This window comes from Achromobacter sp. JD-1, from assembly GCF_038594925.1.
Lineage (GTDB): Bacteria > Pseudomonadota > Gammaproteobacteria > Burkholderiales > Burkholderiaceae_B > Achromobacter > Achromobacter spanius_C.
On record NZ_JBCGCS010000033.1, the window covers coordinates 1 to 55,636 of the forward strand.

46 protein-coding genes are annotated in these 55,636 nt (G+C 63.8%); 24 read left to right on the forward strand and 22 right to left on the reverse strand.

The genetic code is table 11. The features are described from left to right. Positions 1–87 precede the first annotated feature (87 nt). Both WBR68_RS29335 and WBR68_RS29340 read right to left on the reverse strand, forming a co-directional pair. A complete protein-coding gene (locus WBR68_RS29335; RefSeq protein ID WP_127183948.1) occupies positions 88–1,494 on the reverse strand; it encodes a sigma-54-dependent transcriptional regulator in 1,407 nt (468 codons plus the stop codon). Then, a complete protein-coding gene (locus WBR68_RS29340) occupies positions 1,491–3,443 on the reverse strand; it encodes a sensor histidine kinase (RefSeq protein ID WP_230695993.1) in 1,953 nt (650 codons plus the stop codon). The genes WBR68_RS29335 and WBR68_RS29340 overlap by 4 nt, the downstream gene beginning before the upstream one ends. Positions 3,444–3,737: 294 nt before the next feature. On the opposite strand from WBR68_RS29340, the gene WBR68_RS29345 reads away from it, so the two are divergent. Then, positions 3,738–5,093 carry a dicarboxylate/amino acid:cation symporter gene (locus WBR68_RS29345; RefSeq protein ID WP_050449058.1) on the forward strand — a complete coding sequence of 452 codons (1,356 nt, stop codon included), beginning with the start codon at positions 3,738–3,740 and terminating at the stop codon, positions 5,091–5,093. Between the two features lie 2 nt (positions 5,094–5,095). Here WBR68_RS29345 and WBR68_RS29350 read toward each other — a convergent pair whose 3' ends face one another. The 7 genes from WBR68_RS29350 to WBR68_RS29380 form a co-directional block, all read right to left on the reverse strand. Then, complete coding sequence (locus tag WBR68_RS29350) at positions 5,096–5,722, reverse strand: Maf family protein (RefSeq protein ID WP_127183951.1); 627 nt, start codon at positions 5,720–5,722, stop codon at positions 5,096–5,098. A 33-nt stretch (positions 5,723–5,755) separates the two neighbouring features. After that, a complete protein-coding gene (rlmH, locus tag WBR68_RS29355; protein ID WP_050449060.1) occupies positions 5,756–6,226 on the reverse strand; it encodes a 23S rRNA (pseudouridine(1915)-N(3))-methyltransferase RlmH in 471 nt (156 codons plus the stop codon). Positions 6,227–6,235: 9 nt separating this feature from the next. Next, entirely contained in the window at positions 6,236–6,640 is a 405-nt protein-coding gene (gene rsfS, locus WBR68_RS29360) for a ribosome silencing factor (protein ID WP_050449061.1), read from the reverse strand. Positions 6,641–6,714: 74 nt separating this feature from the next. Next, entirely contained in the window at positions 6,715–7,302 is a 588-nt protein-coding gene (gene nadD / locus WBR68_RS29365) for a nicotinate (nicotinamide) nucleotide adenylyltransferase (protein WP_050449095.1), read from the reverse strand. After that, positions 7,299–8,210 (reverse strand): oxygen-dependent coproporphyrinogen oxidase, encoded by a 912-nt coding sequence (gene hemF, locus WBR68_RS29370; protein WP_230695994.1) that lies wholly within the window; start codon positions 8,208–8,210, stop codon positions 7,299–7,301. Before hemF ends, nadD begins: the two co-directional genes overlap by 4 nt. Positions 8,211–8,225: 15 nt before the next feature. Further along, a complete protein-coding gene (gene purD / locus WBR68_RS29375; RefSeq protein ID WP_230695995.1) occupies positions 8,226–9,533 on the reverse strand; it encodes a phosphoribosylamine--glycine ligase in 1,308 nt (435 codons plus the stop codon). A 123-nt stretch (positions 9,534–9,656) separates the two neighbouring features. Beyond that, entirely contained in the window at positions 9,657–10,388 is a 732-nt protein-coding gene (locus WBR68_RS29380; protein ID WP_050449096.1) for a YebC/PmpR family DNA-binding transcriptional regulator, read from the reverse strand. Between the two features lie 163 nt (positions 10,389–10,551). On the opposite strand from WBR68_RS29380, the gene WBR68_RS29385 reads away from it, so the two are divergent. From WBR68_RS29385 to WBR68_RS29395, 3 genes are all read left to right on the forward strand, one after another. After that, positions 10,552–12,069, forward strand: a complete 1,518-nt coding sequence (locus WBR68_RS29385; RefSeq protein ID WP_230695996.1) for a helicase HerA-like C-terminal domain-containing protein — start codon at positions 10,552–10,554, stop codon at positions 12,067–12,069. A 119-nt stretch (positions 12,070–12,188) separates the two neighbouring features. Further along, positions 12,189–13,256 (forward strand): tartrate dehydrogenase, encoded by a 1,068-nt coding sequence (locus WBR68_RS29390; RefSeq protein ID WP_050449097.1) that lies wholly within the window; start codon positions 12,189–12,191, stop codon positions 13,254–13,256. A 48-nt stretch (positions 13,257–13,304) separates the two neighbouring features. Further along, positions 13,305–14,270, forward strand: coding sequence for a hypothetical protein (locus WBR68_RS29395; protein WP_230695997.1), 966 nt, complete (start codon positions 13,305–13,307; stop codon positions 14,268–14,270). A gap of 8 nt (positions 14,271–14,278) precedes the next feature. On the opposite strand, the gene WBR68_RS29400 is transcribed toward WBR68_RS29395, so the two are convergent. The 5 genes from WBR68_RS29400 to WBR68_RS29420 form a co-directional block, all read right to left on the reverse strand. After that, a complete protein-coding gene (locus tag WBR68_RS29400; RefSeq protein WP_230695998.1) occupies positions 14,279–15,895 on the reverse strand; it encodes a DHA2 family efflux MFS transporter permease subunit in 1,617 nt (538 codons plus the stop codon). Beyond that, complete coding sequence (locus WBR68_RS29405) at positions 15,892–17,085, reverse strand: HlyD family secretion protein (protein ID WP_230695999.1); 1,194 nt, start codon at positions 17,083–17,085, stop codon at positions 15,892–15,894. The genes WBR68_RS29400 and WBR68_RS29405 overlap by 4 nt, the downstream gene beginning before the upstream one ends. 22 nt (positions 17,086–17,107) lie before the next feature. Continuing rightward, the gene (locus WBR68_RS29410) at positions 17,108–18,553 is read right to left on the reverse strand and encodes an efflux transporter outer membrane subunit (RefSeq protein ID WP_230696000.1); all 1,446 of its coding nucleotides are present in this window, start codon (positions 18,551–18,553) and stop codon (positions 17,108–17,110) included. Between the two features lie 108 nt (positions 18,554–18,661). Beyond that, positions 18,662–19,168 carry a MarR family winged helix-turn-helix transcriptional regulator gene (locus WBR68_RS29415; protein WP_230696001.1) on the reverse strand — a complete coding sequence of 169 codons (507 nt, stop codon included), beginning with the start codon at positions 19,166–19,168 and terminating at the stop codon, positions 18,662–18,664. 31 nt (positions 19,169–19,199) lie between these two features. Beyond that, entirely contained in the window at positions 19,200–20,087 is an 888-nt protein-coding gene (locus tag WBR68_RS29420; RefSeq protein WP_050449069.1) for a DMT family transporter, read from the reverse strand. 73 nt (positions 20,088–20,160) lie between these two features. Here WBR68_RS29420 and WBR68_RS29425 point away from each other — a divergent pair, with 73 nt between their 5' ends. From WBR68_RS29425 to WBR68_RS29470, 10 genes are all read left to right on the forward strand, one after another. Continuing rightward, the gene (locus WBR68_RS29425) at positions 20,161–21,144 is read left to right on the forward strand and encodes a DMT family transporter (RefSeq protein ID WP_050449070.1); all 984 of its coding nucleotides are present in this window, start codon (positions 20,161–20,163) and stop codon (positions 21,142–21,144) included. 51 nt (positions 21,145–21,195) lie between these two features. Beyond that, on the forward strand, positions 21,196–22,185 hold the full coding sequence (locus tag WBR68_RS29430) for a quinone oxidoreductase family protein (RefSeq protein WP_230696002.1): 990 nt from the start codon (positions 21,196–21,198) through the stop codon (positions 22,183–22,185). 191 nt (positions 22,186–22,376) lie between these two features. After that, positions 22,377–23,876, forward strand: coding sequence for a phenylacetaldehyde dehydrogenase StyD (gene styD, locus WBR68_RS29435; RefSeq protein ID WP_127183956.1), 1,500 nt, complete (start codon positions 22,377–22,379; stop codon positions 23,874–23,876). 71 nt (positions 23,877–23,947) lie between these two features. Then, positions 23,948–24,829, forward strand: coding sequence for a transporter (locus WBR68_RS29440; RefSeq protein WP_230696003.1), 882 nt, complete (start codon positions 23,948–23,950; stop codon positions 24,827–24,829). 33 nt (positions 24,830–24,862) lie between these two features. Then, positions 24,863–26,056, forward strand: a complete 1,194-nt coding sequence (locus WBR68_RS29445; protein ID WP_230696004.1) for an amine dehydrogenase large subunit — start codon at positions 24,863–24,865, stop codon at positions 26,054–26,056. Beyond that, the gene (locus tag WBR68_RS29450) at positions 26,053–26,604 is read left to right on the forward strand and encodes a MauE/DoxX family redox-associated membrane protein (protein WP_050449074.1); all 552 of its coding nucleotides are present in this window, start codon (positions 26,053–26,055) and stop codon (positions 26,602–26,604) included. The genes WBR68_RS29445 and WBR68_RS29450 overlap by 4 nt, the downstream gene beginning before the upstream one ends. Positions 26,605–26,615: 11 nt before the next feature. After that, positions 26,616–27,254, forward strand: coding sequence for a methylamine dehydrogenase accessory protein MauD (gene mauD, locus WBR68_RS29455; RefSeq protein ID WP_230696005.1), 639 nt, complete (start codon positions 26,616–26,618; stop codon positions 27,252–27,254). Beyond that, on the forward strand, positions 27,238–27,771 hold the full coding sequence (locus WBR68_RS29460) for a methylamine dehydrogenase light chain (RefSeq protein WP_127183958.1): 534 nt from the start codon (positions 27,238–27,240) through the stop codon (positions 27,769–27,771). The genes mauD and WBR68_RS29460 overlap by 17 nt, the downstream gene beginning before the upstream one ends. 20 nt (positions 27,772–27,791) lie before the next feature. Beyond that, on the forward strand, positions 27,792–28,301 hold the full coding sequence (locus WBR68_RS29465; protein ID WP_230696006.1) for a c-type cytochrome: 510 nt from the start codon (positions 27,792–27,794) through the stop codon (positions 28,299–28,301). A 149-nt stretch (positions 28,302–28,450) separates the two neighbouring features. Continuing rightward, positions 28,451–29,404 carry an AraC-like ligand-binding domain-containing protein gene (locus tag WBR68_RS29470; RefSeq protein ID WP_050449078.1) on the forward strand — a complete coding sequence of 318 codons (954 nt, stop codon included), beginning with the start codon at positions 28,451–28,453 and terminating at the stop codon, positions 29,402–29,404. Between the two features lie 50 nt (positions 29,405–29,454). Here WBR68_RS29470 and WBR68_RS29475 read toward each other — a convergent pair whose 3' ends face one another. Both WBR68_RS29475 and glnE read right to left on the reverse strand, forming a co-directional pair. Continuing rightward, the gene (locus WBR68_RS29475) at positions 29,455–30,129 is read right to left on the reverse strand and encodes an epoxyqueuosine reductase QueH (protein ID WP_050449079.1); all 675 of its coding nucleotides are present in this window, start codon (positions 30,127–30,129) and stop codon (positions 29,455–29,457) included. Positions 30,130–30,222: 93 nt separating this feature from the next. Further along, positions 30,223–33,015, reverse strand: a complete 2,793-nt coding sequence (glnE, locus tag WBR68_RS29480; RefSeq protein WP_230696007.1) for a bifunctional [glutamate--ammonia ligase]-adenylyl-L-tyrosine phosphorylase/[glutamate--ammonia-ligase] adenylyltransferase — start codon at positions 33,013–33,015, stop codon at positions 30,223–30,225. A gap of 126 nt (positions 33,016–33,141) precedes the next feature. Between glnE and WBR68_RS29485 the strand changes: the two genes are divergently transcribed. Further along, positions 33,142–36,819 (forward strand): YhdP family protein, encoded by a 3,678-nt coding sequence (locus tag WBR68_RS29485; protein ID WP_230696008.1) that lies wholly within the window; start codon positions 33,142–33,144, stop codon positions 36,817–36,819. An 84-nt stretch (positions 36,820–36,903) separates the two neighbouring features. On the opposite strand, the gene rho is transcribed toward WBR68_RS29485, so the two are convergent. Further along, complete coding sequence (gene rho, locus WBR68_RS29490) at positions 36,904–38,163, reverse strand: transcription termination factor Rho (RefSeq protein WP_006218533.1); 1,260 nt, start codon at positions 38,161–38,163, stop codon at positions 36,904–36,906. A 113-nt stretch (positions 38,164–38,276) separates the two neighbouring features. Next, positions 38,277–38,603: a thioredoxin TrxA gene (gene trxA, locus WBR68_RS29495; protein WP_006218534.1), complete on the reverse strand. Its 327-nt coding sequence runs from the start codon at positions 38,601–38,603 to the stop codon at positions 38,277–38,279. Between the two features lie 325 nt (positions 38,604–38,928). Here trxA and parE point away from each other — a divergent pair, with 325 nt between their 5' ends. The 4 genes from parE to WBR68_RS29515 all read left to right on the forward strand — a co-directional run bounded on the left by parE (position 38,929) and on the right by WBR68_RS29515 (position 45,157). Next, complete coding sequence (gene parE, locus WBR68_RS29500; protein ID WP_127183962.1) at positions 38,929–40,890, forward strand: DNA topoisomerase IV subunit B; 1,962 nt, start codon at positions 38,929–38,931, stop codon at positions 40,888–40,890. Beyond that, positions 40,890–41,498, forward strand: a complete 609-nt coding sequence (locus WBR68_RS29505; protein WP_230696009.1) for a YcxB family protein — start codon at positions 40,890–40,892, stop codon at positions 41,496–41,498. The genes parE and WBR68_RS29505 overlap by 1 nt, the downstream gene beginning before the upstream one ends. A gap of 46 nt (positions 41,499–41,544) precedes the next feature. After that, a complete protein-coding gene (parC, locus tag WBR68_RS29510) occupies positions 41,545–43,875 on the forward strand; it encodes a DNA topoisomerase IV subunit A (protein ID WP_050449084.1) in 2,331 nt (776 codons plus the stop codon). A gap of 61 nt (positions 43,876–43,936) precedes the next feature. Beyond that, entirely contained in the window at positions 43,937–45,157 is a 1,221-nt protein-coding gene (locus tag WBR68_RS29515) for a DUF418 domain-containing protein (RefSeq protein WP_230696010.1), read from the forward strand. A gap of 52 nt (positions 45,158–45,209) precedes the next feature. On the opposite strand, the gene WBR68_RS29520 is transcribed toward WBR68_RS29515, so the two are convergent. From WBR68_RS29520 to WBR68_RS29535, 4 genes are all read right to left on the reverse strand, one after another. Beyond that, on the reverse strand, positions 45,210–47,828 hold the full coding sequence (locus tag WBR68_RS29520; RefSeq protein WP_127183965.1) for a TRAP transporter permease: 2,619 nt from the start codon (positions 47,826–47,828) through the stop codon (positions 45,210–45,212). Between the two features lie 118 nt (positions 47,829–47,946). Then, on the reverse strand, positions 47,947–48,951 hold the full coding sequence (locus tag WBR68_RS29525; RefSeq protein ID WP_230696011.1) for a TAXI family TRAP transporter solute-binding subunit: 1,005 nt from the start codon (positions 48,949–48,951) through the stop codon (positions 47,947–47,949). 51 nt (positions 48,952–49,002) lie between these two features. Further along, the gene (locus tag WBR68_RS29530) at positions 49,003–50,349 is read right to left on the reverse strand and encodes an aspartate aminotransferase family protein (protein WP_230696012.1); all 1,347 of its coding nucleotides are present in this window, start codon (positions 50,347–50,349) and stop codon (positions 49,003–49,005) included. A 47-nt stretch (positions 50,350–50,396) separates the two neighbouring features. Continuing rightward, complete coding sequence (locus WBR68_RS29535) at positions 50,397–51,347, reverse strand: MurR/RpiR family transcriptional regulator (RefSeq protein WP_230696013.1); 951 nt, start codon at positions 51,345–51,347, stop codon at positions 50,397–50,399. A 260-nt stretch (positions 51,348–51,607) separates the two neighbouring features. On the opposite strand from WBR68_RS29535, the gene WBR68_RS29540 reads away from it, so the two are divergent. The 5 genes from WBR68_RS29540 to thpD all read left to right on the forward strand — a co-directional run bounded on the left by WBR68_RS29540 (position 51,608) and on the right by thpD (position 55,491). After that, positions 51,608–52,159, forward strand: coding sequence for a MarR family winged helix-turn-helix transcriptional regulator (locus tag WBR68_RS29540; protein WP_050449099.1), 552 nt, complete (start codon positions 51,608–51,610; stop codon positions 52,157–52,159). After that, on the forward strand, positions 52,156–52,716 hold the full coding sequence (gene ectA, locus WBR68_RS29545; RefSeq protein WP_050449090.1) for a diaminobutyrate acetyltransferase: 561 nt from the start codon (positions 52,156–52,158) through the stop codon (positions 52,714–52,716). Before WBR68_RS29540 ends, ectA begins: the two co-directional genes overlap by 4 nt. Before the next feature lie 123 nt (positions 52,717–52,839). Then, positions 52,840–54,147 (forward strand): diaminobutyrate--2-oxoglutarate transaminase, encoded by a 1,308-nt coding sequence (gene ectB, locus WBR68_RS29550; RefSeq protein ID WP_050449091.1) that lies wholly within the window; start codon positions 52,840–52,842, stop codon positions 54,145–54,147. Next, the gene (locus WBR68_RS29555) at positions 54,144–54,548 is read left to right on the forward strand and encodes an ectoine synthase (RefSeq protein ID WP_050449092.1); all 405 of its coding nucleotides are present in this window, start codon (positions 54,144–54,146) and stop codon (positions 54,546–54,548) included. The genes ectB and WBR68_RS29555 overlap by 4 nt, the downstream gene beginning before the upstream one ends. 16 nt (positions 54,549–54,564) lie before the next feature. Next, positions 54,565–55,491, forward strand: a complete 927-nt coding sequence (gene thpD, locus WBR68_RS29560; protein ID WP_230696014.1) for an ectoine hydroxylase — start codon at positions 54,565–54,567, stop codon at positions 55,489–55,491. Positions 55,492–55,636 lie beyond the last annotated feature (145 nt).

Here is a 55,636-nt window from a genome sequence, read left to right on the forward strand (position 1 = left end):
AGATTTTATCTTTGCAGCACTGATGAATTGAAAAACGCCTCGCGGCTGATGCCGCGAGGCGTTTTTGTTTGATGCGCCGCCGTTTTATTATGGGTTCGTCAGATATTGCTGACGGTCGATGCTGTGGCGCTGGAGTTTGTCGTAAAAGGTCTTGCGTGGAATGCCCAAGGTATCCAGTGTGGCTTTTACATCGCCTCGGTTGGCGATGAGCGCATCGCGGATCAGTTGTGCTTCCACGATTTCCATGCGTTCTGGCAGGCTGAGAACCTCATGCGCTTGAGGCGTTGGACCGGACTCTGGCAGGTTTAGCACGCCAAGCACGACGCGTTCGGCAAAATGAGCGAGTTCGCGCACATTGCCCGGCCAGTCGTGAGTCATGACGTATTGTTTAACCGCGGCGGGCATCTCTGGAATGTCGCGATGAAATCGGCGCGATGCATGGCCAAGATAATGAGCAAACAACAAGGGGATATCATCCCGGCGCTCGCGTAGGGGCGGGATGCGGATTGTCACCACATTGAGCCGGTAGAACAGGTCTTCACGGAACTTGGCACGGATGGCCGCACTACCCAGATCTTCTTTTGTAGCGGCCACGACGCGCAGGTCCAGATTACGCACTTCGTTGCTGCCCAATGGAGTGATCTGACGAGATTCGAGCACGCGCAGCAATTTCACCTGCACCGCGAGCGGCATGCTTTCGATTTCGTCCAGGAACAGGGTTCCTCCGCTGGCATGTTCGATCCGGCCGACACGCTTTTTGTGTGCGCCAGTAAATGCCCCGGCTTCGTGTCCGAAGAGTTCGCTTTCGATTACGCTCTCCGGCAACGCGCCGCAGTTGATCGCGACCAACTCACGATGGCGACGGAGGCTGAGTCGATGCAGCGCTGTTGCCACGACTTCCTTGCCTGTGCCCGTTTCGCCCTCGACCAGCACATCGACATTCGCATCCGCAATGTGGCGGAGCGTTTCCTTGATGCGCTGCATGGCGGGCGTGGTGCCGATAAAAGGTACTTCATCGGCTTGCACCGCGAACGCCGCTTCGCGAAGACGACGGTTTTCCAGCACCAGACGACGCTTTTCTGCAGCGTGCAAGATGGCGGTGGTAAGTCGGTCGGCAGCATAGGGCTTGGCCAGAAAATCATAGGCGCCCTCGCGCATGCATTGCACTGCCGTAGCGATATCGCCATGGCCCGTGATAAGGATGACCGGCAGTTCCGGGTCAATACCACGCAGACGCTTGAACAGTTGCAAGCCGTCGATGTCCGGCATGCGGATGTCGGTTACGACCACGCCGTCGAAGTCGCGGTGCAAGGCCGGAAGCGCAGAGCGTGCGGTTTCGTATGCGTCTACGGCCATACCGTGCAGCTTCAGGGTTTGAACGTTTGCGCGGCGCAGCTCGTCATCGTCGTCGATGAAGACGACATGGGGCGCTACGGGGTCGCGATCGTCATGCGCTGGAGCCGCATGTGGAAAAGTGTCAGGGTTCTGGATCATGTCGAGAGGGCAGAGCGGGCGTGGCCGGTATCTGCCTTGCGTAACGTAAGGATGAACATGGCGCCTTTCTGGGCACCGACCGAGGCTGGAAAATCGGGTTCACCGGCTTGGCCCGCGCGCAGGTCGCCACCGAATTCGGCGACGATGTCACGGCAAATGACCAAGCCCAGGCCCAGCCCTTCCGGCTTCGTCGTATAAAAGGGCGTGAATAGCCGTGCCCTGGCGTCGTCCGACAACCCCGGGCCGTTGTCGCTAACCTGAAGCTCTACCGTGGCGCCCAGGTCTTGCAGGGTGACAATGACCTGGCCATCTGGAATGTCTTCCAACGCTTCCATTGCGTTTTGCAGCAAGTTGACCAAGACCTGCTCCAAGCGGATACGGTCGGCTCGGACAAGCACATCCTGGTCGGCAGACGGCCGCACAAGCGCAACGCCTTGCCGGCGCGCGCGCGGGCCGATCAACAACAGTGCGCCGTCCAACGCCTCTGTCAGACTGGTTGGGCCTACCGACCTGCCGGCTTTGCGTGAGAACGCGCGCAATTCGCCTGTGATATGGCCAATGCGTTCGGTCAGTGCGGCGATGGTGCCCAGATTCTCTTTTGCGGCCTGCGCGTCACTGCGGCGCAGAAATTCCGTGGCATTGTCTGCGTAAGCCCGAATCGCCGCGACGGGTTGGTTGATTTCATGAGCCACCCCCGCGGCAACCTGGCCCAGCAACGCAAGCTTGCTGGCTTGCACCAGTTCGTCCTGCATCGTATGCAGGCGAGCCTCGGTACGTTGGCGTTCATCCATTTCGTCCATCAGTTGTTCATTGACCTCGCGCAATTGGCCTGTGCGTTCGTTCACCAACGCCGCCAATTGCGCCTGGATGGCGGCTTGCTGCCCGGCCTTTTCGCGATTTCGATGACGCCGATACAGCACAATGCCGATGGCCGCGGCCAACAGGCTCTGCACCAACAAGGCCGCCAACTGGGCATTGGCAGTGGCTTGGTTCACGGCCGTTTGCACGGGTGACAGCAAATGCAAGGTCCAGCCCGGAGTTTCCGCAACAGGCAAGGTGGTGTGCAGCAGCGGCGCACCTTTGGGAATCTGTGGCAAGGCGCTGTCGGCACGCACCAACTGACCATTGCCGACCGGCGACAAACGTGGCGTTACGGGCAACGGTTCAAAGCGTGCGTCGCCAAACTGAAGGCTGGTGCGCAGCGCTTGTGCCAAGTCAGTCGCCAGCGGCGCCAAGACGTCGAAGCGCCAATCGGAGACACTGCCCAGCAGTACGACGCCATGCTCATCGGTAACGAAGATGGGCGCGGCGGATTGCCGCCAATCAGCCTCTAGGCCACGAAAATCCACCTTCAATACGATCACACCCAACATGGCGCCGTTGGCGTCGTCCACACGGCGAGACAGATAAAGGCCGGCTTCGTGGCTGACGGTGCCCAAGGCGAAGTGCTCCGCATAGCCATTGGCGACGGCGCGTTGGAAGTAGGGGCGAAATTGATAGTCCACGCCGACGAACGTGGCCGGTTCACGCCAATTGCTGGCGGCGATTGCCAAGCCGGTTTTGTCCAGTAGATAAATGGCGGAGGCACCGACGCCACGCGCCAGTGTGTCGAATTTGTCGTCCAGCGATTCTATTTGGGCAGCCGAGGCGCCCTGTAGCGCTGCGCGCACGTCGACGTCTCGCGTCAAGACGAAGGGCAAGGCACGGAATTTGTCGAGGTTGTTGCGTAGCAGCGCGGCGTTGATCTGGCCCGCGTTGCGGGCCAGGGCGGTGGCGCTCTTGATCGCGTTGTCACGCGCCCATTGCGTGGCCACATGCAAGGTGCCGACGACGACGGCGGCTGCTATCAGAATACCCAGCCCTCGCACGCGCCACGATGCAGGCGCAAGTTCCACGGTGGGTGGGGAAGACGATGCGTCTGAGGGGGAGGGGGGAGAATATTTGGACATTTTGTGCGGTTTTCCGCATATTCTAGCCTTCTTTTGTGTGGATATCCGCCAGGCTAATGTCAGTCGGGTGCGGCATAAGAAATGAAAACCTAGCCTTATCAATGGGTTGTGGCGGGCGCCTGGCATTTCGCTGGCCTGGCACAGGTCTTGCATATGTACCCACAAGCCGAGCGACAACCGCGCCCGGTGATATTGGCGTGCGCCCACAACGCAACGCCATAAAACAGAAAACGCCCCGTCGCCGCTGCGCTCAAACCGCGCGGGGGCTAGGGGCATTGGTGGGGACAAAACCCGATGATCGACGTGGATCAAAGCGCACCCGTGCGCAAGCTGAAGTTCTATCAAATCCTGTATGTGCAGGTGATTTTCGCCATCGTGGTGGGCGTGTTGCTGGGGGCGTTCAAGCCTGAGCTCGGCCAGCAGATGCAGCCGTTGGGCGATGCCTTCATCAAGCTGGTGAAGATGATCATCGCACCCGTGATCTTCCTGACCGTCGCGTCGGGTATCGCCGGCATGAGCGACTTGAAAAAAGTCGGGCGCGTGGCCGGCAAGGCGATGCTGTATTTCCTGACTTTTTCGACGCTGGCCCTGATTGTGGGCATGGTCGTCAGCCATGTCGTTCAGCCGGGCGCGGGCATGCATATCGACCCCAGCACCCTGGACCAGAAAGCCGTGGCCAGTTTCGTGGCCAAGGCGCACGACTCGACCATCACCGGCTTCCTGATGAACATCATCCCCACGACGATCTTTAGCCCGTTCGTGGGCGGAGATATTCTGCAGGTGCTGTTCGTGGCGGTTCTGTTTGGTATCGCGCTGGCCATGGTGGGCGAGCGCGGCAAGCCAATTCTGAGCTTCATGACGGCGCTGGCCCAGCCCATCTTCAAGCTGGTGGCGATTCTGATGAAGGCGGCTCCCATTGGCGCGTTCGGCGCGATGGCGTTCACCATCGGCAAGTACGGCATCAAGTCAGTTGTGAACCTGGCCATGCTGGTGGGCACCTTCTACGCCACGTCGGTGCTGTTCGTGGTGGTGGTGCTGGGTCTGGTCGCTCGTTACAACGGTTTTTCGATCCTGAAATTGGTGCGCTACATCCGCGAAGAATTGTTGTTGGTGTTGGGCACGAGTTCATCGGAAGCCGCTTTGCCCACCTTGATGCAGAAGATGGAACGCGCGGGGTGTTCGAAGTCGGTAGTCGGCTTGGTGGTGCCCACGGGATACTCGTTCAACCTGGACGGCACCAATATCTACATGACGATGGCCGCGCTGTTCATCGCGCAGGCTTGCGACATTCCCTTGTCGCTGGGCGATCAGATCCTGCTGCTGGCCGTGGCGATGCTCAGCTCCAAGGGCGCGGCGGGCGTCACGGGGGCCGGTTTCATTACCCTGGCCGCCACCTTGTCGGTGGTGCCGTCCGTGCCCATAGCGGGGATGACGCTGATTCTGGGCGTGGATCGCTTCATGTCGGAATGCCGCGCCTTGACCAACTTGGTCGGCAATGCGACTGCCGCGGTCGTGGTGGCGCGTTGGGAAGGAGAGCTGGATCAGGAGCAACTGCACGCCGCGCTGGAGGGGCAGTTGGCGCCTGTGGTGCCGGCTTCTGAAGCGCCGGCGCACGACACGCCGCCCGTCTTGGGCCACACGCCCGTTTAAGTTCAGGGTATCTGGATACCTGCCGCTCGCAGCAGATTCGACGTTTCGAATAGTGGCAGGCCCATTACGCCGGTATAGCTGCCGGCAATGCGCGAAATGAAAGTACCGGCCAAGCCCTGGATGCCATAGGCGCCGGCCTTGCCGAAGGGCTCGCCGCTATCGCAGTAGCGGCTGATTTCGTCGTCGCTCAAGTCGCGCATGTGCACATCGGTGACGGATACGGCTTCCAGTAGTTGACCGCCGGTCCAGACTGCGACGGCGGTACGGACTTCATGCGCGTGTCCGGACAAGGCACGCAAGATTCGCACAGCATCCGCGCGGTCGGCGGGCTTGCCTAGCACGACGCCATTCAGAATGACGGTGGTATCGGCGGCCAACAGGGGCAGATCAGACAGGTTGTTGGCGCGCATCCAGTCGCGGCCTCGCAGTGCCTTGTCGCGGGCAGTGCGTTGAACGTAGTCCGCGGCGCTTTCGCCTTCGTGCTGGGGCTCGTCTTCGCCGGGAGGCGCCGGCACCAGCAGGACGGTGTGCGCAAGGCCGATCTGGGTTAGCAGTTCACGCCGCCTTGGGCTGGCCGAGGCCAGATAGAGGCGGGCGGGGGCAGAGTCAGGGGCGGCAGTGTGAGGCATGCGGAATCGAGTGGGGCGCCGCCCTTGCAGCGGTCAGGCGCGGTGGTAGGGGTGGTTGGTCATGATGGCCCAGGCGCGATAGAGCTGTTCGGCCAGTACCACGCGAACCATGGGATGCGGCAAGGTCAGCGACGACAAACGCAGTTGCCCGCTGCAAGAGGCCTTCAAATCGGCGTCCAGGCCATCGGGGCCGCCCACCAGAAAAGCCACGTCCTGACCGCCCGCACGCCACTGTTCGAGCTTTTGCGACAAGGCCATGGTGGTCAGGTCGCGGCCGCGTTCGTCCAGCGCCAGCCGAAGCGCACCGGCGGGTAATGCGGCTTCAATGCGTTTGGCTTCCGCCGCCATCATCTGGGCCGGCGTCTTGCCGGTGGTGCGGGGTTCGGGCTTGATCTCGCGCAATTCCAGCGCGCAATCGGCGGGCAGGCGCTTGGCATAGTCGGCCCAGGCAGTCTCTACCCAGTCCGGCATTCGCGTACCCACCGCCGCAACAATCAGCTTCACGGCAAGAACTCAGGCTTCGGCGTCGTCGTAGCCGTTGTCGGCGGGGATCGGCGCAACCCGGGTCGATTCCGGCAGCAGTTTCACACGGACCGGCTTGCCGCCCCAGATTTCTTCCAGGTTGTAATACTGGCGGATGGCGGGTTGCATGATGTGCACGACGACGTCGCCAAGGTCGACGACGACCCATTCACCGGTGTCCTCGCCTTCGATGGTGATGCCGGTCAGTTCAAGGGCGCGGCCGCGGTCGGCCACGCTGGAGGCGAGGGCTCGGGTTTGGCGGTTGGAGGTGGCGCTGGCAATCACGACGCGATCGAACAAGCTTGTCAGATGCGTGGTGTTGTAGACCTTGATGTCTTGCGCCTTGACGTCTTCGAGGGCATCGATGACGGCGCGTTGGAGTTTCGTTATATCCATAGCTGCAAATATAACCCGCGGACGGACGGCGGATGCCGGCTCCGTGGCGCTTTCTGCGCCGGGCGGGCGTAGGTTTATCGGTAAAGTTGGTGCGCCGCAATATAGGCGGCGACGGACGGGGCCAACAGGCCGTCGGTGGGTTCGCCCGCAGCCAGCCGCCGACGGATGTCGGAAGCGGACACTGCCATGGGCGCAAAGGGCAATTCTTCCAGGCTGTGGCCTTGGGCTTGCAGCCACGCGGTCAGTTCCGGAGGCGGCGTAAGCGGGGTGCCGGGACGAGTGGCCACGGCCAGATCCACCAGGCTGGCGATGTCACGCCAATTACGCCAGGTGCAAAAATTGGCGAGTTGATCAGCCCCCAGCAGCCAGACATAGCGCGCGCCCTGAGGCAGGCCGCGCAGCGTGTCGATGGTGTAGGTGGGGCCGCTGCGTTCGATCTCGACGGGGTTGACGGCTAGCCCTTCGTGCCCGGCGATGGCCAGTTCCAGCATGTCACGGCGTTGTTCTCCCGTGGCGTGCAAGGCTGCGCGCTGCCAGGGGTTGCCGGCGGGGATCAGTTCCACGGCGGCCAGGTCCAGCGTATCCAACGCGCTTTTTGCCAGCGCAACATGGGCGACATGGACGGGGTCGAAGCTGCCGCCCAGGAGACCGATGCGCTTCAAACCCAATCCCGCGGCGTCAGGTAGGTGGCCAGCTCGGCTTCCGGCGTGCCTGCTTCGGGCTGCCAGTCGTAGCGCCATTGCGCCAAGGGTGGCATGGACAGCAGGATGGATTCGGTGCGGCCACCGGATTGCAGGCCGAACAGCGTGCCGCGGTCGAACACCAGATTGAATTCCACGTAGCGGCCACGGCGGTAAGCCTGGAAGTCGCGTTCGCGTTCGCCGTAAGCCATGTCGCGGCGGCGTTCAACGATGGGCAGATAGCTGTCCAGGAACGCATCCCCCACAGAGCGGGTCAGCGCGAACGAGGCGTCAAAACCAGGCGCGTTCAGGTCGTCAAAAAAAACGCCGCCGATGCCGCGCGTTTCGTTGCGGTGCTTCAGGAAGAAGTACTCATCGCACCAGCGCTTGTAGCGCGGGTAGTACTCAGGGCCGTGGGCGGCCAGCGCGTCGCGGCAGACCGTATGGAAATGCCGCGCGTCATCTTCGAAAGGGTAGTAGGGCGTCAGGTCTATGCCGCCACCGAACCAGAAGACGTTGGGTTCGTCATGCCCGGGGCGGGCCGCTGCCACGAACATGCGCACATTCATGTGGGTGGTGGGCACGTAGGGGTTGCGCGGGTGCAGCACCATGGACACGCCCATGGCTTCCCAGGCTCGGCCGGCAAGCTCGGGCCGGTGGGCGCTGGCCGACGGGGGCAGCTTGGTGCCCTTGACGTGGCTGAACAGTACGCCCGCGCGCTCGAACAGCTTGCCGCCTTCCAGCAGGCGCGACAGCCCGCCGCCGCCTTCCGGGCGTACCCATTCATCGGCACGGAAGGGACCGCCTTCCGCCGCTTCCAGCGCTTGGACAATACGCGCCTGCAAGCCGGTGAGGTAATCGCGGACAGAGGCAACGGGCAAGGCGTTCATCAGCGCTTTCCGGGGTTACGCGTTGGACTTGGGCTTTTGTTGCGACGGCTTGAGCGCGCGCCAGCCGATGTCGCTGCGGTACTGGCGGCCATCGAAATGGATGCCGTCGATGGCTTCGTACACGCGGTCGCGAGCCATCTTGACCGAATCGCCCAGGGCCGTGACGCACAGCACGCGGCCGCCGGTGGTCTTGGTGTCTTCACCATCCAGTTCGGTGGCGGCATGGAAGACCATGCAGTCTTCGGCGTCGGCGGGCAGGCCGCGGATGACGTCGCCCGTGCGCGGTGTGTTGGGGTAATTGTGCGAGGCCAGCACCACGCCCAGGGCGGTGCGGCGGTCCCAGACGATGTCGGCCTGGTTCAGCGTGCCGTCCACCGCGTGCTCAAGCGCATCCAAAAGGTCGCTCTTGACGCGCATCATGATGGGCTGCGTTTCCGGATCGCCCATGCGGCAGTTGAATTCCAGCGTCTTGATTTCGCGGTCGGGGTCGTCGCCCGGGGCGATCATCAGGCCAGCGTACAGGAAGCCGGTGTAGGGGATGCCGTCGCGCGTCATGCCCTGCACCGTCGGCAGGATGATTTCGCGCATGATGCGGTGGTGCAGTTCGGGCGTGACGATCGGCGCGGGCGAATACGCGCCCATGCCGCCGGTGTTCGGACCCTGGTCGCCGTCTTGCAGGCGCTTGTGGTCTTGGCTGGTGGCCAGCGCCAGCACGTTGCGGCCGTCGCACATGACGATGAAGCTGGCTTCTTCGCCCACCAGGCATTCTTCGATGACCACGCGAGCGCCCGCGGCGCCCATCGAGCCGTCGCCCAGCATGGCGTCAACGGCGGCATGAGCTTCTTCCAGCGTGGCCGCAACCACGACGCCCTTGCCGGCCGCCAGGCCGTCAGCCTTGATGACGATGGGGGCGCCTTCCTGGTCAATATAGGCGTGCGCCTGGACCGGGTCGGTGAAGGTGGCGTAGCGCGCGGTGGGGATGTTGTGCCGGACCATGAAGGCCTTGGCGTAGTCCTTCGAGCTTTCCAGTTGCGCGGCGGCCTTGGTGGGGCCGAAGATTTTCAGGCCGCGCGCGCGGAATACATCCACCACGCCCGAGGCCAGCGGCGCTTCCGGCCCAACGACCGTCAGGGCGATTCCTTCGCGCTGGACGAAATCGGCCAGCTCCTCGGCATTGGTGAGCGCGATGTTTTCCATCTGCTCGGCCCGTTGCGTGCCGCCGTTACCCGGGGCGACAAACACCTTGTGTACGCGCGGGGAGCGGGCCAGCCGCCAGGCGAGGGCATGTTCGCGGCCGCCCGAGCCAATTACCAGGAGTTTCATGTTGCGTGATTCTGAAGGTTGCCACTCTAGCCCGTGGAGAAGGCGACGGACCCGGGACAGCCCGGGGCCGATTCATATTCCAGCGCGCTGACGGATTGGCCGTCAACGCACTGAACCGTGGATTTACTGCGCTTCGTCGAAAATGACGGTGGTATAGACTTCCTGCACGTCGTCCAGGCCTTCCAGGGCGTCGAGCAGTTTCTGCATCTTGATGGCGTCTTCGCCAGCCAGTTCGGTTTCGTTCAGCGCCTTCATGACGATGCCGTCAACTTCGGCTTTCAAACCGGCTTCATCGAAAGCCTTGCGCACGGCGGCGTAGTCGGCCGGCGCGCAAACGACTTCGATCACGCCTTCTTCGTCGGTCGTTACGTCTTCGGCGCCGGCATCGAGCGCGGCTTCCATGACCTTGTCTTCTGCGGTGCCGGGCGCGAATACGAACTGGCCGCAATGCTTGAACATGAAGGCCACCGAGCCTTCCTGGCCAAGGTTGCCGCCGTTCTTGGCGAAGGCGTGGCGGACTTCCGCCACGGTGCGGGTGCGGTTGTCGGTCATGCAGTCGACGATGACCGCCGCGCCGCCGATGCCGTAGCCTTCGTAGCGGACTTCCTCGTAGGCGTCGCCGTCAGCGCCGCCCGCGCCACGCTGGATGGCGCGCTGGATGTTGTCCTTGGGCATGTTGGCGTCGGTGGCCTTGTCCCAGGCCATGCGCAAGCGGGGGTTGCTGTCCGGGTCGGGGCCGCCGGCGCGCGCCGCCACGGTGATTTCACGAATGATCTTGGTCCAAAGCTTCCCGCGCTTGGCGTCTTGACGCCCTTTGCGGTGCTGGATATTGGCCCATTTGCTGTGTCCGGCCATGGCTTCCCAGGAGAATTTGTCTGCAAAAAAAGGCATTTTACCGTGCCGGCGGCCATAGCGCCCCGGCGTGGCCACGCCTGTGTCGATATTGCCACGCGCACAAGCACTACGGCAGGCTCTACACTTGGCCATCCTTTTGGCTTCCTGGTCCGGAGCGTTGCCCATGCCTAATCCCATCGTCATTGCCAAGAATGCGCAGACCGAACTGGCCCTGTTACCCGCTTTGGCCAACCGGCACGGGTGCATTACCGGCGCCACGGGCACCGGCAAGACCGTCACCCTGCAAGTGTTGGCCGAATCGTTTTCACGCATCGGCACGCCAGTGTTCATGGCCGACGTGAAGGGCGACCTGACCGGTATATCGCAAGCTGGGGTGGCCAGCCCCAAGCTGGTGGAGCGGCTGAAAAGTCTGGGCCTGGACGAACCCGCGTGGGGCGCCAGCCCCGTCACGCTCTGGGACGTGTTTGGCGAGCAGGGCCTGCCGGTGCGGGCCACCATTACCGATATGGGGCCACTGCTGCTGTCGCGCATCCTGGAACTGAACGACACGCAGGAAGGGGTTCTGACCCTGGTATTCAAGGTGGCCGACGACGAAGGCCAACTGTTGCTTGACCTGAAAGACCTGCGCGCCATGCTGCAAAACGTGGCGGACCGTTCGGCCGAGCTCAAGACCCGCTACGGCAATGTGTCCTCGGCCAGCGTGGGCGCCATCCAGCGCGGCTTGCTGGCGCTGGAATCGCAGGGCGCCGAAAAGTTCTTCGGCGAACCCATGCTGGACGTGGCCGACCTGATGCGCACCGATGCCCAGGGGCGTGGCATGGTCAACGTGCTGGCCGCCGACAAACTGATGCAGGCGCCGCGGCTGTACGCCATTTTCCTGCTGTGGCTCTTGGCCGACCTGTATGAAAAGCTGCCCGAAGTGGGCGACATGGACCAGCCCAAGCTGGTTTTCTTTTTCGATGAAGCGCACCTGCTGTTCAACGACGCACCGGCCGCGCTGCTGAACAAGATCGAACAGGTGGTGCGCCTGGTGCGGTCCAAGGGCGTGGGCGTTTATTTCGTGACCCAGAATCCGCTGGACATTCCCGACACCGTGTTGGGGCAACTGGGTAACCGCGTTCAGCATGCCTTGCGCGCTTTTACCCCGCGCGACCAGAAGGCCGTCAAGACCGCCGCGCAGACGATGCGCCCGAACCCGGGCCTGGACATCGAAGCGGCCATTACCGAGCTGGGGGTGGGCGAGGCGCTGATTTCCTTGCTGGACGCCAAGGGCCGCCCCATGCCGACGGAACGTGCCTACGTGATGCCGCCGGCCAGCCGCATCGGCCCGGCGACGGACGCCGAGCGCCAGCTGTTGCGCCAGGGCAGCCCGATGGCCGCCAAGTATGAAAAGGCGATCGACCGGGAATCCGCTTACGAAAGCCTGGCTGGTCGCGCCGCCGTGCCTGCAGATTCCCCCAGCGGCAAGCAGGCGGAACCCAAAGACGAGGCGCCCGCCGAATCTTCCGACGGCGGTTTGATGGGCCGCTTGAACGACGTGCTCTTCGGATCGACCGGCCCTCGCGGGGGCAAGCGCGACGGCGTCGTTCAAACCATGGCCAAAAGCACGGCCCGTTCCATTGCGCGTGAATTGACGCGCGGCATTCTGGGATCGCTGCTGGGCTCAAAAACCCGCCGCTGACGCCACCTGTCCACTGGCAGGACGCTACCCTTCGTTTTGTAACGGGGGGTGTTGCGTCGCGCCCGTTTATGCCTATGATTCTGGGCGGTCTATCAAAGGAAACCTTAAGGACAAACGTGGTGGCTAAGAAACACAAGATTGCGGTGATTCCAGGGGACGGTATCGGCAAAGAGGTCGTGCCGGAAGGGCTGAAAGTGCTGGACGCCGTGGCGACGCGCTTCGGCATCGAATTCCAGTGGGATCATTTCGACTGGAGCTGCGACTATTACGCGCAGCACGGCAAGATGATGCCGGACGACTGGAAGGCGCAAATCGGGCAACACGAAGCGATTTTCTTCGGCTCGATCGGCTGGCCCGCCACGGTGCCAGACCACGAGGCGCTGTGGGGCTCGCTGTTCAAGTTCCGTCGCGAATTTGATCAGTACATCAATTTGCGACCGGTTCGCCTGATGCCTGGCGTGCCGTCGCCGCTGGCCGACCGCAAGCCCGGCGACATTGATTTCTTCATCGTCCGTGAAAACACCGAAGGCGAATACTCCAATAGTGGCGGCCGCCTGTTCGAAGGCACCGATCGCGAAGTGGTCATTCAGGAAAGCGTGTTCACGCGCATTGGCGCGGAGCGTGTGCTGAAGTTTGCATTCGAGCTGGCCCAAAAACGCGGCAAGCACCTGACTGCCGCCACCAAGTCCAACGGCATCTCGATTTCGATGCCCTGGTGGGACGAGCGTGTTGCTGAAATGGCCGGGAACTATCCGGACGTGCGCTGGGACAAATACCATATCGATATCTTGTGCGCGCACTTCGTGCAGCATCCGGATTGGTTCGATGTGGTGGTGGCTTCCAATCTTTTCGGCGACATTCTTTCCGATCTGGGGCCGGCGTGCACGGGCACGATTGGCATTGCGCCGTCGGCCAACCTGAACCCCGAACGCAAGTTCCCGTCGCTGTTCGAGCCGGTGCACGGTTCGGCGCCGGATATCTATGGCAAAGGCATCGCCAACCCGATCGGACAGATCTGGAGCGGCGCATTGATGCTTGATTTTCTGGGTTACCCCGAGGCCTCGGCTGCCGTGGTGAAAGCGATTGAAACCGTGTTGGCGGATGGGCCGCGCACGCGGGACATGAAGGGAAGCGCATCGACCGTTGAGGTGGGGGACGCAATAGCGTCGCTGATCGCGGCCGGCTAAGCGCATTTAGCGGGGGTCGGCCGTTCAGGCAAGTTGATGGAACATTCAATGTCTTCTACCGCCACCGCCCACGTGGGCAGTGGGCGGGCCGACCGCTTGGTGCGCAAGCTGTTCCGATTACTGCGTGCGCGCACGCAGCGGCACAACCAGCATTTGTGGCCGTTCGTGCGGATCTGGCGAGACCGCACGGGCGCCATCAGCGGCTTTCGCGCCTTTGGCCGGTCGCTGCCCTTGACCCCGCTGGCCCAAGGCTACGACCGCGCCGATGACACGGTGCATCTGATTCTCAGCGGCCCGTCGGTTGCGCAGATTCCCTACGATCAGTTGGATATTCGCGTGGCGATGGGCGTGAATGGCGCTATCGCGCTCGCGCGCAAGTTCGATCTGCCATTCAAGTACTACTGCATCATCGACCAGAATTTTGTGCGGGAACGCATTGAACTGGTCCGTGAGATCGTTGGCCGCGACCTGACCCTCTACGTGTTTCCGGAAGTGCTGCGCTACATCATGCAAGGCATCCCGCAAGATCAGATCCGCTGCCGCATCTGCATTGTTGAACTGATTTCCGAACGCGCTTATCAGCGCAGTGTGGCGCCGGCGGTGCTCAAGCGGATTGCCGCGGCCACGCCTGAAGTGCAATTGCTGGATGCCAAGCAGGGCCTGGGTTACAGCTTTGACGCGTCGCTGGGCGTGTTTGATGCTGATACGGTGGCTTATGCGGCCTTGCAGGTGTTGATGTCCGGGGGCGCACGGCAGGTGTATGTGCACGGACTGGACCTTACCGTTGCGAACGGGCTGCGGTTTTACGACGAAGGCGACCGGCCTCAGAGCAGCCGCCTGGCGCGAAAATTCACGCATCTGATCGAACCGTCTTTCCGCTTTGCGGCCCAGCAATGGCGGGCGCGCGGCGTGTCGGTGTTCAACCTGTCTCCCGTCAGCGCGTTATCGGCCGACATCATCGAGCGGCTTGATTGGCGGGCCTTCGTGAAAAAGGACGCGCATAGCGCGTCCTGATTCACGCATCAGTGCGCGCCTGCCGCGGCCTCGGCTGCACCACCGCCGCCCGATTTGCCAGAGCGGGGCCGCGCGAACCAGACCAGGCCCGTCAGCATCAGGAAGATGATGGCTGAGGCATAGAACACATCCACCGCCGACATCGTGAACGCTTGCGTGTTGATCAGCCCGTCGACCATGCTTAATGCTTGCTGATGTGACATGCTCAGACCGTTCTGCAGGGCGTTCATGGTGTGGTCAAACGCTTGCTGGCCGGGCTTGGCGGCCTCGGTCAGTTGCGAGTGGTGCAGGGTGGCGCGGTTTTCCCACAGCGTCGTGGCGATCGAGGTGCCGAACGCGCCCGCCGTCAACCGCAGGAAGTTCGACAATCCGGACGCGGCGGGAATGCGCCACGGTTCGATGCTGGACAGGGTGATGGACGTCAGCGGCACGAAGAACGCCGCCATGGCCGCGCCCTGGATGATGGTCGGCAACATGAGCGTGCGCACGTCGGTCTGGGTGTTGAAGCCCGCCCGCATGAAGCACACCAGCGCGAAGATCAGGAACGCCACGGTCACGATCTGGCGCGGGTCGCGCGTGGCCAGCATCTTGCCCACGATGGGGGTCAACAAGATGGCCAGCAAGCCCACCGGTGCTGTCACCAGGCCGGCGTAGGTGGCGGTGTAGCCCATATTGCTTTGCAGCCACAACGGCAGCAGCACCACATTGCCGAAGAACACGCCGTAGGCCACGGCCAGCGTCAGCGCGCCGACGGTGAAGTTGCGTTCCTTGAACAGGCGCAGGTCCACCACGGGATGGGCGTCGGTCAGTTCCCAGATCAAAAAGAACACGAAGGCCACGAAAGCGGTTGCCGCCAGCGCAATGATGGTGGGGCTGGCGAACCAGTCCAGTTCCTTGCCCTTGTCCAACATGATCTGCAAGGCGCCAACCCACACCACCAGCAGCACCAGGCCCAGCTTGTCGATGGGCAGCTTGCGGGTCATGGATTCGCGCTTGCCGTAGATGCGCCAGCTGATCCAGGCGGCCAAGAGGCCCACCGGCACATTGATGTAGAAGATCCAGGGCCAGGTGTAGTTGTCTGAAATCCAGCCGCCCAGCAAGGGCCCAGCCACGGGCGCGACCAGCGTGGTCATGGACCAGACGGCCAGCGCCATGCCCGCCTTGGACTTCGGGAAGCTGGCAAGCATCAACGTTTGCGACAGCGGGATCATCGGGCCGGCCACCGCGCCCTGCAAAACACGAAACGCGATCAGCGCTTCCAGCGATGGTGCAAAGCCGCACAGCCACGAAGCCAGTACGAACAGCAGCGTGGAAATCAGGAACAGGCGCACTTGGCCGAAGCGCTGCGTGAGCCAGCCGGTCAGCGGTACCGTGATGGCATTGGCCACCGCGAACGAAGTGATGACCCAAGTGCCTTGGCTGGTGCTGACGCCCAGGTCACCCGAGATGGTGGGGATGGACACGTTCGCGATCGACGTATCCAGCACGTTCATGAACACCGCCGTGGACAGCGCGATGGACCCGATGATGCGGGCTGCGCCTTCCAGCGGCGGGTGGGTGCCCGGCGGCTGGGCGGGTTCCACGGGGGGCGCGCCAGCGCCCGCGGGCTGGGCGGTCGTGCTCATGATGCGAGGTTGTCCTCGATGATCTTCTTGATCATGGCGTCGACATCATCGTGCGCCGGTTCGAAGGCACGCGTGGACCAGGCCGGCTCGCTGCGCACGGCTTGTGTCAGCGCTTCGCCGTCCTGCGGGCCCACATCCACTTCCACGTCCATCGACAGGCCGACGCGCAGGGGGTGCGACTTCAGGTCTTCGGGGTCAAGCAGGATACGCACGGGCACGCGCTGCACCACCTTGATCCAGTTGCCCGTGGCGTTCTGGGCGGGCAAGAGCGCGAAGGCGCTGCCAGTCCCGGCGTCCAGCCCGGCGACCTTACCGTGGTAAACGACCGAGCTGCCGTACAGGTCGGCCACCATCTTGACCGGTTGGCCGATGCGCATCTTGCGCAGTTGGCCTTCCTTGAAGTTGGCTTCCACCCAGACCTGGTCCAGCGGCACGACCGTCATCAGCGCGTTGCCCGGCGCCACGCGCTGGCCGACCTGCACGCTGCGCCGCGCGATCACACCGCCCACCGGCGCGGGCAGCACGGTACGTGATTGGGCCAACCAGGCGTTGCGCAGGCCAGCGGCGGCCTGAAGCACGTCGGGGTGGTTGGCAACGGTGGTGCCCTGCGTCAGCGCCTGGTTGGTCACCAGTTTGGCTTGCGACGCGGCCAAGGCGGCGCGGGCTTGGGCCAGGCCGGATTGTGCCGACTTCAGCGCGGCTTCCGCGTGCAGGATCTCTTCACCGCTGACACCACCGGACTTGGCCAGTTGTTGACGGCGGCTGACGTCGCTTTGCGCGCGGGTCAGTTCGGCCTGCGCGCGCAGAATGTCGGCACGGCGCAGATCCACATCAGCGGCCAGCGCATCGTTCTGAACGTAATAGGTGCGGACCTGGCGCACCATCTGGGCCAGCCTGGCCTGCGCTTGTTGCAGCGCCACGTCGGTGTCCGCGGGGTCCAGGCGCACCAGCGGCTGGCCAGCCGCGACGGTCTCGGTATCGTCGGCTTCGATGGCCACGACGGTGCCGGGCACCTGCGGCGTAATTTGCACCAGGTTGCCGTGTACGTAGGCGTCGTCGGTGCTTTCGAAATGGGCGCCGAATAGCGCCCACCAGATGCCGTAGGCGATGGCGATGAGAATGAAGACGCCGGTCGCGAGCAGCAAAAGGCGTTTGCGGGCGGGGTTGGCGGTGGGGGTGGCAGCGTTCATGACGTCTGAATCCGGGGATCGTTCAATGAATGGGGGTCGGTGCGGCGGCGGACTGCGCGGTTTGCGCGGTGTCCGTCTGTGGCGGCGGCGTGTAGCCGCCGCCCAGCGCGTTGGCAAGGTTGGCATCAAGCTGATAGGCGCGGATACGCAAATCGGTATCCAGGCGGGCCTGGGTCAACACGCCGGTTTGCGCGATAAGCACGGTGATGTAGTTGCCCAGACCGGCCTTGTAGCGGTTTACGGCCAGCTCGTAGGCGGCTTCGATGGCGGTGCGGGCCTGGCGCTGTTGGGCGCGCTCCTGCTCCAGCAGGCGCAGGCCGTCCAGCGCGTCGGCCACCTGATGCACGGCGTCCAGCACGGTCTGGTTGTAGTCCGACACGGCCAGATCGGCGTCGGCGCGGCGCCCGGCCAGGTTGGCATTCAGTTCGCCGCCATGGAAGATGGGCAACGTGACGGCCGGCCCAAAGCCCGCCGTGCGGGCCGCGGCACCCAGCAGGTTGCCCGTGCCCAATGCCTGGAAGCCGGCAAACGCGGTCAGGTTGACGTTGGGGTAGAACTCCGCTTTGGCGGTGTCGATGGCGCTGCGCGCGGCTTCGGCGCGCCAGCGCGAGGCCACGACGTCGGGGCGATGGCCCAGCAGATCCAGCGGAATGGCCGTGGGCACAACGCCCGCGGGCGCGGTCAGGTCCACGGCCACCAGCGACTGGCCGCGTTGCGGGCCGGCGCCTGCCAGCGCCGCGACCTGATTGCGCAACTGCGCCAGCGTCGTTTCCGCCTGCGTCAGTTCCACCTGGCCGGCAGCCAGCGACGATTCCGCCTGCTTCACTTCCACCTGCGTATCCAGGCCGGCGCTGTAACGGCCTTGCGTCAAGGACAAGACATCGGCGCGTTGCGCGATCACCCGCTTGAGCACATCGCGCTGCGCGAAGGCGTTCTGCAGATTCAGGTAGGCGCGTACGGTGGCGCTGGCCAGCATGTTGCGCGCGGCTTGCGCGTCGGCGGTGGCGGCCTCGCGTTCCGACACGGCCGATTTCAGGCGCGAACGGTTCTTGCCCCAGAAGTCCAGCTCATAGCTGAAGTCCAGCGCCAGCCGGTTATCGCTGACGACGCTGCCGCCCAGCGGGGCCGGGTAGATGTAGTCGGACGACAAATGTTCGCGGGTCAGTGAGTAATCGGCGTCCACGCGGGGCAGAAGCGGGGCGCGGGCTGTGCTGACGGCGGCATTGGCCTTGGCCAGGCGCGCTTGCGCCGCGCTCATCGACGGGTTGTTGGCCAGCGCTTCGTCCATCAGGGCGTTGAGCTGCGGGTCGCCGTAGCGTTGCCACCACTGCGTGTTGGGCCAGGCGGTGTCGTGGCCGGTCAAGCCCAACTTGGCCGCATCCAGCGCTACAACGGGTTCGGGCCCGGGTTCCATCAGTGCGCAACCGCTCAGGGCAAGCACCAATACGGTATAAAGAAGGCGTTTCATCCTGACTGTTTGCTGAAAGTAATTGATTGATCTGTATTTGCCTAGGCAAATATTATGCCAAATAAAACCCCAGGCGCATGGGGCGTAGCTAAAACGGGGGCAGCGTCGTCAGCGCTCGGGCGCCGTGCCCGATGCCGAGCCGTTGGCGATCATGCGGCGCAGGAAGTGCATGAGCTGGGTGACTTCGTCGGCGGAAAATCCCCGCAGATGGTGATTCAGCGCCCGGGCGATGGTAGGAGGAATTTCGCGGGCCTTGGCTTCGCCCAATTCGGTCAGTTCGATCTTCACGACGCGGCGGTCTTCTTGGCTGCGACTGCGGCGCAGCAGCCCTTTGGCCTCAAGACGGTCAAGCGCGCGAGTCATGGCGCCGGTGTCCATGTCATTCAGGCGGGCAAGTTCAGCGGGGGTGTCGGCGCGGCCAAGAAAGACCATGGCCAGCGGGCGCCATTGCATGGCGGTAAGGTCCAACGGCGCCATCTCCTGATCCAGCATTCGGGTCAGGGAGTGATAGACCAGCTTGACGAGATAGCCCGCGTTCTCTTCCCCCATGCAACGGTGGTCGTTGCGGTAGTGGATAGGGTTGTCGGCGGCGGGCGGGGGGGTTTCGGCATTCATGGGCGGAATTTTACTGCCTAGTCAGTTATTGTCAAGGCTGTGATTTTGCCACCGCTTCTACATCGACCGCGCCTTTGCGCAGGCCCGACCAGACAATCGCCGCGACGATCAGGGCGGCGCCGGCAATCATGCGGGGCGTCGGTTCCTGGCTGAACAGCACCCATGCGAAGGCGATGGCGTACACCGGTTCCAGGGCAATCACCAAGCCTGCGCTGCGGGCGTTCAGACGGGTCAGGCTGGACACGAACAGGTAGTGCGACAGGCCCGTGCAGAAGATGCCCAGCAAGGCCAGCCAGAACCAGTCCAGCGCGGGCAGGGCGGGCAACTGGCCAACGGCGAACGGCACCATCACCAGCGCCACCACCACGTTTTGCCAGCACGCCACCTGCATCGGGTCCATGCCGGAGGCTGAACGCCGGTTGCTCAACGCCAGCAGGGCGAAGGTCAGCCCGGACAGCAGGCCCCACGCCAGGCCAATGGTGCCCTGGTCAGCCAGATCGAAAGACGGCGTCACCAGGATGAGGCCAGCGGTGACCAGACCCAGCAACATCCATTCGGCGGCGCGAATGCGCTCTCGGAAGAGCAGGCCTTCGAACAGCGTGATGAATGCGGGGAAGCTGGCGAAACCCAGCGTGGCGATGGCGATGCCGCCCACCTTGACCGATATGAAGAACGTGACCCAGTGCGCCGCCAGCAAGGCGCCGGCAAGCACCAGCACGAATAGCTGGGCGGGCGTCAGCACGCCCAACAGCGGCTTGCGGCGCATGCGGGCAAAAATGCCCAGCGAGATCACCGCGAAAACGGCCCGGCCCAGCGTGATGACGGCGGCGCTGGCTTGTATCAACTCCCCGAAAACGCCGGTCAGGCCGAACAGCACGGCCGCAATATGGATGTAGGTCAGAGCGCGATGTCGGGTCATGCCGGAGGGTGTCGATGCCAAAAAGCGATGTTTAAGCGTGCAAAGAGCGTTGCACTGAATCTAAAATCATCGCATGAATCGTATCGCCAAGCTTTTGCCATCCTCTCTTCCGTCCGGCCGCGCGGCCGGAATCCTGATGGCAATGCTGGGCGCGGTGCTGTTTTCGGCCAAGGCGATTGTGGTCAAGTTCACCTACCGATATGGCATCGACGCGGTCACGCTGATCGCCTTTCGCATGCTGTTTGCGATGCCCTTCTTCGCGGCGGTGGCCTGGCATCAGTCACGCCGCGCCGCGCGCGGCGAGATCGTGACGATGACCGCCAAAGAGCGCGTCCAGGTCATCGTGCTGGGACTGCTGGGTTACTACCTGTCCAGCTTCCTGGACTTCCTGGGCCTGCGCTACATCACCGCAAGCCTGGAACGGTTGATTCTGTTCCTGTCGCCATCCCTTGTCGTGCTGCTGTCCGCGTTCTGGTTCAAGCGCCCCATCGAACGCCGGCAATGGCTGGCCATGGTGCTGTCGTATGCCGGTGTGGTGCTGGTGTTTGCCCACGACCTGTCCTTTGGTGGCGGGAGCGAGGTGCTGTTAGGGTCTTTGTTCGTTTTTGGCTCGGCGGCAAGCTATTCTGTTTACCTGATTTGTTCCGGCGAACTGATCAAGCGGGTCGGCCCGACGCGGTTGGTAGCCTACGCCATGCTGGTTTCATGCGTGGCCTGCATCATCCAGTTTTTCTTGATCCACCCGCCGTCAATGCTGCTTCAGCCGGCGGGTGTGTACGGGTATTCGGTGATCCACGCCACGTTGAACACCGTGGTGCCGGTCTTCATGCTGATGTGGGCGGTGTCGCTGATTGGTGCGCCCACGGCATCATTGCTGGGCATGGTGGGGCCGGTGTCCGTGCTGTTTCTGGCGTCGTGGTTCCTGAACGAGCCCATTACCTTGTGGCAGTTGGCGGGAACCGCGCTGGTGTTGACCGGTGTGTTCGCCTTGATGGGCGGCGGCGCCGGCAGGCCGGTATCCGACGCAAAGCGCGCAGCCGATTCGCCGTCGCGTTAAAGCCTGGTTTTCCCGATTTATTCGCATCATTTCCATTGAAAGGAGGCCAGCATGGCCAGCAATCTCGTCAAGGCAATTCGTATCGAGCAGCACGGTGGTCCCGAAGTCCTGAAGCTGGTTGACGTGGAAGTTCCGCCGCCCGCCGCCAATGAAGTCACGATTGAGCAGCACGCCGCTGGCCTGAATTTCATCGATATCTATTTCCGCACGGGCTTGTACCCGCATCCGCTGCCGCACGGCCTGGGTTTCGAAGCCGCGGGCGTGGTCACGGCCGTGGGCGCCGACGTCAAGCACCTGAAAAAGGGCGACCGTGTCGCCTATGGCCAAAGCCCCATCGGCGCCTACGCCAAGGCGCGCAACGTGCCGGCCAATCAAGTGGTCACCGTGCCCAAGGGCATTGGTTTTGACGAGGCCGCCGCGCTGATGCTCAAGGGCCTGACGGTGCAGTACCTGTTCCGCCAGACCTATCGCCTGCAAGGCGGTGAGACCATTCTGTTCCATGCGGCCGCGGGCGGCGTGGGCCTGATCGCGTGCCAATGGGCCAAGGCGCTTGGCGTGAAGCTGATCGGCACCGTGTCCAGCCCGGAAAAGGCCGAACTGGCGCGCGCCAACGGCGCTTGGGAAACCATCGATTACTCGCGCGAAAACGTGGTTGAGCGCGTGCTGGAACTGACCAAGGGCAAGAAAGTGCCGGTGGTCTACGACGGCGTGGGCAAGGACACCTGGGAAACCTCGCTGGACTGCATTGAGCCGCGCGGCCTGATGGTCAGCTTTGGCAATGCGTCCGGCCCCGTGGCCGGCGTCAACCTGGCCGTGCTGAACCAGAAGGGCAGCCTGTACGTCACGCGCCCGTCGCTGGGCGTGCATGTGAACACCCTGGAAAAGCTGCAAGCCGCCTCCAAGGAAGTCTTTGACCTGGTCCTGAAGAAGAAGATCAAGGTCCGCATCGACCAGCGCTACAGCCTGGAACAGGTCGGCGAAGCGCAGACCGCGCTGGCATCGCGCAAGACCACCGGCGCCACGGTGTTGATGCTGGACTGATCCACCGCATCTGGCGCGCAGCTCCAAGCGAGCGCGCGACGGGCCGGGCAGGACGCGCAATGCGTGGTCTGCCCGGCCTTTTCATTGGCATGTCCCCGTGCGCAGAATGACAAATCCCCATGCACGGCCCGACAAGCCAGCGATAAAGCCCGTTGCTATTCTGGCTCCACACTTTTCGTGGGAGCTTTCAGATGTCTTCAGCAAGCGCAGGTGCCACGGTCGACCGTCCGGAACTGGCCGCCATCCGGGAATTCATGCTGATAGACGGCAAGCCGGTGCACGAAGGGCAGGGCCAGCCTATCCCGGTGTACGACCCGGCCACGGGCCGCGTCATTGCCCATCAACCCGATGCGGGCCCCGCCCAGGTGGACTTGGCCGTGCAGGCCGCGCGGCGCGCTTTTGAGTCCGGGCCGTGGCGCGACACGCTGCCCGCCGGCCGTGAACGCCTGCTGCTCAAGCTGGCTGACTTGCTGGAACAGCACGGCACCGAACTGGCCCGGTTGGAAACTCTGAACAACGGCAAACTGCTGGGTATTGCGCAGGGCCTGGAAGTGGGAGCGGGCGCGCAATGGCTGCGCTACATGGCCGGGTGGGCCACGAAGATCACGGGCGATACCTTGTCGCTGTCGATTCCTTTCCCGCCTGGCGTCCAATACAGCGCCTATACGCTAGCGCAACCCGTGGGCGTGGTGGGCGCCATCATCCCGTGGAACTTCCCGTTGCTGATGGCGGTGTGGAAGATCGCACCCGCGCTGGCAGCCGGCTGCACGGTGGTGCTCAAGCCCGCCGAGGAAACCCCCTTGACTGCCTTGCGGCTGGCCGAACTCGTGCTTGAAGCAGGCTTTCCGCCCGGCGTCGTCAACGTCATCACCGGGCGTGGCGAAACGGCCGGCGCCGCGCTGGTGGCGCATCCGGGCATCGACAAGATCGCCTTCACCGGCTCTACCGAAGTGGGCAAGCTGATCGGGCGGGCCGCCATGGACGACATGAAGCGGGTGTCGCTGGAACTGGGCGGCAAGTCTCCCGTTATCGTGCTGGACGACTGCGACGTCGACCGCGCCGTGCAAGGCGCCGCCGCGGCCATTTTCTTCAACCAGGGGCAGGTGTGCACGGCGGGCTCGCGTCTGTATGTGCAACGCGGCCTTTACGACAAAGTCGTGCAGGGCTTGGCCGACGTGGCCGCCGGCATGAGCTTGGGGTCCGGTTTCGACCCGGCCACGCAGATCGGCCCGCTGATCTCGGCGCGGCATCAGCAGCGCGTCATGGACTATATCGGCATCGGCCGTGCCGAAGGGGGGCGCGTGTTGACGGGGGGCGTGGCCGGCGACGGCGAAGGCTACTTCGTGCGGCCCACGGTGTTTGCGGATGTGCCGCAACAAGCCCGCATCGCGCAGGAAGAAATTTTCGGACCCGTCGTCGTCGCGCAGCCCTTCGACGGCCTGGACGATGCCGTGCGTCTGGCCAACGACAGCGCCTTCGGCCTGGGCGCCAGCATCTGGAGCAACGACCTGACTCGCGTTCAACGCCTGATCCCGCGCATTGACGCGGGCACCGTCTGGGTCAACACCCACAACATGCTGGACCCCAACATGCCGTTTGGCGGCTTCAAGCAATCTGGCGTCGGCCGCGAACATGGTCGGGCCGTGCTTGAGATGTATCTAGAGAAGAAGTCTGTTTGCATCGCGTATTAGCACGGCGGGCAGCGCTGACCAAGCCGGGGCATACCGGCGGCGGCGCGTTCGCGACAACCAAGGGGAAGTGGATGGCAGGCAAGACATACGGCCGCGCCCGGGTGGGCGCAGCGCTGGCGCTGGCAGGGGCGGGTGCATTACAGCCGGCTTGGGCGGGTGACCCCAGCGCGCGCGACTGGATCCCGGCGCCGGTGGGCACCAATATCGTGGCGGGCTATCTGGCCGGCCTGCGCTCGTCCGGGTTGTACTCGGAGGGCAAGCGGGTCGGCGATGCGTCGGTAGACGTGAACGCGCTGGTCTATCGCCAGATGCACTACCGTGATTTCTACGGCAAGACGGTGCAACTGGAATTCATCGTGCCCATGTACCGCACGTCGCTGGACCTGCCGGGCGTGCCTGGCGATCATCAAACCGGCATTGGCGATGTGACGCTGGGCTCGGCAATCTGGCTCTACAACAACGAGCAGACCAAGACCTGGTTCGCCTGGGAGCCCTTCATCGTGGCGCCGGTGGGCCGCTACGACGGTTCGCGGCCCGATGTGTCGCCCGGCAAGAATCGATGGTCAACCATCCAGGACTTTTCATTCGTCAAAGGGGTGGGCGAATCCACCTATCTGGAAGCGATCGCCGAAGTGGAAATCTACGGCCGCAACACCGACTGGTACGGCCAGACCTTGAAGAAAGACCCGTCGTTCCGCTTCTTCGCGCTGGCCTCGACCAATCTCACCCCGGACACCTATACGGGCATCCGCTACCGCTACGAGACGGGCGGGCGCGAAACCGCATCCGGGGAAACGGTGGCAACCCGGGCCCGCAATCACCAGGTGGCGCTTGAACTCACGCACCAGATCAACGACGCCAACCAGATTCAAATGCAGTACATCCACGACCTGAAGGTCGAGAATGGGCCGCGCATGCGTGGCGTGCAACTGCGCTACGTCTACGCGTTCTAGGGAATCGGATCACATGACACCAGGAGAATATCGATGATTGCGCGTCGAGCCAGATCACGAGCGTTGCGGGCGGGCCGCTGGGCGCTGTGCGCCGCCTTGGCCAGCGCCTCGGGCCTAGCCTGGGCGGACTTGCCCATAGAGGAACTCAAGGGTGGCACCCGCTTGCCCCCGGCCACGGCGCACCGGCTGTACGTCATGGACGCGGCCTTCAACCACCTGGTCGACAGCCGGGTCAACATCTATGACGGCGATACCGGCAAATTCCTGGGGCTGGTGCCGACGTCGTTCAACGGCCACATGACGGTGTCGTCCGACGGCCGCGACATCTATGTCATGACGACCTATTACGAGCGGCTCAATCGCGGCAAGCGCACCGACGTCATCGAAGCCTGGGACGCCGAAACCTTGACGCCCAAGTACGAGGTGCCCATTCCGCAAAAGCGCGCGCAAGCGCTGAATTACCGCAACTACCTGCGCCAAAGCACCGACGGTGAATTGTTGTTCGTGCAGAACGCCACGCCCGCTACCTCGGTCACCGTGGTGGACGTGAAGACCCGCCAGTTCGCCGACGAGATCACGGCCGCGGCCGGGTGCTGGAGCGTCATTCCGCTGCCTTCGCGCCCGCGCAGTTTCACCACGATATGCGGCGATGGCGCGCTGCTGACCATCGACCTGGACGCGGCCGGCAAGCCCGCCGCCCAGCACCGCAGCCAGCCGATGTTCGACCTGGAAAAAGACCCCATCTTCACGCACACCGAGAACCTGGGCGACACCTTCTATTTCGTGTCCTACAACGGCAGCGTTTACACCGCCGACTTCAGCGGCAAGGAAGTCAGTTTCGGCAAGCCATGGTCGCTGCTGGACGCCTCCGGCAAGGACCAGGGCTGGCGGCCGGGCGGCTACAACCTGCTGGCCGTCAACCGCGCGCTGAAGCGGCTGTACGTGGGCATGCATCCGAACGGCGCGGAAGGCACGCATAAAACACCCGCCGCCGAGATCTGGGTCTATGACCTGGAATCGCGCAAGCGCGTGGCGCGCGTACCGGGCAAAGGCGCGCTGTCGATGTCGGTATCGCAGGACGACAAGCCGCGCCTGTTCACCATTGACGGCGGCAACGTCAGCGTCTTTGACGCCGCGCCGGCCGCACCGGTATTCAAGACCACCATCCAGGCAGCAGGCGAAACCGCGCTGCAGGTCGAGCCGCAGCCATTCAAGGGGGCGCCATGAACGACCCCGTTTTGTTCTATGGCGCGAGCGCCGCGCTGGCCTGCGTGCTGCTGTTGGGCGCGCTGGAAAAAATGAAGGATATGACGGCGTTCTCGGCTGCGGTGTCGGCCTACGACATCCTGCCGTCAAGCTGGGGCGGCATGTTCGCGCGCGGCTACGTGCTGGCTGAGTTGGCGGCGGGTGTGTTGCTGCTGATACCCGGGCAGCAAGCCGCGGGCGCTCTGTTGGCGTTGGGGGTGCTGGCCGTGGCGACGTCGGCGCTTGCATACAACCTGGCGCGCGGGCATCGCGATATTGATTGCGGTTGCGGCGGGCCGGCTTCGCGCGCAGCGGGCGGCGCGCAAGTGGGCTTGTCCTGGTGGCTGGTGCTGCGCAACGGCGTCCTGGCGCTATGGGCAATGCCAGCCCTTGCGTCCCTGGCGGGGCAAGCGCGCAGCCTGCAATGGGCGGACGCCGCCGCCGTGTTCGGCCTGGCAATGACCGCCGTGGGCCTGTACTTCACCGCCAATCACTTGTTGGCCTCGCATCTCAAGCTGCGGAATCTTTGAAGGAGTTTCATATGGATGCCTTGATCATTTCCAATTTCCTGCTGTGGGGCGTGGTGCTGTGCCTGGTGCTGGTCATCCTGGCGCTGTCCCGGCAGATCGGCGTGTTGTACGAGCGGGTGGCGCCGATGGGCGCGTTGACCATGGACAAGGGCCCCGCCGTGGGCGAGGCCGCGCCGCGTTTCGCCTTGCCCGACCTGCTTGGGCGCCGCATCACGATCGGTGAACGTGGCCAGCACAGTCAGTTGCTGTTTTTCCTGTCGCCAACCTGCCCGGTGTGCAAAAAGCTGCTGCCTATCTTGAAGTCGGTCGCCAATACCGAAAGCGCGTGGTTGCGCATCGTGTTGGCCAGTGACGGCGAGATGCCCGATCATCTGGCGTTCTATAAGCAGGCCGGTTTGGAGCGCTTTCCGTACTTGTTGTCCACCGAGCTGGGCATGAAGTTCCAGATCAGCAAGCTGCCCTATGCGGTGCTGCTGGACGAAACGGGCACCTTGCGCGCCAAGGGCCTGATCAATTCCCGCGAGCAGTTGGAAAGCCTGTTCACGGCCAAGGAACTGGGCGTGGCGTCGGTGCAGGACTTTCTGGCCGCGGGCACGCTGGACGAGACCCGGATTTCCCGCAAGGAGAGTGGCAATGCACTGGCTGGATAAACTTGGAGAGCGCGCCACGCGCTCGGTTGCGCACGCCACGTCGCGGCGCAGCGTGCTGAACCGCATCGGCAAACTGTTGGTCGGCACGGCCTTCCTGGTGCCGGTGCTGCCGGTGGCGCGGTCGGCGCCCGCGGCCGGCAAGAAGCCGCAAATGGACGACACGGCGTGCGACTACTGGCGCTACTGCGCGGTGGACGGCTTTTTGTGTTCGTGCTGCGGCGGCAGCATGACGTCGTGCCCGCCCGGCACTTCGCCATCGGCCGTATCGTGGGTGGGCACATGCCACAACCCCTTGGACGGCAAGGACTATCTCATCAGCTACAACGACTGCTGCGGCAAAACGGCGTGCGGCAAGTGCATGTGCGCGGCGGCCGAACGTGAACGTCCGGGCTATCAGATGTTCCTGCACAACGACGTGAACTGGTGCATGTCCAATGAATCGTCGATCTTCCACTGCACCACATCGGTGATCGTGGGCTTGGCCAAACCCCAGGCGAAGGCGCCGGCCAAGCCATGAGGCCAGGTGGCAAACGGCGAATGACGGGACGTCGGCGGCCCTGGGCCGCCGGGGTCGCGGGGGTTGCAGTCCTGCTGCTGGTTGCGGGGCAGGCGGTAGCAGCGGACGATGCGTCCACGACCGCCCGCTTGCGGCAGGCCGTGCGCGCTGACTACGTCCTGCAATGCGCAGGATGCCATCGAGTGGACGGGCGGGGCAGCAACCCGCATGGCATTCCGGATTTTCGCCAGTCCGTGGGCGCGTTCGTGCACTTGCCCGAGGGCCGCGAATACCTGATCCGCGTGCCGGGCGCCGCCCATTCGCAGCTCAGCAATGCCGAGCTGGCGGCCGTGCTGAACTGGGTGCTGACGGAGTTCAGCGCCGCGCAATTGCCGGCCGATTTTGCGCCCTATACCGAAGCCGAAGTGGCCGTGGCGCGCCCGCGGCGGTACGACGATGTGGTGCCGGTGCGCCATGATCTGGCCAACAAACTGTCGTCCATGGGCTTCAGCTTGTCTGCATATTCTTACGGCAGCGACAGAAAACCCTAGCCCGGCAAGAACTTAGGGGTTGTCACGGATATTCCCTGCCCAAGCGCGGTGCTAGAAAGAGGCAGCATTCCATTCAACGCTGTAGCTGTGCCGCAGGGCTTGCCGTTCAAGGCACAAAAGGCACGCCGTTTCGAGACGCCGGAGTCGCCATGTCATCATCGCTTTTGCACAGTCCGCCCAGGCATTTCCTGGACTGCGCCAGTTGGCAGGAAAGCATCAGCAGCACCTTTGTGCCCTTGGAAGTGTCGGCGGTGTTTCCGTCGCGCTTCCGCAATAGCGTGGCGGTGGACGCTTTGGGCTGGATGCACGTCAGCGAACTGCGCAGCAGCGCGCAGCGCGTGCGGCGCAGCAAGCTGCTGGCGGGGCGGTCCGAAGAAGCTGGCTACAAGGTCACGCTGCAACTGGCTGGCCGAAGCGAAATTCGCCAATCCAACCGCACGGCCTTGCTGATGCCGGGCGAATGGAGCATCTACGACACCACACGCCCCTATGAAGTCGATGTAGATGACGGCGCGCATTTTCTGGTGATGCAGGTGCCGGGCAAGCATGCCGAAACCTGGCAACCGCATATGCAAAACGCCGTGGCGCGCAGCTTCAGTGCGCGGCAGGGTTGTGGCCGCATGGCCATGGACCTGTTGCGCGTGGCCTTGGGCGAGCATGCCCATTTGTCGGAAAGCGCCGCGCGCGACGCGGCCAATGCCGTGCTGCAGATGATGGGGCTGGATATCAGCGAACGGGCGGGAGGCATGGCCGAACAGGATCAGGCCGGTTTGAAGCATGCGCAGTTGCGCCGCGTACAGCAGCATATTCTTGAAAACCTGCATGATCCGGCCCTGTCGCCGGCGTCCGCGGCGGCGGCATTCCGGATGTCGCGTCGCTACCTGTACAACCTGTTCGCGCTGGCCTCCACCACGCCCGCTGACTTCATTCTTGGCGCCCGGCTGGAACGCTGTCGCGACGTGTTGCGCGATACGACGCAGGCGGCGCGGCAAATTGGTGATATTGCCTACCGCTATGGGTTTTCAGACGCGGCGCGATTCAGTCATGCATTTCGCAAGCGCTTCGGGGCATCGCCATCCGAATACCGGCGCCAGGAGCGCTAGGGCTCCTGGCGCCGGTCCCGCCTGAAAAGGACGCAAATGCAGCGCTGTGATCAGAGCTGCTCTTCGTTGATCAGGTCTTCCTTGCCGTAGAACTTCACACCGATGTGGATGCGGTCGCGGCCTTGCGCGCGGCGGTGGCGGTTCGTGTCGCGCAGCGAATAGACGCAGCCGCAATATTCCTGCTGGTAGAAGTTTTCGCGCTTGCTGATTTCGATCATGCGGGCCGAACCGCCGCCTTTGCGCCAGTTGTAGGTCCAGTAGATCAGGTCATCGTAGCGGGCCGCCGCGCGTTCGCCGCAGCCGTTGATCTGGTTCATGTCTTTCCAGCGCGAGATGCCGAGCGAGCTGGTGATGGTGTCAAAACCGTGTTCGTGCGCGTACAGCGCGGTGCGCTCAAAGCGCATGTCAAAGCAGGCGGTGCAGCGCTCGCCGCGTTCGGGGGCGTCTTCCATGCCCTTGACGCGGTCGAACCAGTTGTCCATGTCGTAGTCGGCGTCGATGAACTCGATGCCGTGCTGTTCGGCGAAGCGGATGTTTTCCTGCTTGCGGATCTCGTACTCTTTGACCGGATGAATGTTCGGGTTGTAGAAGTAGATCGCGTAGTCGATGCCGGAAGCCGTCATGGCTTCCATGACCTCGCCGGAACAGGGCGCGCAGCACGAGTGCATCAGCACCTTGCGGCGGCCGGCGGGAAGGTCAAGCTTGGGGCGGACGAGTTCGGACATGGCTGGCGTGCGGCAAAAAAGGCGGAAAACTCCTTATTTTACCGCGAGTTGGGGGCGCCGGGCCGGGCCTTGGCGCTGCCTCTTGGTTCTTTCCTAGCTCTTTTCCGTAGCGCCGCTACCGAGCACCGCTTCCCAGAGTTCACGCACGGCCGCGCGTTCGGCCACTAGTTGTTCCGGCCCCACCCGCGCCTTTTCCACGCCCTGCATGCGCATTTCGTGCTGCACGCGGCGCAAGCTGCGGTAGGCGTCGGCGGCGCGTGCGGCCAGTTCGGGCGCAATCAAGCCGGCTTCGCCCGCCAGCCGCAGCAAGGTGATGTTGCCCAGGTTTTTCACGAACACGGGGTGCGTGGCCGCATAGCAAAGCACCAGGTACTGCGTCACGAATTCCACATCGACCATGCCGCCACGGTCATGCTTCAGATCGAACTGCTGGCTGGTGTTGGGATGGCCGGCGTTGATCTTTTCGCGCATGGCCAGCACTTCGTCCCGCAACGCGGCGGGGTCACGGGGCTGCACCAGAATCGCTTCGCGGATCTGCTCGAAGCGGGCGCCCACCTGGGCATCGCCCGCGGCGTGGCGGGCGCGCGTCAGCGCCTGGTGTTCCCAGGCCCAGGCGTGCTTGTGCTGATACTGCTCGAAGGCCTCGACCGAAACGGCCAGCAGGCCGGCGTCGCCGTCCGGTCGCAGGCGCAGATCCACTTCGTACAGCCGGCCCGACGAAGTCATGGTGGACAGCCAGGACGTCATGCGGCGGCCGAGCTTGGCGTAGACCTCGGCGGCATCTTCACGCGGATCGTCAAACAGGAACACCAGATCCAGGTCGGACGCATAGCCCAGTTCCTTGCCGCCCAGCTTGCCGTAGGCGATGACGGCAAAGCGCGGCGGGGCGCCTTCCACCTTGTTCACCAGCGGCCAGGCGCGGTGAATGGTTTCGGTCAGCAGCAGGTCGGCAAGCGCCGACAACTGGTCGGCCAGCTTCTCCACCGTGAGCTCGCCTTCCAGATCCTGCGCCAGCAGTTGGAAGCTGGCCTGCCGCTGCACGTCGCGCATCAGGTTCATCTGCCGCTCGACGTCGGGGGCGCCATCGGGCAGGCGGCAAGCATCCAGGTCGGCGCTGAGTTGGCGCGCGATCTGGGCAAAGTCCAGCGGTTCGAACAGCGTGCGCCAGTCGATCAGGCTGTCCAGCAGCAGCGGATGCTGCGTCAGGTACTGCGCGGCCCAGGGGCTGGCGGCCACCATCCGCGCCACGCGCGCCAGCGTGTCGGGGTATTCGGCCAGCAGCGCCAGATAGGCGCTGCGCTGGACAATTTTCTCGATCAGGTCAAACAGGCGCACTGCCGCATTCAGCGGCGCCGAGGTCTGGCGAGCCGCGCGCAAGGCGGCCGGCAGCAGGGCTTCCATGCGGCGGCGGCTGCTCTCGGGCAGGCTGCGTACCCGATGGCTGCCCAGCAGCGTTTCGGTACGCCGCAGCAAATCCTGGGCTTCGTCGCCAAAGGCCTGCCGGATCTGTTCGGCAAGCTCGCACTCGCTGCCTGATTCGTCGGTGTCGTTGGCGCCGTCGGTGGACGTGCCGGTGTCTTCCGCGTCGCCCATGCCGACCATGCGGAAGACGTTGCGGAAGGTCTGCGACACGAATTTGCGGTGCGCGGCCAGCGTGCTTTCAAAGTCGTCCGGGCTCATGCCCAGCGCGGCGGCCAGTGCGGCGCGCTGCGCGGGGTCGCCCGGCAGCAGGTGGGTTTGCTCGTCTTCGCGATACTGCAAGGCATGTTCGGTGCGGCGCAGGTAGCGGTAGGCCTCTTCAAGACGCCGCGCGTCTTCCTCGGGCACCAGGCCCGCCAGGCGCTCGGCATGCAGGGCTTCCAGCAGGCCGCGCTTTTGCAGGGCGGGCATGCGGCCACCGCGGATCAATTGGGCAAGCTGCACCACGAATTCGATTTCGCGGATGCCGCCGTCGCCCAGCTTGATGTTGTTGGCGCTATCGATGCCGTTGCGCGCCATGGCGCGGCGCTGCCAGTCCTGACGGATGCGTTCACGCAGCGCGCGCAAAGCGGCCAGCGCATCGAAGTCGAAGTATTTTCGATAGACGAACGGCACGCGCAGGCTTTCCAGTTGGCGAGCCTGCGCGGCGCTGTCGCTGCCTTCAAACGCCTGCGCGGGCATCAGGCGGGCCTTCAGCCAGGCATAGCGTTCCCATTCGCGCCCCTGGCCGATCAGGTAGTGCTCAAGCGCGTCCAGGCTCCAGGCGAGCGGGCCCGCGTCGCCGTCGGGGCGCAGTCGCAGGTCGGTGCGGAATACCTGGCCATTGGCGTCCACTTCCGAAATCACCGGCATCATGCGCCGCGTCAGCCGGCCGTAGAACTCGTGATGGCTGATGCGGCGCGGGCCGTCCGTTTCGCCTTCTTCGCCATACAGCATGATGAGGTCGATGTCGGAAGACACGTTCAGCTCGCAGCCGCCCAGCTTGCCCATGCCGACGATCAGCATTTCCTGCGGCTTGCCGGTGGCGGGGTCGCGCGGCACGCCGTGCACCGCGGCCAGCTCGGCGGCCACGCTGCGGTAGGCTTGCGCCACCGCGATGTCGGCCAGCGTGGTCATTGCGCCCACCACTTCTTCAAGGTCGGCCTGGCCGGACAGGTCGCGCACGATCAGTACGCTGAACACGCGTTCGCGCAATTTGCGCAACACCATCCGGCAGGTGTCCAGCGGCAGGGTGGACGGCGCGTCGGGCCCGGCCAGTTCAGATTGCCATTGGGCCATCCTGGCGGCGGTGACGGGCTGTTGCACGGCATCCGCCAGCCACGCGGCCAGGTCGGGATGGGCGTCCAGGCGGCGGCGCAAGTGGCCGGACCAGGCAAGAGCGGGGGCAAGCAAAGAGGGCGTGGACATGGTGTTGGGACGGCAGACGGATGAGCGCGTTTCAGGTATAAGTGGGGACGATACCGCAAGACATATTCTCCTGCCCACCGATCCGTGTCTGTTTCAAAAAAAGCCCCCACGCCGCGCGCGCGACGCGTGATCCGCTGCCTATTCTGGGCCGTGTTGATCGTTTATTGCGTGGCGGCTGCGGGGTTTTTGGGCGTGCGCTACTGGGTGCTGCCTCGCGTGGGTGAATGGCGCCCTCAAATTGAAGCGTACGCCAGCGAGGCCTTGGGCGCTCGCGTCACCATCGGCGGCATCCAGGCCAACTGGCAAGGCCTGAATCCACGCTTGGATCTCACCGCTGTGCAGGTCGTCGACCACGACGACGCAACGCCCGTGCTGTCCCTGCCTTCCGTTTCCGCTGTGCTGGCCTGGCGCAGCGTGCTGACGCTATCGCCAAGACTGGTGCGTTTGCAGGTCGAAAAGCCCGAGCTGACCTTGCGGCGCGATGCCGCGAACCACCTGTGGGTGGCGGGGCAGAATATCGACTTGAACGCCAAGGACCATCAGTCCGATCTGGATCACCCGGCCTTGCAATGGTTGGTGCGGCAGCGCGAACTGCTGATCAACGATGCAACGATCGTCTGGCAAGACGACCTGCGCCGGGCTCCTCCGCTGCCACTGACCGGCGTTGATTTCTTGATGCGCAATGGCAGCTTGTCGCACCGTTTTGTGTTGCGGGCGTCGGCCGGCGAGGCCCTGGCTCGCAGGGTGGAATTGCGCGGGGAATTCAACCGCGGCCTGTTCGCCGCCAATGCCGCCAACCCGGCAAACTGGAGCGGCCAGCTCTATACGGAACTGGACGATGTCGAACCGCAGTCCTGGGCGCCTTGGGTCCAGGCGCCTGTGATTGCGGGACGGATCGCCGGTCGGGCCTGGCTGCAACTGGATCGCGGCAAGTTCACCGTGCTGACGGCTGATGTTGCCGTGCGAGGCGTGGACTGGGTGGCGTCCAAGGACGGGCCGGCCGTACAAGGCGCGTCGGCGCAATTTCGCGTGCAGGGGCTGCCGGGCGACTTTGTTCAACTTGATGGGGTGCCGCTGGCGCGCAGTGTCGGCGCTGCGGACCTGTCGATCAAGGGGGCGGTGCAACAGTTGCGGGTAACGCTGCCTGGCGTGTTCCAGGAACCGACCCTGGCCGCGCGCGAACTATCCGTGGATGCGCAGGTAAAGGGGCCGGACGCGGATCATTGGTTTGTCGACGTTGCGCAAGCGCATGTCGTGAACGATGACCTGGACGTGCGCGTGCAGGGGCAATGGAAGCCGGAAGGCAAAACCGCGGCGGGTAGTGTCGATATGCGCGGCACGATGGTGCGCGGCGCCATGCCGGCCATCCATCGATATCTGCCGCTTGAGGTGAATGCCGACGCGCGCGAGTGGCTGGCGGTTGGGTTGCCGGCGGGGGAAATGCGTTCGGCTGCCATCACGCTCAGGGGAGACCTGGATGACTTTCCCTACGCCGCGCCGGATGCCAGCGGCGAATTCGTCATTGCCGGCGCATATGCGGGCGCCAAGGTCGACTACGCGCCGCCGGGTTCGCACCACAAAGGCTGGCCCGTGCTGGAGAACCTGTCGGGCAATTTCCGCATTGACAAGGTAAGTCTGACGCTGGACAGCGCGGGTGGCGCGACCGCGCAGACCGGGCCGGGACAGGTGGTGAATCTTGGCGCGGTGACGGCCACGATCCCGAACATGGATGATGGTGCCGAACTGCTGCTGGACGGTGAGACCGCCGGCCCCGTTTCCGCGTATCTCGCCATGGCGGCCAATTCCCCCCTGGGCGGCTTGTTGGACGGCGCGCTGGATGAGGCGCGCGGCACCGGCGACTGGCGCGTGCCGATAAAGCTGAAAGTGCCGCTGTTGAACACCGACAATACCGAAGTGCAGGGCCACATCCTGTTCGAGGACAACAGCTTTACGTTCATGCCGGAAATGCCGCTGCTCACAGGCCTGCATGGCGACCTGGAGTTCTCTGAAAAAGGGGTGCGCACCAAGGAGATCCGTGGGCAGTTCCTGGGCGGGCCGGTCAAGATCTTCGGCACTTTGGCGAAAAATTCGGACGTGCTGCAATTCGAGGGGGCGCTGACGGGGGACGGCTTGTCGCAACTGAGCAATACGCCTTCCATGTCGCGATTTTCCGGCAAGACGGGCTACAAGGGCCGGCTGGGTTACCAGAAGGGCGGTTCGGTTGATATTTCCATGGAAACCGATCTGGCGGGCCTGGCGATCGACATGCCGGCGCCAGTGGGCAAGGCCGCCTCGTCGGCGCGTATGTTGAAGCTGCAGTGGGGTAAAGCGGAGGATCGCGGTGCAAAAGACCGGCGCTGGCTGACGGCCAGCCTGGGCGAAGACGTCAATGCGCTGTTTGAGCGGGACGCGGGCGGTGGCGCATCGTACTTCGCTCGTGGCGCGCTGGGCATTGGCCGACCTGCCAGTTTGCCGGATCGGGGGCTTAGCCTGAACGCCAGCCTGCCCGAGCTGGATATGGACACTTGGGAAACGGTGGTGGACGGCTTCGAGGCGCCGGCGGGCAAGGGCGGGGGCCGGAAAGCCGCGGCCAAGCCGGTCTTTCCCGAGCCGGAGCGCATCAGCCTTGCCACCGGCATCTTACGCGCAAGCGGTTACACCTTGAACGACCTGACGCTGTATGCAATGCGCCCGGGGCCGTCGCAATGGCGGGTGGACATCCAGTCGCGTCAGGCCGCGGGGTCGTTGGAATGGCGGGAAGCGTCCGGGGCGATCGCGGGCCAGATTACTGCCCGGATGAAGCACCTGTCGTTTGGGGGCGAGGGCGATACCAACGAGGCCGACAAGGCCCTGGCGTCTGGCAATGACCTGTCGGATATCCCCGCCATCGACCTGCAGGCCAAGGAATTCCTGTTGTACGGCAAGAATGTAGGCGAGCTTCAGGTGGTGGGCACGAACCTTGCGCGTGGCCGGCAATGGCGGCTGGACAAGCTGACCATCACCAACGACGCGGCCACTTTGAACGCCGTGGGAAGCTGGCGTCTGGAAGGGCCGGACCGTGGCTTGAGCGTGGACACGAACGCCAGCTTCTCGGATCTGGGCAAGTTCATGACGCGAATCGGCTTCGATGGCGTGGTGTCCGGAGGCTCGGGTACGGCCCAAGGCAAGGCAACCTGGCGCAACCTGCCATGGACCCACAATATTGCGGACATTGGCGGTGAGGTTACCGTCAGCCTGGATAAGGGCCGCTTCATGCACGTGAATTCCCGCACGGCGCGCCTGCTGGAACTGCTGTCGCTGCAATCACTGCAACGGTTGGCGCGGCTGGACGTCAACCCCACCAATCTGCTGCGCGATGGCTTTCCGTTCGACACCATTCGCGGCCACGTGAAGATGGCGGACGGCAATATGTCTACCGAGGGCTACAAGATCAACGGACCCGTGGCAACCATCGTCTTGGCGGGCGGGGTCAACCTTATCCACGAACGTTGGGACCTGAAGGCCGTGGTGATTCCAAACCTGGACGCCAGCGGCGCAGCCATGGTGACGGCGCTGGCGGTGAACCCGCTGATCGGCCTGGGCGCATTTGTCACGCAATGGTTGTTGAAACAGCCGTTGGCGCGCGCCATGACCATGGAATATTCCGTGACGGGTAACTGGGACGATCCGCAGATCGAGCCAATTGAGACCTCGGGCAAGGGCGCCGGCCCGGGCACCGACGCTGGTAAAGAGCCGCCCAAGCATACGCCGCGTCCCGCCAACGCCCCGGCTCGCAGCCGCATACCGGAGTTCATCGAGCACTGATGTCGTACTTGCGGCCGCCACGCTCCGGTAGCCCTCAATAAAATAAACCGCCCTTAGGCGGTTTATTTTTGACGTGAAGCCAGCTTACTTCTTCTTCATCATGTCGAAGAATTCGGCATTGGTCTTGGTGGCGCGCATCTTGTCCAGGATGAACTCCATGGATTGCACTTCGTCCATGTCGTGGATGAACTTGCGCAGCACCCAGACCTTTTGCAGCAGGTCGGGAGCAATCAGCAGTTCTTCGCGGCGGGTGCCCGACTTGTTCAGGTTGATGGACGGATAGACGCGCTTTTCAGCCAGGCGGCGTTCAAGGTGGACTTCGGAGTTGCCCGTGCCCTTGAATTCTTCGTAGATGACTTCGTCCATGCGGCTGCCGGTTTCGATCAGCGCCGTACCCAGGATGGTCAGCGAACCGCCTTCTTCCAGGTTGCGGGCCGCGCCGAAGAAGCGCTTGGGGCGTTGCAGGGCGTTGGCGTCCACACCGCCGGTCAGCACCTTGCCGGAGGCCGGCACCACGGTGTTGTAGGCGCGGGCCAGACGGGTGATCGAGTCCAGCAGGATCACGACGTCTTTCTTCATTTCGACCAGGCGCTTGGCCTTTTCGATGACCATTTCAGCCACTTGCACGTGGCGGGTAGCGGGTTCGTCGAAGGTCGACGCCACCACTTCACCGCGCACCGTGCGCTGCATTTCGGTCACTTCTTCCGGGCGCTCGTCCACCAGCAGGACAATCATGACGGCGTCGGGGTAGTTGGTGGTGATGGCATGCGCAATGTGCTGCATCATCACCGTCTTGCCGGACTTGGGGCTGGCGACGATCAAACCGCGCTGGCCCATGCCGATCGGGGCGAACACATCCAGGATGCGGCCCGTCAGGTTCTCTTCGCTCTTGATGTCGCGTTCCAGACGCATCGTGCGGTTCGGGTGCAGCGGCGTCAGGTTTTCGAACATGATGCGATGCTTGATCGCTTCGGGCGCCACGCCGTTGACCTTGTCCACCTTGACCAATGCAAAGTAGCGTTCGCCGTCCTTCGGCGTGCGCACTTCACCTTCGATGGAATCGCCGGTGTGCAGGTTGAAACGGCGGATCTGCGAGGGCGAGATGTAGATGTCGTCCGTGCTGGCCAGATACGAGGTCTCGGGCGAGCGCAGGAAACCGAAGCCGTCAGGCAGGACTTCCAGGACACCGTCGCCAAAGATCTGCTCGCCTTGCTTGGCGCGCCGTTTCATGATGGCGAACATCAGCTCCTGCTTGCGCAGGCGGTTGGCGTTCTCGATTTCCAGGCCAGCGGCCATTTCGAGCAGCTGCGAGACATGCAGCGCCTTCAGTTCATTGAGGTGCATCGCGGTGAATGTGGGGGAAAAGTAAAGGAGGGTTCTGGCGGCGCGCCACGGACGGGCTCGCGCGGTATTGAATGAGCGCCGCCTCCGGGGCGGCGCCTTTCACAGCACGCAGTTTACAACGCGCCGTCCAGGAATGCGGTGAGTTGCGACTTCGACAGCGCGCCAACTTTGGTGGCGGCGGCTTGGCCGTCTTTAAAGAGCATAAGGGTGGGAATGCCGCGGATGCCGTACTTGGTGGCGGTACCCTGGTTTTCGTCCACGTTCAGCTTCGCGATCGTCAGGCGACCCGCGTACTCGGTGGCGACTTCTTCCAGGATGGGGGCAATCATCTTGCAGGGGCCACACCAGGCAGCCCAGTAGTCCACCAGCACCGGCTGGCCGGATTTCAACACATCGGCATCGAAGCTTGCGTCACTGACGTTCTTGATTTGGTCGCTCATGATGGTGATTCTCGGTTCGGCAGCAAAAGGCGCGTAAAGAGACGCGCCTTGCCGTTGTTCTTGTATGTGGAATGGATTAAAGCATACCACTGTCAATAACAACAGGCATACCACTGTTAATAACAACAGGGTTTGCTGGTTTTGTGTAGGATGTTGCGGCGCAGTCATTGTGATCCGGGTCATTCTGCCCTGACGCGCTGGCTGTGACTGTCATCATCCTACCGAATTCGGAACTGGTCAGGTCGTGCGCAACCCACCGGGAGCCGCGCGGAATCTAGGCTTATCCGTAAAATGTCGGTTTTTTTCCACAGATGTTGGGGATAACTTGGCCACTCCACGTTACACCGAGGCGTCCATTCGCGTCCTGAAGGGGCTGGAGCCCGTGCGGCAGCGCCCGGGCATGTACACCCGCACCGAAAACCCCCTGCACGTTGTGCAGGAGGTCATTGATAACGCCGCAGACGAGGCCTTGGCCGGCTACGGCAAACAGATCCAGGTCACGCTGCATATTGATGGCAGCGTGTCCGTTGAGGATGACGGCCGCGGCATCCCCGTCGGCCTTCATCCCGAAGAAGGCGCGCCCGTCGTCGAACTGGTCTTCACCCGCCTGCACGCGGGCGGCAAGTTCGACAAGGCGGGCGGCGGCGCCTATGCATTCTCGGGCGGCCTGCACGGGGTGGGCGTTTCCGTCACCAATGCGCTGGCGACTCGGCTTGAAGTCGTGGTCTGGCGCGACGGCGCGGTCAACCGCCTGGTGTTCAAGGGCGGCGATGTTGCCGAACCCTTGGCCCCGTACGACCAGGGAGGCCGCAAGAAGTCCGGCACCCGTGTGCGCGTCTGGCCCGACGCCAAATATTTCGATAGCCCCAACATCCCCTTGGGCGAACTGACCCATCTCTTGCGCAGCAAGGCCGTGCTGTTGCCGGGCGTGAAAGTCACGCTGGTCAATGAAAAAAGCGGCGACACCAAGACCTGGCAATACGAAGACGGCCTGCGCGGTTACCTGGCCGAGGCGCTGACCGGCGCTGAACTCATGGTGCCGTTCTTCGAAGGCCAGCAGTATGCCGGGGCTGATCACGAGAACTTCGCCGAAGGCGAGGGCGCGCAGTGGGTGGTGGCCTGGACCGAGGACGGCAATGCCGTGCGCGAGTCCTACGTGAACCTGATCCCGACGCCAGCCGGCGGCACGCATGAATCCGGCTTGCGCGAAGGCCTGTTCGGCGCGGTGAAGGGCTTTGCCGAACTGCACAGCCTGTTGCCCAAGGGCGTGAAGCTGCTGCCCGAAGACGTGTTCGCCCGCGCCAGTTTCGTGTTGTCCGCCAAAGTGCTGGACCCGCAGTTCCAGGGCCAGATCAAGGAACGCTTGAACAGCCGCGACGCCGTGCGCCTGGTGGGCGGTTTTTCCAAGAGCGCGCTGGACCTCTGGCTGCACAGCAACGTTGAATACGGCAAGAAGCTGGCTGAACTGGCCATCCGCCAGGCGCAGGCGCGCCAGCGCTCGGCCCAGAAGGTTGAAAAGCGCAAGAGTTCCGGCGTGGCGGTGTTGCCGGGCAAGCTGACCGATTGCGAATCCAGCGACGCCAGCCGCACTGAAGTGTTTTTGGTTGAGGGCGATTCCGCCGGCGGCTCCGCCAAGATGGGGCGCGACAAGGAATTCCAGGCCATCCTGCCCCTGCGCGGCAAGGTGCTGAATTCGTGGGAAGTGGACCGTGACCGGCTCTTTGCCAACAACGAAATTCACGACATCTCGGTGGCCATCGGCGTGGACCCCCACGGCCCGAACGACACGCCCGACCTGTCCGGCCTGCGCTACGGCCGCATCTGCATCCTGTCTGACGCTGACGTCGACGGCTCGCACATCCAGGTCCTGCTGCTGACCCTGTTCTACAAGCACTTTCCCAAGCTGGTTGAAGCCGGCAACGTGTACGTGGCCAAGCCGCCGCTGTTCCGCCTGGATGTGCCCGCCCAGGGCAAGCGCCCGGCCAGGAAGATCTATTGCCTGGACGAAGGCGAGCTTGAAGCCGCACAAGACAAGTTGCGCAAGGAAGGCGTGCGCGAAGGCGCCTGGGCGGTCAGCCGCTTCAAGGGCCTGGGCGAAATGAATCCGGAACAGCTCTGGGAAACCACCATGAATCCGGACACGCGCCGCCTGCTGCCCGTGGGCTACGGGGATCAGACCCCGGAAGACACCACCCGCATGTTCGACATGCTGATGGGTAAGGGCGAGTCTTCGCAGCGCCGCGCCTGGATCGAGGAAAAGGGCAACCTGGCCGAGCTGGACATCTGATGACGTCCACCGTGCCCGACCCCGCCTCCGACTCCGCCCGCATGACCGTCGACATGACCGCCGACGACTACGCCGAGTTCGCTGCCTATGTGTACCGGCGGCCCGAGCTGCGCCGCCGTCGTTACCGGTCGCACCTGCGCTTTGGCATCCTGATGATCGTGGCGCTCTTCGCCTACCTGGTCTGGCAGACCTGGGACGGCAAGGGGCCCAACTGGTCCCAGATGCTGCCCGTGTACTTCCAAGGGCTGGCGGTGGGCCTGGGCATTCTGGTGCTGTTGGCGCTGGCCTATGAGTTCGCGCTGCCGCCGCTGGTCCGAATGAACACGCGCCGCATGCTGAACAAGCAGCCCGACGATCTGTTCCTGGGCCGGCATCAACTGGACTTCGGGCCCGAGGGCATTCTGGATACCACCACCCGCGCCTCCGGGCGCATGGAGTGGTCGGATATCCGGCGCGTCGAGGAGACCCCGCAGCACCTCTACGTCATTCTGGGCACCTTGCAGGGCGTGATCATTCCCAAGCGCGGCCAGGACGCCGCCACGCTGGCCGCGGTGCGCGCGCAATTGCGCACGCACGTCGCCGACACCCAGCTAGCCCCGTCCGCGTGAAGGCGCATTGACGCCGTTTCGATGAAATTGTCTACCTGAATACAACATGACCGACAGCAATCAACCCGGCCTGTTCGACCCCACCCCGCCCGATGGCGACGGCGATGCCAATGCCGCCATCACGCTGGCGCGCTACGCGGAACAGGCTTACCTGGACTACGCGGTCTCCGTCGTGCGCGGCCGTGCCTTGCCCGACGTGGGCGATGGGCAAAAGCCCGTGCAACGCCGCATCCTGTTCGCCATGCAGGCGATGGGGCTGGCCGCTGGCGCCAAGCCGGTGAAGTCCGCGCGCGTCGTGGGCGACGTGCTGGGTAAATACCACCCGCACGGCGACCAGGCCGCCTACGACGCCATGGTTCGCATGGCGCAGGACTTTTCGCTGCGCTATCCGCTGATCGATGGCCAGGGCAACTTCGGTTCGCGCGACGGCGACAACGCCGCCGCCATGCGATACACCGAAGCGCGCCTGACGCCCATCGCCAAGCTGCTGCTGGATGAGCTGGACGAAGGCACGGTCGATTTCGTGCCCAACTATGACGGCAGCCAGGAAGAGCCGCAGATGCTGCCCGCGCGCTTGCCGGTGATGCTGCTGAACGGCGCTTCCGGCATTGCGGTCGGCATGGCTACCGAGATTCCGTCGCACAACCTGCGCGAAGTGGCGCAAGCGTGCGTGGCGCTGATCAAGCAGCCGCAACTGCCGGACGCCGAACTGCACGCCATGATTCCCGGGCCGGACTTTGCCGGTGGCGGCCAGATCATCACGCCCGCGGCCGACATTGCGCAAATCTACGGCGGTGGCCGTGGCTCGCTGAAGGTGCGCGCGCGTTGGACGTTCGAAGAAATGGCGCGCGGCCAATGGCAACTGGTGATCACGGAACTACCGCCGGGCACCTCGGGCCAGAAGGTGCTGGAAGAGATCGAGGAAATCACCAACCCCAAGATCAAGTCCGGCAAGAAGAGCCTGACGCCCGAGCAAACGCAGGCCAAGGCGGTGATGCTGAACCTGCTGGACGCCGTGCGCGACGAATCCGGCAAGGATGCGGCCGTGCGCCTGGTGTTTGAACCGAAGACCTCGCGCGTGGACCGTGACGAATTCGTCAACACGCTGCTGGCCCAGACCAGCATGGAAAGCAGCTCGTCGATCAACCTGGTGTGCATCGGCACCGACGGCCGTCCGCGCCAGAAGGGCCTGCGCGACATCCTGGTCGAATGGGTGGCGTTCCGCACCAATACGGTCGTGCGCCGCACGCGTTTCCGGCTGGACAAGGTCACTGACCGGATCCATGTGCTGGAAGGCCGCATGCTGGTCTACCTGAACGTCGATGAAGTCATCCAGACCATCCGCGAATCCGACGAGCCGCGCGCCGCGCTGATGGAACGCTTCAAGCTGTCCGAGCGCCAGGCGGAAGACATTCTGGAAATGCGCTTGCGCCAGTTGGCCCGTCTTGAAGGCTTCAAGATCGAGCAGGAACTGGCCGACAAGCGCAAGGACCAGATTTCGCTGCAGGAACTGCTGGACAATCCGACGACGCTCAAGCGCCTGCTGATCAAGGAAATCGAGGCCGACGCCAAGCAATATGGCGACGATCGCCGCACGCTGATCGAAACGGCCGAACGCGCCGTGCTGGAAACCAAGGTGCTGGACGAACCGGTCACCGTGATCGTCTCGCAAAAGGGCTGGCTGCGCGCCCGCCAGGGCCATGGCCACGACGCCGCGCAATTCACCTTCAAGCAGGGCGATGACCTGTACGGCGCCTTCGAATGCCGCACCACCGACACCCTGATCGCCATGGGCGACAACGGCCGGGTGTATTCGGTGCCTGTCGCCGGGCTGCCGTCCGCGCGCGGCGATGGCCAGCCGGTTACGACCATGATCGATCTGGAATCGGGCACGCGCATCGTGCATACCATCGCGGCATCGCCAGACTCCCGCTGGCTGTTGGCTACGCGCGGCGGCTACGGCTTTGCGGCCAAGCTGTCCGACATGGTCAGCCGCCAACGCGCTGGCAAGCAGTTCATCACACTGGAAGCTGGCGACGAAATGCTGCGCCCGGTGCCGCTGTTCGTGGGGGCCACGCAACTGGCCTTGCTGTCCGCCAAGGGCAAGTTCCTGGTGTTCGGCCTGGATGAATGCAAGTCCTTGTCGGGTGGCGGCCGCGGCACCATCCTGATGGGCCTGGATGCGTCCGACAAGCTGGATCAAACGGTGCCGATCGGCGCACGCGGCCTGCGCGCCACGGGCATTTACCGCAACAAGCTCACCGAGGACATCCTGGCGGGCGACGCCTTGGCGCCCTATGTGGGCAAGCGCGCGCGCAAGGGCCGTCAACTGGATGTGCGACCCAAGCAGCCGGTGCTGTCGCCGGTATTGGGGTAGGGCAGGCGCGGGGGGGGGGGCGCGGCGAAGCCTCGCCCTTTTGCCACAAGGCTTCCACGTCATGGACACATACACGCATCCAGGGCTCGCGCAACCGTCATCCGGGCGCCTGGCGCATGTGGACGCGCTGCGCGGTTTTGCGCTCTTTGGCATCCTGATCGTGAATATCGGCGTTTTCTCGTCGCCGTTCTATGGCGCGGGCGTGGCCGACCCTGTCTATTCGCGTCCGTTGGATCTGGGCGTGCGCTGGCTTATCGCTTGGCTCTTCGAGACCAAGTTCTACCTGCTGTTCTCGTTTCTGTTCGGGTACAGCTTCACCTTGCAGATGGCGACGGCCGAGCGTGGCCAAGCGGCCTTTGCGCCGCGATTCCTGCGTCGCCTGGCCGGGCTGGCTGTGTTGGGCTTGGCGCACGCCGTGCTGTTCTACCAGGGCGACATTCTGGTGACCTATGCGCTGCTGGGGCTGGGCTTGCTGGGATGCCGGTCCATGGCGCCGCAACGCGCATTGCATGTGGCGTTGTGGCTGATCGTGCTGACGGCGTCGGTGTGGGCGCTGCTGGGTTGGCTCAGCTTCCTGGACCCTGTGCCAGCGGGCTATCTGGCGCAATACAAGGCGCAGGCGCTGGCGGCCATCGAGGCCTATCGCGGCGACATCGGCACTACGATCGCGCAGCACATCCATGAACTGACCACCTCCGTCTGGTTCATGGTCTTGTTCGTGCAAGGCCCGTTCGTCTTTGCCATGTTCCTGGTCGGCTACGCGCTGGGTCGGCGCAATACGTTGGCGGACCCCTGGGCGCGGCCGGGCGTGTTGTGGCTGCTGTGTGCGCTGGGCCTGCTACCCGGCCTGGCCGGATCGGCGCTGTACGCTACGTCGTCCCTGCCATTTGCCGGCGCGGCCTGGGAGCTGCCCGGGCTGGCCGCTGACCTCTTGACGGCGCCGTTGCTCAGCATGTCGTATGCGGCTCTTTTCTTGCTGGCGCTGCGCACGCGGGTGCTTGGGCGCGCGTTGATGTGGATGGCGCCCGCCGGGCGGATGGCGCTAAGCAACTACCTGATGCAGTCCGTCATCTGCGCCTTTCTGTTTACCGGCTGGGGCCTGCGCCTGTTCGCATCGGTGTCGCCCCTGGCGACCGTCGGCATCGCGGTGGCGATCTTCGCGGCGCAGTTGCCATGGTCCGCATGGTGGTTGCGGCACCATGCCTACGGCCCGGTGGAATGGTTGCTGCGCGCGCTGACCATCGGGGCCTTGCCGCCCTGGCGGCGGACCCCCGCAGGCTGATAACAAGGCCAGCCGTGACCACACGCGCAGGCTGATCGCACAGGCAGCTTGATCACACCGCACGGGCGCGCAAGCGGCCCACCGCCGCGCCGCCATCGCGCCGGCGCTGCCGCATCCACAGGGCCGCCAGCAACAACACCGCCGGCAGGTAGACCCAGTAATCCGACCAGCGCCGCGGGTTCGGCGCCTTCACTTCGACGACGTCCCAGCCTTGTTCCCAGCCGGAACGTTGAGTGCGGCTGCCAAAGCGCACGCCGCCAATCTGGGTCTGATCGCCCAGGCTCATCAGCGTCAGCCCGGCTTCCGCCAGACGGCGGCGGCCCGCGTCGGGCGCGTCGGCCCCTGTCTTCAGAGCGGGCAACGCCACCGCGACCGTCTTGGTCAGTTCATCGCCCTCCAGATTGATGCCGCGCAGTACCACGGTCAGGCGGCCGTTGTCGGGCATGGCGGCGGCAATCGCCTGCATCTCGGTGGCCGGGCGGCTTTCGTACTGCGGCGCGAAGTGGTCCATGAACCAGTCGGGGCGGAACAGCATGAAGGTGACCAGCAGCAGCACGCCCACTTCGGCCCACGTGCAGCGCGTGCGGAACCACCGCATGGTGGCCGCGGCGAACGTCAGCGACGCCAAGGTGGCGCCTGCCACCACCAGCGCCAGTTCCCAGCCGTAGTTGACGTCGATCAACAGTAGCGCGGGGTTGAACACGAACATGAACGGCAAGATGGCGGTGCGCGCGGCGTAGGTCACGCCCTGGATGCCGGTCTTGATCGGGTCTTCGCCGGATATCGCCGCGGCGGCGAAGGTCGCCAAGCCCACGGGTGGGGTGATGTCGGCCATGATGCCGTAATAGAACACGAACATGTGCACGGCAATCAGCGGGATCACCAGGCCGCTTTGAGCGCCCAACTCCACCACGACGGGCGCCATTAGCGTTGCCATCAGGATGTAGTTGGCCGTGGTGGGCATGCCCAGCCCCAACACCAGGCAGACCAGCGCGGTGAAGACCAGCATCAACAGCACATTGCCCATCGACACCAGCTCCACGAAGGCGGTCATGCGCAGGCCCAGGCCGGTCAACGTGATGGCGCCCACGATCAGGCCGGCGGTGCCGCAGGCAATCGCGATGCCGATCATGTTGCGCGCGCCGTCCTGCAGGCCGCCGATGGCGTCGTGCCAACCTTGCCGCCAAGCAGGAGCCGCGTCCTGTTTGCGGAACCGGGCGATCAGCGGCCGTTGCGTGACCATCTGGAACAGCATGGCCATGGCGGCCCAAAAGGCCGATAGCCCGGCGGACAGCTCTTCCACGCTCAGGCACCACACAAGAATGCCGATGGGGATCAGGAAATACAGCCCCGCGCGTACCGTCGGCCAGGGCTGCGGGCGCACGGGGTGATTGATGTCGATGTCTTGCGGCAGGTCGGGATGGGCAGCGGCAATGCGCAGCAGCCACACGTACAGCGCTGCCAGCAGCGCCAGCAACACCCAGATGGCGGCCGCGCCCGTCACGGCCTGTACGCCGGTACCTATCCAGTAAGCTGCGCCCATCACCAGCAGCGTGCCGCTGATGCCCATGCCCCAGCCCGCCAGCTTTTGCAGCGGTGTGCGCGACGGGCCTGCCGCCATCATGGGTTGGATGCCCAGCTTCAGCGCTTCCAGATGGACGATGTAGAACAGCGCAATGTACGAAATCGACGCGGGCAAAAGGGCGTGGCGGATGATGTCGGTGTACGGAATTCCCACGTACTCGATCATCAGGAACGCCGCCGCGCCCATCACGGGCGGCATGATCTGGCCATTGACCGACGACGCCGTTTCAATCGCGCCCGCCCGCACGCCGCCGTATCCGGCCTTCTTCATGAGCGGAATGGTGAAGATGCCGCCGGTGACCACATTGGCCACCGACGATGCGGACACCAGCCCGTTCACGGCCGAGGACATCACCGCCACCTTGGCCGGCCCGCCGCGCAGGTGGCCCAGCAGCGCGAACGAGACCTGCATCATGTAGTTGCCCGCGCCGCACTTGTCCAGCAACGAACCGAGCAGCACGAAGATGAAGATGTAGGACACGGATACGCCCAGCGCCACGCCATACACGCCTTCTGTGGTCAGCCACATGTGTGACATCAGGCGTTCCAGCGACGCCCCACGGTGCGCCAGCACGTCGGGCAGCCAGGGGCCGGCCAGCGCGTAGGCCACGAACACCAGGCCCAGCACGGTCATGGGCAGGCCAAGCGCGCGGCGCGTCACTTCCAGCAGCAGCGCCAGGCCCACGACGGCGGTGCCCACGTCCATGGGCGTGGGCTGGCCGGGGCGGCCCGCCAGTTCGTTATAGAAAACATAGAGATAGCTGCCGCAAAAGCCGGCCGCCAAGGCCAGCACCCAGTCAAACCAGGGCATGCGGTCACGCGGTGAGCGTTTGCGGGCCGGGTAGGCCAGATACCCCAGGAACATGGCCACGCCCAGATGCAGGGCGCGCGCTTCGGTGTCGTTGAAGATGCCCCAGTTGAACGAGAAAGGCAGCGGCGATGCGTACCAGAGCTGGAAGAACGACCACGCCAGCGCGCCCGCGGCCAACGTGGCGCCGGCGATGCCGCCCGCGTTGCGGCCGCCGCGGTCGACATCAGCGACAAGCTGTTCCAGGTCTGGGGCCGACGTGTGCGGCGCTTTGGTCATGTATTTCCCCTACGTGTCATGGCGCGCGTCGCCTGGGCGGCGCGCGCTGATTCCCGGCGCGCGGCCATCGCACGCCGGCAAGGCCTTGAAGTGGGCCTGTCGTCAAGCAGGCTGCTTCTTAAAGCAGCCCTTTTTCCTTGAAGTACTTTTCAGCGCCCGGATGCAAGGGGGCCGACAAGCCGTTCTTCACCATGTCGGCGGGCTTCAGGTTGGCGAATGCCGGATGCAGTTTCTTGAAGTCGTCGAAGTTGTCGAACACCGCCTTGACCACGGTGTAGACGGTGGCATCCGGCACGTCGGCCGACGTTACAAACGTGGCGGTCACGCCGTACGTCTTGGTCTCGTTGGGGTTGTTCGGATACAGGCCGCCCGGAATGGTGGCGTAGGCGTAGTAGGGGTACTTCTTGACCAGCGTGTCCACCGCCGGGCCGGTCAGTGACACCAGCTTCGCGCCGCAACTGGTGGTGGGGTCCTGGATGTTTGCCGAAGGGTGGCCGACGCCGTAGAAGAAGCCGTCGATCTTGCCATCGCAAACCGCCGAGCCGTGCTCGTCCGGGCGCAATTCCGACGCCAGTGCAAAGTCCTTCATCGTCCTGCCCATCGTGGCCAGCAGTTCTTCCATCGACGCGCGCGTGCCAGAGCCCGGGTTGCCGACGTTGAAGCGCTTGCCCTTCAGGTCTTCAAAGGTCTTGATGTTCGCGTCCTTGCGCGTCACGACCGTGAACGGTTCGGGGTGGATCGAAAATACCGAGCGCAGCTTGGTGAACGGGCCCGCCTGCTTGAACTGCCCTTCGCCGTTGTAGGCATTGAAGCCGACGTCGGACTGCACGACGCCCAGATCCAGTTCGCCGGCCTTGATGGTGTTGGCGTTGAAGACCGATCCCCCGGTGGATTCAACCGAACAACGGATGCCATGCGTAGCCCGGTCCTTGTTCACCAGGCGGCAGATGGCGCCGCCCGCGGCGTAGTAGACGCCCGTGACGCCTCCCGTGCCGATACTGACGAACTTCTGTTGGGCGGCGGCGGGTGCCGGCACCGTGGACAGCAACGCCGTGGCAAGGCCCGCCGCGGCGAGCGTCCAGGCGTTGCGATGGCCCAATGGGTGTTTGACGGACGTGGTCATGCAAACTCCTTATGGGGTTTTTCCCCGTGAATTACCGGTCTTGGCCGGCGGTTAATGTGCCCCGCGCGCTTGTCCGATGGCGGCGTCGATGGCGCCTGCCAGGCGTTGCGTCAATTGATCAAGTTCGTCGTCGGAAATGATGAAGGGCGGCGCCAGCAGTACGTGGTCGCCCTGGCGGCCATCAATGGTGCCGCCCATCGGGTAGACCATCAGGCCCTGCGCCATGGCTTCGCGCTTGATGCGCGCATGCAGCGTCAGGGCCGGGTCGAAGGTCTGCTTGGTGGCCCGGTCCTGCACCAGCTCGATACCCATGAACAGCCCGCGTCCACGGATGTCGCCCACATGCGGGTGCGCGCCCAGCGTTTGTTCCAGCCGCTGCCGCAAGCCCGCGCCTTGCTCGCGCACGCGCTCCAGCAGCTTGTCGCGGCGTATCACGTCCTGCACGGCAAGCGAGGCGGCGCAGGCAATGGCGTGGCCCAGGTAGGTGTGGCCGTGCTGAAAGAAGCCGCTGCCCTGCTGCATGGCGTCCACGATGCGCCGCTGCGCCATCACGGCGCCAATGGGCTGATAGCCACCGCCCAGGCCTTTGGCGATGGTGATCAGGTCGGGCACGATGCCTTCTTGCTCCACCGCGTACAGCGTGCCGGTGCGCCCCATGCCGCACATCACTTCGTCGGCGATCAGTAGCACCCCATGGCGGTCGCAGATTTCCCGCACGCGCCGGAAGTAACCCGGAACCGCCGTGACGGCGCCGGACGTCGCACCCACCACCGGTTCGGCCACGAAGGCCATTACGGTGTCCGGGCCGAGCCTTTCAAAGGTTTGCTCCAGTTCAAGCGCCAGGCGCTCGCCGTACTGTTCAGCGCTTTCACCGGCTTGCTGATCGCGATAGGCATAGCAGGGTGAGACGTGTTCGACGTCGATCAGCAAAGGCGCGAATTGCGCCCGACGCCAGGCGTTGCCGCCCACCGCCAGCGCGCCCAGCGTGTTGCCGTGGTAGCTCTGGCGGCGCGCCACGATATGACGGCGCTGTGCTTGGCCGATTTCAACAAAGTACTGGCGCGCCATCTTCAAGGCGGCCTCGACCGCTTCGGATCCGCCCGACACGAAATATGCGTGCGAGATGCCTGCCGGCGCATCGGCCACCAAGCGCTCGGCCAGGCGTTCGGCGACCTCGGTCGTGAAGAAGCTGGTGTGGGCATAGGCCAGCGCGTCAATCTGGGCATGCATGGCGGCCTGGACGTCGGGATGGTTGTGTCCCAGGCAGGACACGGCCGCGCCGCCCGAGCCGTCAAGGTAAGCGCGACCGGCGCTGTCGTGGACCCACACGCCCTGGCCGCGTACGGCGACAGGCGGGGTCTGGCGTAGGGAGCGATGCAGGACGTGTGTGTGGCTCATGGGAATTCCGAGATGCGTGAAGGGACGTTAGGGCAAGGCAAGCGTGGTCAGGCGGGCCGCCGCGAGGCCGGCGCACTCCAATAGACCTTGTCGGCGTGCAGGCGCTCTTCGACTTCGGTCAGGCGGTTCAGTACGTCGGCGCCGCCACGGGAGGTCAGGCGGGCAATCAGGTGCTCGGCCAGGCCCAAGAGGCCGGCGGTGGTATGGAAGAACGAGCCGGGGCCCTGGCGCGCGGGCTGGGCTCGGACGCCGTCGCGGTCAGGAGGGGCGAACCGCAGCGTGTGGCGGGCTTCCACCGCCAAGGGCGACAGCGGGTCGTCGGTCAGCGCAATCAGCGCGACGCCGCGCTTCGCGGCCTGGCGGGCCAGTTGCACGGTGACGGTGGGGTAGGGGGCTTGGGAAATGACGATCAGCGCGTCGCCAGCGTCCAGGTTGTCGGCCTGCTCGGCGGGCGCCCCGCCCAAGCCATCAATCAGCACGCTGTTGCGGCGTACCAGTTGGTAGGCATAGCGCATCTGGAAGGCAATCCCAAACGCCGAACGGGTCCCCAGGAAACCGACCTGGCGCGCGTTCAGCAGGGTCTGGACCGCTGCATCAAATGCCGCGGCCGGATTCAGCGCGCACACCGAACTTACGGCCTGTATCTGGTAGTCCGTCAACACGTCATGGCCGGGAGCGGTGGGGTTGCTGGCGGGGACGCCCGCGGCAGCCTGTAAGGCGGCAGCTCGGTCTCGCAGACCGGGTTTGCCCTGACTCTGGCCGGCAAGGGCTTGTTGAAAAGGCTGACGAAATGCTTCATAGCTGGCATAGCCCAAGGCCCGCGCCAGCCGCAACATGGTGGCGGGCGCCACGCCCAGCGCCTGCGCCTGCCGCCGCATGGACCATAGGCCGACCTCTGCGGGATGCGCCACCACCCAATGGGCCGCGCGTTGCAATTCCGGGGGCAGATCCTCCAGCTTTTCTTGCAGAGTCGGGATCAGGTGGGAAGGCAGGGACATGGGGCGCATCGCCAAGCAAAAAACAAATGATATATCTGAATATTTATATAAAACATATGTTTTTTATTGGGAGTTTCCACTAGGGGTGGAGCGCGACGCCAAGCCCTTGATGCAACGGCATTAAGTCCAGTAATCCTGCTGCCATCTTCTGCAATTACGTGTTCATTTATTTACATCAGGCCTCCGATTTTTGTTTGACTCGAATAGATCGGGCGCATATGATTCGTGTAGAAATGAATTTGACCGAACCCTTTTCTTCCATGACCAACCCCGTGAACACTGATTCCACCCAGCAGTACGATCTGCGCATTTTGCGAGCCCTGCGCCGTATTACGCGATCGATCGCACTGCACTCGCGTCAGTTGTCCGCGGTCAGCCATATCACCGCGCCGCAGTTGATGTGCTTGCGCACGGTGATGGCCAACGGCCCGATGACGGCCACGGCCATCAGCCGCGAAATGCACGTGAGCCCCAGCACGGTGGTCGGCATTCTGGATCGTCTGGAAGACAAGGGTTTGATCCGCCGTGAACGCGGCCGCGAAGATCGCCGCATTGTTTTCGTCACCGCTACCGACGCGGGACGCGAACTGGCGCAAGGCGCACCATCGCCTTTGCAGAAACATTTGGCCGACGCATTGAACGCGTTGCCCGAACTTGAACAGGCCACCATCACGCTGTCGCTGGAACGCATCGTGGCGCTGATGGAGCAAGAGGGCCAGGCAGTCGCCGCGGAACCGCTCGGCGATGTTTCGTCGCCCATCCTAGAAGTGCCCACGGGCGGGGCACCCCCAGAATCAGGAATCGTTGCATGAAGAAAAACGAACTGGATACACCTACTCTCTCAAGTGCCGTGGCGCCGGCGGTTCGCGCGCAGACCCATACGATGCGTCTGCCCACCCGCAAAGACGGCGCCGCCATTCACCACCTCATTTCCGAGTGCCCGCCACTCGACCTGAATTCCCTCTACGCCTACTTGCTCCTTGGTGAGCATTTCAGCGACACCTGCGTCCTTGCCGAAAGTGCCGGCGGACGTATCGACGGTTTTATCTCCGCTTACGTGATCCCGACCCGACCCGACGTGTTGTTCGTCTGGCAGGTTGCGGTGCACGCCCGCGCACGCGGCCATCGCTTGGGCCGCGCCATGCTTCGCGAACTCCTGCAACGCAAGGGGCTCGAGCATGTTCGATATCTTGAAACCACAGTGGGGCCTGACAACCAGGCATCGCGCCGCAGCTTTACCGGCCTGGCCGGCGAACTGGGCGCTCACGTTTCCGAGCAGCCGTTCTTCGACCGGCAATTGTTTGGCGGCGCGGACCATGACGACGAGATGTTGTTGAGGATAGGCCCGTTCGCATTGCCCGCCCCTTAGGGCGAGCAACCCCAGCGGACTTATCGAAATACCGGGATGGCAGTACCTATCCGAATGCGTTTAATGCATCCGGAGGGATCGTGCCGTCTATTCAACTTATTAGATGAAAAGGGAGGATTACTCATGGACTTGAAGATCTTTGACCGGATGGAATCAGAGGTGCGGGGCTACATTCGGTCGTTCCCCGTGATATTCAGCCAGGCCAGAGGCTCGACGCTGATCGATGAGGAAGGCACCGAGTACATCGACTTCTTCAGCGGCGCCGGCACGCTGAACTATGGCCACAACAATCCTGTTCTCAAGGAAAAGCTGCTGGAGTATGTGCAGGCGGACGGCGTCGTCCACGGCCTGGACATGGCGACCAGCGCGAAGAAGCGTTTCCTGGAGACGGTGGATCGCGTGCTGCTCAAGCCGCGCAACTGGCAATACACGCTGCAATTCACCGGCCCCACCGGCACCAATGCCGTGGAAGCCGCGCTGAAGATCGCGCGCCAGGTCAAGGGCCGTTCCAACGTAATTTCGTTCACGCACGGCTTTCACGGCGTCAGCGGCGGTTCGTTGGCGGTGACCGCCAACATGAAGTTCCGCGAGGCCTCGGGCTATGCGCTGGGCAACACCACGTTCATGCCTTATGACGGCTACTTCGGCCCTGACGTGGACACCATGGCGTACCTGGAGCGCATGCTGGAAGATCCCAGCAGCGGCATGGACAAGCCGGCCGCCGTCATCGTGGAAACGGTGCAGGGCGAAGGTGGCGTCAACGTCGCGACGCTGCGCTGGCTGAAAGAGCTGGAAAAGCTGTGCAAGCGCCACGACATGCTGCTGATCGTGGACGATATTCAGGTCGGCTGCGGCCGTACTGGCACGTTCTTCAGCTTCGAGGCCGCCGGCATCCGCCCGGACATCATCACGCTGTCGAAGTCGCTGTCGGGCTTTGGCCTGCCGATGTCGCTGGTATTGATGAAGCCCGAGCTGGATATCTGGAAGCCGGGCGCCCACAGCGGTACGTTCCGCGGCAACAACCTGGCGTTCGTCACGGCGACGCAGGCGCTGGAAACCTATTGGGCCAACACCGCCTTCACCGCCGACATCCAGCGCAAAGAGCGCCTGGTGCGCGACTGGCTGGAAAACCTGGTCCACAGCTATCCCAACGCCGGCCTGTCGGTGCGCGGTCGCGGCCTGATCCAGGGCTTGGTGTGCAACACCACCCCCGCGCTGGCCAACCGCATCGCGCAGCAGGCGTTCAAGAAGGGCGTCGTCATCGAGACCTCGGGCGCGCATGACGAAGTGCTCAAGCTGCTGCCGGCGCTGACGATCGAGGAAGAACTGTTGAGCAAGGGCCTGGACGTCATCGAAGCCAGCGTGGCTGAAGCGCTGAGCGAAGAAGGGCAGTCTGCCCGCATTCTGAAATTTGGAGGAAAACGTCAATGATCGTACGTAATGTCAAAGATGTCATCGGCACTGCCGACGAAGTCCGCACCGATACCTGGGTCAGCCGCCGCGTGCTGCTGAAGAAGGACGGCATGGGTTTTTCCTTCCACGAGACCACCATTTTCCCGGGCGGCCGCACTCACATTCACTACAAGAACCATCTTGAAGCGGTGTGGTGCATTGAAGGCGACGGCTCCATCGAAACCATTGCCGATGGCAAGAAGTACGACCTGGGCCCCGGCGTGGTCTACGCCCTGAACGAAAACGACGAGCACTGGCTGTGCGGTGGCAAAGAGCCGCTGCGCGTCATCTGCGTCTTCAATCCGCCGCTGACCGGCCAGGAAGTGCATGACAAAGAAGGCGTCTACGCCTTGCCTGACGCCGAAGCCAAAGCGGCTTGATAACAAGGAGGTTCGCATGATCTCACCTGCAAAGGATCCGTACGCCTCGCGTACGGACCGAGGTTCCGCCATCATCGCCCGCCAGGATCCGGTGGTTTACGAAGACGGCAAATACGCTGACGCCTTGTCCGGCGAACAAGTTGGGCAATACGAGCGCGACGGCTTCCTCTTGCTGGAAAACCTCTTCTCGGAAGAGGAAGTCCGTGCGTTGTCCACCGAGGTCGAACGCATGACGCGCGACCCGTCGATCATCCGGCGCGAGGAGTCCATCACCGAACCGGGCAGCAATGCCGTGCGTTCGATTTTCATGGTCCATGTGTTGAACCCCGTGCTGTCGCGCCTGGTGCGCGACCCGCGGCTGGTCAACGTGGCGCGCCAGATCCTCGGGTCCGAGGTGTACATCCACCAATCGCGCGCCAACATGAAGCCGGGCTTCAAGGGTAAGGAGTTCTATTGGCATTCGGACTTCGAAACGTGGCACGTTGAGGACGGCATGCCTTCCATGCGCGCGTTGAGTTGCTCGGTGCTGCTGACCGACAACAACGAGTGCAACGGCCCCTTGATGTTGGTGCCGGGTTCGCATCGCCAGTTCATCTCGTGCGTGGGTGAAACGCCCAATGAGCACTACAAGCAATCGCTGAAAAAGCAGGAATATGGGGTCCCTGACCCGGTCAGCCTGCAATTGCTGGTAGAGCAGGGCGGCATCCGCTCGATGACGGCCAAGGCGGGTTCCGTGGTGTTTTTCGACTGCAACACCATGCACGGCTCGAACAGCAACATCTCGCCGTGGCCGCGGGCCAATGTCTTCATGGTCTACAACAGCATGGAGAACACCCTGATCCCGCCCAAGTACGGCCTGACGCCGCGCCCCGAGCATATTGCGACGCGCAAGGGGTTCAAGGCGGTCACGCCGCTGGATACCTTGAAGCTGGTGGGCGGTTAAGCTCCGCCGCGTTCAGCCCGACGCCGTGCATTGACGGGCTGAACACGCCACACCGAAACCCGGGCTTTTGAACTGACCCCCGAAAGTTGGACTTTGATCCATCCTTCGGGGGTTTTTTGCATGGCAAAGTACGACGAGCAGTTCA

What these genes read in the sequence shown, in the direction of transcription:
- purD (WP_230695995.1), bottom strand. Translation starts at nt 9,533, where the DNA reads ATGAAACTCCTGGTAATTGGCTCGGGCGGCCGCGAACATGCCCTCGCC.
- WBR68_RS29540 (WP_050449099.1), top strand. Translation starts at nt 51,608, where the DNA reads ATGACCAACCCCGTGAACACTGATTCCACCCAGCAGTACGATCTGCGC.
- WBR68_RS29445 (WP_230696004.1), top strand. Translation starts at nt 24,863, where the DNA reads ATGATTGCGCGTCGAGCCAGATCACGAGCGTTGCGGGCGGGCCGCTGG.
- WBR68_RS29430 (WP_230696002.1), top strand. Translation starts at nt 21,196, where the DNA reads ATGGCCAGCAATCTCGTCAAGGCAATTCGTATCGAGCAGCACGGTGGT.
- WBR68_RS29465 (WP_230696006.1), top strand. Translation starts at nt 27,792, where the DNA reads ATGACGGGACGTCGGCGGCCCTGGGCCGCCGGGGTCGCGGGGGTTGCA.
- WBR68_RS29415 (WP_230696001.1), bottom strand. Translation starts at nt 19,168, where the DNA reads ATGAATGCCGAAACCCCCCCGCCCGCCGCCGACAACCCTATCCACTAC.
- WBR68_RS29425 (WP_050449070.1), top strand. Translation starts at nt 20,161, where the DNA reads ATGAATCGTATCGCCAAGCTTTTGCCATCCTCTCTTCCGTCCGGCCGC.
- WBR68_RS29385 (WP_230695996.1), top strand. Translation starts at nt 10,552, where the DNA reads ATGCCTAATCCCATCGTCATTGCCAAGAATGCGCAGACCGAACTGGCC.
- WBR68_RS29410 (WP_230696000.1), bottom strand. Translation starts at nt 18,553, where the DNA reads ATGAAACGCCTTCTTTATACCGTATTGGTGCTTGCCCTGAGCGGTTGC.
- WBR68_RS29395 (WP_230695997.1), top strand. Translation starts at nt 13,305, where the DNA reads ATGTCTTCTACCGCCACCGCCCACGTGGGCAGTGGGCGGGCCGACCGC.
- WBR68_RS29460 (WP_127183958.1), top strand. Translation starts at nt 27,238, where the DNA reads ATGCACTGGCTGGATAAACTTGGAGAGCGCGCCACGCGCTCGGTTGCG.
- WBR68_RS29520 (WP_127183965.1), bottom strand. Translation starts at nt 47,828, where the DNA reads ATGACCAAAGCGCCGCACACGTCGGCCCCAGACCTGGAACAGCTTGTC.
- glnE (WP_230696007.1), bottom strand. Translation starts at nt 33,015, where the DNA reads ATGTCCACGCCCTCTTTGCTTGCCCCCGCTCTTGCCTGGTCCGGCCAC.
- WBR68_RS29555 (WP_050449092.1), top strand. Translation starts at nt 54,144, where the DNA reads ATGATCGTACGTAATGTCAAAGATGTCATCGGCACTGCCGACGAAGTC.
- WBR68_RS29470 (WP_050449078.1), top strand. Translation starts at nt 28,451, where the DNA reads ATGTCATCATCGCTTTTGCACAGTCCGCCCAGGCATTTCCTGGACTGC.
- WBR68_RS29530 (WP_230696012.1), bottom strand. Translation starts at nt 50,349, where the DNA reads ATGAGCCACACACACGTCCTGCATCGCTCCCTACGCCAGACCCCGCCT.
- WBR68_RS29340 (WP_230695993.1), bottom strand. Translation starts at nt 3,443, where the DNA reads ATGTCCAAATATTCTCCCCCCTCCCCCTCAGACGCATCGTCTTCCCCA.
- WBR68_RS29450 (WP_050449074.1), top strand. Translation starts at nt 26,053, where the DNA reads ATGAACGACCCCGTTTTGTTCTATGGCGCGAGCGCCGCGCTGGCCTGC.
- parC (WP_050449084.1), top strand. Translation starts at nt 41,545, where the DNA reads ATGACCGACAGCAATCAACCCGGCCTGTTCGACCCCACCCCGCCCGAT.
- WBR68_RS29345 (WP_050449058.1), top strand. Translation starts at nt 3,738, where the DNA reads ATGATCGACGTGGATCAAAGCGCACCCGTGCGCAAGCTGAAGTTCTAT.
- trxA (WP_006218534.1), bottom strand. Translation starts at nt 38,603, where the DNA reads ATGAGCGACCAAATCAAGAACGTCAGTGACGCAAGCTTCGATGCCGAT.
- styD (WP_127183956.1), top strand. Translation starts at nt 22,377, where the DNA reads ATGTCTTCAGCAAGCGCAGGTGCCACGGTCGACCGTCCGGAACTGGCC.
- mauD (WP_230696005.1), top strand. Translation starts at nt 26,616, where the DNA reads ATGGATGCCTTGATCATTTCCAATTTCCTGCTGTGGGGCGTGGTGCTG.
- thpD (WP_230696014.1), top strand. Translation starts at nt 54,565, where the DNA reads ATGATCTCACCTGCAAAGGATCCGTACGCCTCGCGTACGGACCGAGGT.
- WBR68_RS29405 (WP_230695999.1), bottom strand. Translation starts at nt 17,085, where the DNA reads ATGAACGCTGCCACCCCCACCGCCAACCCCGCCCGCAAACGCCTTTTG.
- WBR68_RS29400 (WP_230695998.1), bottom strand. Translation starts at nt 15,895, where the DNA reads ATGAGCACGACCGCCCAGCCCGCGGGCGCTGGCGCGCCCCCCGTGGAA.
- ectB (WP_050449091.1), top strand. Translation starts at nt 52,840, where the DNA reads ATGGACTTGAAGATCTTTGACCGGATGGAATCAGAGGTGCGGGGCTAC.
- WBR68_RS29505 (WP_230696009.1), top strand. Translation starts at nt 40,890, where the DNA reads ATGACGTCCACCGTGCCCGACCCCGCCTCCGACTCCGCCCGCATGACC.
- WBR68_RS29535 (WP_230696013.1), bottom strand. Translation starts at nt 51,347, where the DNA reads ATGTCCCTGCCTTCCCACCTGATCCCGACTCTGCAAGAAAAGCTGGAG.
- hemF (WP_230695994.1), bottom strand. Translation starts at nt 8,210, where the DNA reads ATGAACGCCTTGCCCGTTGCCTCTGTCCGCGATTACCTCACCGGCTTG.
- WBR68_RS29475 (WP_050449079.1), bottom strand. Translation starts at nt 30,129, where the DNA reads ATGTCCGAACTCGTCCGCCCCAAGCTTGACCTTCCCGCCGGCCGCCGC.
- rho (WP_006218533.1), bottom strand. Translation starts at nt 38,163, where the DNA reads ATGCACCTCAATGAACTGAAGGCGCTGCATGTCTCGCAGCTGCTCGAA.
- WBR68_RS29515 (WP_230696010.1), top strand. Translation starts at nt 43,937, where the DNA reads ATGGACACATACACGCATCCAGGGCTCGCGCAACCGTCATCCGGGCGC.
- WBR68_RS29440 (WP_230696003.1), top strand. Translation starts at nt 23,948, where the DNA reads ATGGCAGGCAAGACATACGGCCGCGCCCGGGTGGGCGCAGCGCTGGCG.
- rsfS (WP_050449061.1), bottom strand. Translation starts at nt 6,640, where the DNA reads ATGGATATAACGAAACTCCAACGCGCCGTCATCGATGCCCTCGAAGAC.
- WBR68_RS29350 (WP_127183951.1), bottom strand. Translation starts at nt 5,722, where the DNA reads ATGCCTCACACTGCCGCCCCTGACTCTGCCCCCGCCCGCCTCTATCTG.
- WBR68_RS29525 (WP_230696011.1), bottom strand. Translation starts at nt 48,951, where the DNA reads ATGACCACGTCCGTCAAACACCCATTGGGCCATCGCAACGCCTGGACG.
- ectA (WP_050449090.1), top strand. Translation starts at nt 52,156, where the DNA reads ATGAAGAAAAACGAACTGGATACACCTACTCTCTCAAGTGCCGTGGCG.
- WBR68_RS29335 (WP_127183948.1), bottom strand. Translation starts at nt 1,494, where the DNA reads ATGATCCAGAACCCTGACACTTTTCCACATGCGGCTCCAGCGCATGAC.
- WBR68_RS29380 (WP_050449096.1), bottom strand. Translation starts at nt 10,388, where the DNA reads ATGGCCGGACACAGCAAATGGGCCAATATCCAGCACCGCAAAGGGCGT.
- WBR68_RS29420 (WP_050449069.1), bottom strand. Translation starts at nt 20,087, where the DNA reads ATGACCCGACATCGCGCTCTGACCTACATCCATATTGCGGCCGTGCTG.